We start from the raw sequence: 56,857 nt of genomic DNA, 5'->3' as shown, positions 1-56,857 counted from the left end.
GGTGATCTTCCTGCTGATGTTCGCCCTGCCGAAGCGCCCGGCACAGCATGTCGAGGGCGCCGAGGCGGAGTCCCCCGCCGGAGCCGAGACCCCGGAGGAGCGGGTACTCGTCTCCTGACCCAGAAGCACCCCAGCACCCCAGCACGCCCGGCAGACCGCGCCAACACGCGTCCGCCGGGCGTTGCCGTGCGCGTGAGTCACGTCCGCTCGATCACACTTCGCCCCATTACGAGGGCTGCTGCTCCTGTTTGCCGCCTCTTCTGCGTGCTGGCCGTTCCTGCGAGATGTGTCACGGTTCGGGGTGAAAGGGTGGATCGTGGTGTCTACTGGGGTCCATGCCTGTGCATATGTCGACCCTCCAGCTTCTGGGCGCGCCCGCCGTTGTTCTGGTGGTTGTCGTCTGGGCCGGGTGTGCGGGGCTCGCGCTGCGTCGTCGTCGCCGGTACGAGGCGGCGACCCGGCGCTGGGTGCGTTCCGAGGACGCGCTCCGGCGGCGGCGTGAGCTGCTCGGGGGCCTGCCGCGTCAGCAGCGGAGGGGGCCGGAGCAGGAGAGTGTCGAACTCACCCCCGCGGAACAGGACGCCTTCGCCTTTCTGATGCGGCAGTTCAGGGACGGGCGTTCCTAGCCTTCGTGGCAGGTGTCGGCCCGGGGCCGCCCCGGCGCTGCCGCGCGGCGCTCCATCGCCTCGCGGGCCGCTTCCTCCGTCGTGTACACCTCGCACATGTGCCGTCCGTCGGGTGTCGCCGTGTGCTCGACCTCCCACAGGGACAGCTCACGTCCGTCGCGCAGCAGAAACGCGTGCTCGTAGAGCGAGAAGCTCAGCCCCGGCCGGGTGAGGCGGCCCGGGCGTCCGAAGGACTGCGTGATCTCGTGCGCGAACGCCGAAGCCAGCAGTAACGACTCGATGTCCGCGTCCGGACGGTCCGCGTTCTCGGCCCGGCGCAGCAGTCGGCGGGCATGGTCCGCGGAGGCGTCGGGGCGGTACGCGTGCCGGGGCTCCGGGACGGAGGACAGCAGCACCGGCACGGGCAGCTCGAATTCGGGGGCGTCCGGCGTCAGCGGAAGCCGGGCCGTGGCGGTGCGCAGCTCTTCCTCGTCCACATACACCTCATGTTCCAGATGGCCGCCGGGTCCGGTGTTGTGGACCAGCTCCCACAGGGTGACGGCCGAGCCGTCCGCCAGCAGCCAGGTGTGCCGGTACGTCTCCCGGTGCAGGCCCGCGCTGTGGTGCGCCGAGTGGAGCGAACTGTCATGGGCCAGCGCGCAGTCGAGCATCCCTATCGTCTCGTCGGGCAGTTCGAATGAGTTCAGGGCGCGGCCCAGAAGTCGCGCGAGGTGCTCCTCCGGAGACTCGGGCGACTCGGCTGGCTCGTGCGCAGCCGTCTCGTACGGAACGCTCAAGGCTTCTCCCGGCGCTGCTGCATGTCACCTTGTGGGTGCATACCGTAGCCCCTCGGTCGGACATCATGTCCGGGAACCGAGAAAACGTACGGTGGGAAAACGCCGGGGCCGCGCGGATGGTTCCCGCGCGGCCCGAGTTTCTGTCAGGGCGTCCTGGTCAGACGGCACTTCCGGCGGTCCAGGCGCCCCACGCCATGTTCCATCCGTTGAGGCCGTTGTCCGGGCCGACCTTGGTGTCCGGGGAGTTCTTGACGATCACGAGGTCCCCGACGAGCGAGTTGTCGAAGAACCACTTGGCGGACGTGTCGCCCTGCGCGCTCTGCACATCCGCCAGCCCGATGCAGCCATGGCTGGTGCCCGCGCGGCCGAAGGGCGGATTGCCCTTGTTGTACCAGTAGTTTCCGTGGATGAAGGTGCCCGAGCCGGTCAGCCGCATCGCGTGCGGGACGTCCGGGATGTCGTACTCACCGCCCATGCCGACCGTCTGGCTGTTCATCCGGGTCTGGACGAACTTCTCGGAGATCACCATCTGCCCGTTGTACGTGGTGTGCTGCGGGCTGCCGGTGGAGACCGGGATCGACTTCACTGTCTGTCCGTCCCGCACCACCGTCATGGTCTGCGTCCGGACGTCCACCGTGGAGACCTGGGAGCGGCCGACGGTGAAGTTCACGGTCTTCTTCTGCACGCCGTATATACCGGGCGCACCCTCGACCTTGTCCAGGTCTATCTTCATCGTGACCTTGGAGCCGGCCTTCCAGTAGTCCTCCGGCCGGAAGTCCAGCCGCTGGGAGTCGAACCAGTGCCCCACGACCTGCTGCCCGCTGCTGGAGGTCACCGAGATGTGCGACTGGACGGCCTTCTTGTCGGTGATGGCCCGGTCGAAGGTGAAGGACACCGGCATGCCCACGCCGACCGTGGCGCCGTTGTCAGGCGTGTACGTGCCGATGAAGCTCTTCGCCGACGAGACCGTGGTGAAGATGGAGTTGGCGGCCGCGACCCGGTTGTTCGCGTCCTTGGCGGTCGCCGAGATCTCGTACTTCGTGCCGCGGTCCAGCTGCTCCTTGGGCTTCCAGGACGTCCCGTCCGCGGAGATCGCCCCCGGCACGGCGGTGCCCGACCCCGCCACCGTCATCTTGACCTGGGTCAGTTTGCCCTCGCTGACCTTCACCCCGGTCGCGTTGATCGACGCGTCGGTGGAACCGTCCTTGGCGCTGATGGCGATCGACGCCGTGGACGTCTTGGCGTCCTTCGCGTCCTTGCCCTTGTCGCCCTCGGCGCTGGCGCTGCCACCGCAGGCGGTGAGGGTCAGGGCGCCGACCATCAGGGCGGCACTGGCCCCCAGTACGCGCCGCGCTCGCATGTCCGGCCTTGTCACGGGCTTCTCCAGGTCTTCGTGGTGGTGGCGTGATCCGCTTCCGTACGTGGAGAAAGAGCTGAGGTCCCGGCACAGGGTTCCCGCAGCAACCGGGTGAACACCACTGCGTGACAGAACCGGGACAATCACCGGCCCCGCCGTTGTCACCCGCCGTACAACTCCTCGTAGGAAACCCAGGATCCGCCGGGCCCGTCGACGGGTACGGCGGCACGCACGGCCCGCACGATGGCGCGCGTCACCAGGTCCGCGCCTGCCGCGAGGACCTCGTTGAGCGCGAGGGGGCCCGTCGGGGGGAGCGGGCGGGCACCGGTTGCCAGCGCGAACACCGTGTCCCCGTCGTGAAGCAGATGCACGGGCCGGATGGCGCGCGCGAAGCCGTCGTGCGCCGTGCCCGCGAGCTTCTGTGCCTGGGCCTTGCTGAGGTCGGCGTCGGTCGCCACGACCGCGAGGGTCGTGTTCAGCGGAGGGGGACCGGACCTCGCCGCGGCCTCGGCGAGGCGCCGTTGCGCCGCCTCGTGGACCTCCCGCGCGGGCAGCTCGACCCGGCCCTCGGCCAACTCCCCGTACAGCACACCCGTGGTCGGCTCCACCACCGAGCCCGCCGCGTTGCACACGACCAGGGCGGCCACGGTGATGCCCGAGTCCAGCACGGTGCTCGCCGTGCCCACCCCGCCCTTGAGGGGGCCGACCGCCGCGCCGGTGCCCGCGCCGACACAGCCCTGGGCCACCGGTGCGCCCGGTTCGCCCGCGGCGGCCGCCTCGACCGCGGCCCGGCCGAGCGCCGCGTCCGGACGGGCCCGGAAGTCGCCGCCGCGCCCCAGGTCGAAGATGCAGGCGGCGGGCACGACCGGCACCACATGGGCCGGGTCCGGACCGACGCGCACCCCGCGCCCGCGCTCCTCCAGCCAGGCCATCACGCCCGACGCGGCGTCCAGCCCGTAGGCGCTGCCTCCGGTGAGGACGACGGCCTCGACCTTCTGCACCAGATTGCGCGGGTCGAGCGCATCGGTCTCCTTGGTGCCGGGCCCGCCGCCGCGCACCTCCACCGCCGCGACGGCCCCGCCCTCGGGGGCCAGGACCACCGTGGTGCCGGTCAGCCAGCCGTCCCCGGTCCGTGCGGCATGCCCCACCCGCAGACCCGCGACATCTGTCAGAGCGTCAACTGTCATGCGTCCATGATCCGCCGCCGGGAGCCATTGCTGGGAGTCACGGCTGCTGCGGTTGCCCGCTGCCGCTGCCGCTGCCGCTGCCGCTGCCGGTGCTCTGGCGGTGGTGCCGCTGCCGGTGTCGGGTCTGTCCGGGGTGGTGCGGTTCGGACGTAGGCTGGAGGCATGAGCGCCACCCCCGACCGCGCGCCGCGCGATGCCAAGCCCGACCCCAAGGACGCCCTGGTCTTCGACGACCCGCTGAGCCGGCCGTCCTCGGACGACACGGACCAGGGGTGGGGCGAGCGGCCGGGTTCGACCGGCGGCAGCGCGGCCGACCTGGCGCGTTTCCTCGACGAGAAGCCGCCCCACCACCTGTGAGGGCCCCGGGCCGGGCCCGGCAGAGCCCGTCGGCCCGCCCGGCATGGTCCGCCCGGCCGCGCGGCCGCTACGACTCGCGGCGCCCCGGGCCGCGCTGGGCGATGAGGGTGTCCCGGATCTCCTTGAGCACCTCCAGCTCGGTCACCTCCATCACCTCCTGCGTGCTTTCCTTCGCCTTGCGGCGCGCCTCCTGCCGGGCCAGGAACTTGGCCATGGGCAGAACCATCAGGAAGTAGACGACGGCCGCCGTGATCAGGAAGTTGAGCGTCGATCCGAGGACCGAGCCCCACATGATCTGAATCCCGGTCGCATTCGCGCCGGTGCCTGTGCAGGGCGCCTGGATGCATGAGCTGTAGCCGTCCAGGGACTGGGTGCCGAGGGCACCCACCACCGGGCTGATGACCCCCTTCACCACGGAGTTCACAATGCCGGTGAAGGCGGCGCCGATGACCACCGCGACTGCCAGATCGACGACGTTCCCCCGCATCAGGAACGCCTTGAATCCCTGTAGAACGCCCGGCTCCTTCTTCTCGCTCACCGCTGAGCCCCTCCTTGACTGCACATGGTGCGGAACGAACAGCTCCGCAACCTACGTCAGGGCCTCCCACATCTGTCCACCCCGGGGGCGCTCCAAGGGGATGCCGAAGCCCGGTCGACGCGTGGGGCCGGGCGCTCAGCACAGTGTCACCGCCAGGCGGGAGGCGGCGCCCGCACCGGCCAGCCGCGCGGCCACGGCACGCGGCACGGAGAGCACGAGCAGCGCCCCGGCCTCCGTGGGTCCGGCGTCGGGCACCCGGACCACCCGGGCCCCGGCGGCGACCACCGAGGCACGTCCGCCGCCGTCCGCCGCGATGACATCGACCCGGGCGCCCGGCCGCAGCAGTCGAACGGTCTCGGCATCCGCGATCCGGACCGGAGCGAGGACCGTCTCGGCGGGTGGCCGCGGCTCTCTCGCGGGCCCGGCCGTCGCCCCGGGGCGGCCGTCGGCGCCCGGATGTCCCCGTGCCCCCTCGGAACGCCCCGGTCCCGCCGCGACCAGCGCGGCAGCGGCGACCGCCAGACCGACGGCCAGGGCTCGCCGCCGGTGCCGCAGCAGACGGCACAGCCGGGGCCGCCCGCCCCGCACCCGCAACGGCCCGAAGTGCGGTACCGCACAGGTCGGAGGCGCCCCCGACCCGGGATACGCCAGGTCTGGGGCCGTACCGGGATGCGCCAGGTCTGGGGCCGTACCGGGATGCGTCAGGTCTGCGGCCGTATCGGGATGCGGCAAGCGGACCGCCGTATCGGAATACGGCAGATATGCGGAAACGTCGGAATAGGGTGTGCCGACGGAGGGCAGGCCGTGTCGAGCCATGGTGATCACCACCTGAGTCGTGGAAGCGGATGCCCTCCACGATGAGGCCCTGCGGCGCTGCTCGCCGAAGCCCGTGGACGACCGGCCGTTTGTGGACAACTCGCCCACCCGAACGAGCTGTTCCGCCTCCCGAACGACGTGATCCGCCCGCCCGCGCCCCGCCCGCACCCCACCGCGCCCCGCCCGCTCTCGCGGCATCCATCACCACATCACGGCGTCACCGCATCACGGCATCGCGAATCCCGGGTCCATCCCGCCCAGCGCCGTCGTGCACAGGCAGTCCCGCTCGTCGTTGGCCGGAAGGCCCGCGACCGCGTCGAACAGAACGCCGCGCAGCCGGTCCACATTGGCCGCGAACACCTTCAGCACCTCGTCGTGCGAGACGCCCTCACCGGTCTCGGCCCCCGCGTCCAGGTCCGTGACGAGGGTCAACGAGGTGTAGCAGAGCTCCAGTTCGCGGGCGAGGGCGGCTTCGGGGTGGCCGGTCATTCCGACCACGGACCAGCCCTGCGCCCGGTGCCACAGCGATTCGGCACGGGTGGAGAACCGCGGGCCCTCGACCACGACCAGCGTGCCGCCGTCCACCGGCTCCCAGTCCCGTCCGCGCGCCGCCGCCAGCGCGGTCTTCCGGCCGGCGGGGCAGTAGGGATCGGCGACCGAGACATGCACCACGTTGGGCACGGAGCCGTCGGGCAGCGGCAGTCCGTCGAAGTACGTCTGCGCCCGGGCCTTCGTGCGGTCCGCCAGCTGGTCGGGGACCAGCAGGGTCCCGGGCCCGTACTCGGGGCGCAGCCCGCCCACGGCGCACGGTCCGAGGACCTGCCGGACGCCGACGGAGCGCAGCGCCCAGAGGTTGGCGCGGTAGTTGATCCGGTGCGGCGGGAGATGGTGGCCGCGGCCGTGGCGGGGGAGGAAGGCGACCTTCCGGCCGGCGATCTCACCGAGGAAGAGGGAGTCGCTGGGTGCCCCGTACGGGGTGTCGACCTGTATCTCGGTCACGTCGTCGAGGAACGAGTAGAAGCCCGAGCCGCCGATGACACCGATTTCTGCGTTCGCCATGGCGAGCACAGTAGCCGCCCCCGGACGGCGCGATTCCCGCTGCCGTCGCAGTGGGGGAGCAGGGCCGCGGGTGGCCGGAACACGCCGACGGCCCCGCTGTCGTACGACAGCGGGGCCGGGGGTGCCGCCCTATGCGGCGGAGCTGCTGGAAGCGGCGCTCTTCGACGACCCGGAGCCGGACGACGAGGAGGACCCCGACGAACCCGACGAGGAGGAGTCCGAAGAAGAGGAGCCCGACGAGGACGAGCCCGACGGCTTCGACGACGACGCGGGGCTGCTGCTCGAAGAGGAGCCGCGGCTGTCGTTCCGGTAGAAGCCGGAGCCCTTGAAGACGATGCCGACCGCGGAGAACACCTTCTTCAGGCGGCCACCGCAGTTGGGGCACTCGGTGAGTGCGTCGTCGGTGAACTTCTGCACCGCCTCGAGGCCCTCGCCGCACTCGGTGCACTGGTACTGGTAGGTCGGCACGTGTCTTCCTCCTGGCACTCTCACTCAATGAGTGCTAACGACCATCCATAGTGACGTATTCCTCGGGATCAGTCCACCGTGACCGCGGAGCGGTGACCGACGCCACGTGCCACGGTGCGCCCGTGGGACGGGACGGCAAGCCGTGACCGCAGGGTCAGCAGGGTCGCCAGAGCCAGGACCGTTCCGGCCATCGGGACGAGGAATCCGGCGCCGCCCCACAGGCGGTCCTCCAGCTGTCCGGCGACGGTGACCGCGGCGGCCTGGCCGAAGGCGACCGCTCCCGTCATCCAGGTGAAGGCCTCGGTGCGGGCGCCCGCCGGGACCAGGCTCTCCACCAGGGTGTAGCCGGTGATCAGGGAGGGGGCGATGCACATGCCGACCAGGAGCCCGAGGGCCGCCAGCAGGAGCACGGAGTGCGCGGTCCACAGGGCGGAGGCGGCCAGCGCCAGGGCGGTGTAGCCGACGAGGATGCGGCGCTGCGGGGCGACCTTCCAGGCGATGGCGCCGCAGACGATGCCGGAGAGCATGTTGCCGGCGGCGAAGACGCCGTACAGGACACCGTTCAGCCCGGGGGAGCCGATCGACTCGCTGAACGCGGCCAGCGAGACCTGCATACCGCCGAAGACGGAGCCGATGCCCAGGAAGGTCACGATCAGGACCCGCACACCGGGGATGCTCAGCGCGGAGGTGTGCTCCACCTGCTCGTGCGCCCGGGTGACGGGCGGCTGGGTGCCCTTCTGCGCCGCGAACAGCACACCGCCGACCAGCGTCAAGCCCGCCTCGGTCAGCAGGCCCGCGGCCGGGGCCACGGTGGTGCACAGGGCGGTCGCCAGCAGCGGTCCGAGGACGAAGGTCAGCTCGTCGGTGACCGACTCGAAGGCCGCCGCCGTGGACATCAGGGGCGAGTCCTGGAGCTTCACGCCCCAGCGGGCCCGCACCATGGGGCCGACCTGAGGCACCGAGGCGCCGGTCGGGACGGCCGCCACGAACAGGGCCCACAGGGGCGCGTGCGCCAGGGCGAGCGCCGTGAGGGACGAGGTCGCCAGGACGTGTACGAGGATGCCCGGGAGCAGGACCGTCCGCTGGCCGTAGCGGTCGGCGAGACGGCCGCTGTAGGGCGCGAAGAGCGCCATGGAGATGCCGGTGGCGGCCGCGACGGCGCCCGCGGCCCCGTAGGAGCCGGTGGTGTGCTGGACCAGCAGCACGATGGACAGGGTGAGCATCGCGAAGGGCTGACGCGCCGCGAAGCCGGGGAGCAGGAATGTCCAGGCGCCGCGGGTGCGCAGCAGTTGTCCGTAGCCCGGACGGGACGACTTCGGGGTGACCGTGGATGCCACGGCCGTGCCTTTCTGCCGCCTGGTAGCGCGGTCCCTTCCGGGGGCCCGTTCGCTGTGCGAGGGCGCGCCGAGAGCTGTCCTCTTGCGCGGACTGCGGTAGATACCGGTGCCTACTGCTCGCGGGGTCCGGCCGCCATACGGTCGCGCCAGCTCTGCGTCAGGCAGAGTTGGTTCGATCAAGGTCGCCTTGATTGTACAGAGGTGGAGGGGGAGTGTGCCTGTGAAAAGGGGCACTGCCGGGGGCTCCGCCTGTGATCGGCGGGGTGTGAACCGGAAGAAACACCCCCGTAACGCCCGCCCCGCACGCGCCCCGCCTGCCCTACGCACCCCCGCCCGCACCCCCGGCCAAGCGCCCCCCTCAAGGCACCCCGGTCCGCCCCGCCCGCACCCCCGGCCAAGCGCGCCCTCAAGGCACCCCGGTCCGCCCCGCCCGCACCCCCCGGCCAAGCGCGCCCCTCAAGGCACCCCAGTCACCTCGCCCGCACCCCTCCGCCCATCACGCCCCCTCACGACACCCCGGTCGCCCCGGCTCCCCCGCCGCCGTTCCCCAGTCCCAGCCAGCCGGCCAGCTTGCCGCCCTGGCCGACGGCGCGCAGGCGTCGTTCCGCCGCGTCGCGGACCTGGTCGGTGGCGACGACGAGGAGTTCGTCCCCGCGCCGCAGGACCGTGGTGGGCAGCGGCACGAAGGAGGTGCCCTCCCGGACCACGAGGGTGACCGCGGCCCCGTGCGGCAGCCGCAGCTCGCTGATCTCCACGCCGTGCATCCGGGAGCCCTCCGGGATCGCGACGGAGAGCAGATGGCCGCGCAGCCGCTCCAGGGGCGCCGACTCGATGCCGAGGTCGGCGGCCTCGGCGCCCTTGCCCAGCCGTAGGACGCGGGCCAGCCAGGGCAGGGTCGGGCCCTGGACCAGGGTGTAGACGACGACCAGGACGAAGACGATGTTGAAGATGCGGCGGCTGCCGTCGACACCGTTCACCATGGGGATCGTCGCCAGGATGATGGGGACCGCGCCGCGCAGCCCGGCCCACGACATCAGCGTCTGCTCCTGCCAGGGCACCCGGAACGGCAGCAGGCTCAGCATCACGCTCAGCGGGCGCGCCACCATGGTCAGCACCAGGCCGATGACCAGGGCGGGCAGCACGTCGTCGCCCAGTTCGTGCGGGGTGACCAGCAGGCCCAGCAGGACGAACATGCCGATCTGGGCGATCCAGCCGAGCCCCTCCGCGAAGCCGCGGGTCGCGGGCCAGTGCGGCAGCTTGGCGTTGCCGAGCATCATCGAGGCGAGATAGACCGCGAGGAAGCCGCTGCCGTGGGCGAGCGCCCCGCCCGCGTAGGCCATGACCGCGATGGCCATGACGGCGATCGGATAGAGACCGGAGGCGGGCAGCGCCACATGGCGCAGGCCCCAGGAGCCGAGCCAGCCGACCGCGAGGCCGATGGCGGCGCCGATGGCCAGCTCGGCGCATATCTCGAGCAGCAGCCGGTACCAGGACTCCACCGGCCCGGCGGTGGAGAAGGCGACCACGAGGATGACCACCGGGGCGTCGTTGAAGCCGGACTCGGCCTCCAGGACGCCGGTCACCCGCGAGGGGAGCGGGATCTTGCGCAGGACCGAGAAGACCGCCGCCGCGTCGGTCGACGACACCACCGCTCCGATGATCAGCGCCTGCCGCCACTCCAGGCCGCTCAGATAGTGCGCGCCCGCGGCCGTGACCCCGACGCTGATGGCGACACCGAGCAGCGCCAGGGCGCTCGCGGCGGGCAGGGCGGGCCTGATCTCCTTCCACTTCGTGCCGAGGCCGCCCTCGGCCAGGATCACGACCAGGGCCGCGTAGCCGATGACCTGGGTCAGCTCGGCGCTGTTGAAGTGGATCCCGCCGACTCCGTCCTGCCCCATGGCGATGCCGATGCCCAGGTAGACGAGCAGGCTGGGGAGCCCGCTGCGGGACGAGATGCGGACCGCCGCCACGGCGACGAGCAGGACGAGGGAGCAGACGAGCAGAAGCTGGTTGAGGTGGTGGACAGTCAGCGGCCGTTCCCTTCTCACCGATCCGGGCGCCCCGGCGGGGATGCCTCGGACCCGGCGGAGGACAGAGATTCCGCCGGGAAAACTTCAGGACAGGTACTTCGTTACCTTACCTAACTCTTGACGCTTTCTTGACGCTTCGGGGCGCATGATCGACCTCCGGTCCGAGGCGCGTTCCCGACTCCGCGTCCGGGCTCCGCGGGCCCTGCGCCTATGGTTGCTCCAGCGCTCAGTAGAAAGCACAGCCCGCCCTGCCGCTCGTGTTAGGACAGCAAGGACAGCGATGCCCCCCAACACCACCGCCTCTTCCGGCCAGAAGCCCGGCAAGTCCGGCAGGAAGAAGGGGCGCAGAGCCCGTCTGCTTTTGATCGTGCTGGTTGTGGCCCTTGTGGGAGGCTTCGGCTACGGCGGGTTCTGGTCCGTCAGCACCGTCCGTGCCTCTTTCCCGCAGACCACGGGCTCACTCACGCTCCCGGGCCTGTCGGGCCCGGTCCAGGTCAAGCGCGACGGCTACGGGATCCCGCAGATCTACGCCTCCTCCGACGCGGACCTGTTCATGGCGCAGGGCTACGTCCAGGCGCAGGACCGGTTCTACGAGATGGACGTGCGCCGCCATATGACGTCCGGACGCCTGTCCGAGATGTTCGGCAAGGGGCAGGTCAAGAACGACCAGCTGCTGCGCACCCTCGGCTGGGACCGGGTGGCGCAGCAGGAGTACGACACCAAGCTGTCGCCCGCCACCAAGAAGTACCTCCAGGCGTACTCCAAGGGGGTCAACGCCTACCTCAAGGGCAAGGACGCCAAGCACCTCTCCCTGGAGTACGCGGCGCTGAACCTCACCAACGACTACCGGCCCCAGCCGTGGACGCCGGTCGACTCGGTCTCCTGGCTCAAGGCCATGGCCTGGGACCTGCGCGGCAACATGCAGGACGAGATCGACCGGGCGCTGATGACCAGCAGGCTCGGCCCGAAGCAGATCGCGGACCTGTACCCGCAGTACCCCTACGACCGCAACAAGCCGATCGTCCAGGAGGGCCAGTACAACGCCGTCGCCAAGGCGTTCGGGCAGAGCGGCGGCTCGACGGGCGGCTCCACGACGACCGGCACCGGGACCTCCACGACGGGCACGGGCACGGGCGCCACGGCTACGGGCACGGGCACCACGGCGACCGGGACCCCCGCCTCCGGCACTCCCGCGTCCCGGGGCGGCTCGAGCCTGGGGAGCCAGCTGGCGGGCATGTCCTCGTCCCTCGACGACCTCCCGGCGGCCGTGGGCGTGAACGGCGACGGCATCGGCTCCAACTCCTGGGTCGTCGCCGGCAGCCACACCATCACCGGCAAGCCGCTGCTGGCCAACGACCCGCATCTGTCGGCCTCGCTGCCCTCGGTCTGGTACCAGATGGGGCTGCACTGCACCACGCTCTCCCGCTCCTGCCAGTACGACGTGACCGGCTACACCTTCGCCGGGATGCCGGGCGTGGTCATCGGCCACAACCAGAACGTCGCCTGGGGCATGACCAACTCCGGGGTCGACGTCACCGACCTCTACCTGGAGAAGCTGTCCGGCGACGGATACCTCTACGACGGCAAGGTCAAGCCGTTCACCAGCCGCACCGAGACGATCAAGGTCGCCGGCGGGTCCGACAAGAAGATCGTCGTCCGGGAGACCAACAACGGTCCGCTGCTGTCCGACCGCGACGACGAGCTGCTGACGGTCGGCAAGAAGGCCACCGTGAACACCGCGGCGCCCGACCGCGGCGACGGCTACGCGGTGGCGCTGCGCTGGACCGCCCTGGACCCCGGCACCTCCATGGACGCCGTCTTCGAGCTGGACAAGGCGTCGAACTGGGACGAGTTCCGCGCGGCCGCCCGGGACTTCGACGTGCCCTCGCAGAACCTGATCTACGCCGACACCAAGGGCAACATCGGCTACCAGCTGCCCGGCAAGATCCCCACCCGCGCCGCCAACGACGACGGCTCGGTCCCGGCCCCCGGCTGGGACGCCGCGTACCGGTGGACGGGCTTCATCCCCAAGGACGCGCTGCCCTACGAGTACAACCCCAAGCGCGGCTACATCGTCACCGCCAACCAGGCCGTGGTCGACAAGAACTACCCCTACACGCTCACCACGGACTGGGGCTACGGCACCCGCAGCCAGCGCATCGCCGATCTGATCGAGTCGAAGACCAAGAACGGCGGCAAGATCTCGACCGACGACATGCGGCAGATGCAGCTCGACAACAGCAGCGAGATCGCCAGGCTGCTGGTGCCCAGGCTGCTCAAGATCGACGTCGCGGACAAGCACGTCCGCGAGGCGCAGAAGCTGCTGGAGGGCTGGGACTACACCCAGGACGCCGACTCCGCGGCGGCCGCCTACTTCAACTCCGTGTGGCGCAACATCCTCAAGCTGGCCTTCGGCAACAAGCTGCCCAAGGAGCTGCGGGTCAAGGGCCAGTGCCTGTGGGTCTCGCCCGCCGACAACACCGGTCCGGCGGACGCCGACCAGAAGGTGCGCGAGTGCGGCGAGCGGGACGCGGACCAGGCGCAGCCCGACGGCGGCGACCGCTGGTTCGAGGTGGTGCGCTCCATCGTGGACGACCCCAAGAACGACTGGTGGCAGTCGCCCGGGACGCGCACCGACCCCGCGACCACGACGCGTGACCAGCTGTTCGCCCGGGCCATGAAGGACGCCCGCTGGGAGCTGACCGCCAAGCTCGGCAACGACCTGGACACCTGGAGCTGGGGACGGCTGCACCGGCTGTTCCTGAAGAACCAGACCCTGGGCACCGACGGCCCCGGGATAATCCAGTACATGCTCAACCGCGGGCCCTGGAAGCTCGACGGCGGCGAGGCGACCGTGAACGCCACCGGCTGGAACGCGGCGGGCGGCTACGGCGCCGTCTGGGTGCCGTCGATGCGGATGGTGGTCAACCTGGACGATCTCGACAAGTCCAAGTGGATCAACCTGTCCGGCGCCTCGGGGCACGCCTTCAGCGCCCACTACACCGATCAGACGGACAAGTGGGCCAAGGGCGAGCTGCTGCCGTGGTCGTTCTCGAAGGGCGCGGTCGACAAGGACACCGCGGACACCCTGGAGCTGAAGCCCTGACCCCGGCTGCCCGCTGACAACGGCCCTCCACGCCCGCGTGGAGGGCCGTTTCCTTGTGCGGCGCCCCGCGCGACCGGCCAGCCGCGCCTGCGCGGGCGACTGCTGCGACCCGCGGGCGGCCCGGTGCCGCTGCGCGGACGACTGGTGCGGCTGCGTGGGCGCGCGCCCGCTTGCGCCCCGCGAGCGGCCAGCTGCGACCGTACGGTCGGCCAGGCGCGGCTGCGCGGGCCGACCAGGGCGCCTGCACGAGCGGCCAGCCGCGGCCGCGCCGGGCCGATCAGGCCGATCAGGGCGACCGCATGAGCGGCCAGCCGCGCCTGCGCGGGCGACTGCTGCGACCCGCGGGCGGCCCGGTGCCGCTGCGCGGACGAGTGCTGCGGCTGCGTGGGCGCGCGCCCGCTTGCGCCCCGCGAGCGGCCAGCTGCGACCGTACGGTCGGCCGGGCGCGGCCGACCAGGCCGACCAGGGCGCCCGCACGGGCGGCCAGCCGCGGCCGATCAGGCCGACCCGGCCGCCCGCACGGGCGACGCTGCGGCTACGCGGGCGACCACGGTGACTGCGCCGGTGGCTGTGCGGTGGACGGGCGGCGGAAGCGGCGTACGCCCGCGGGTGTCACCACCGCGTGCACCGGACGGTCGTGCTCCTCGTCCGGGACGTGCCCGAGGACCTCCGCGTCGTACAGGAGCACCACCAGCGCCGGATCCGTGCCCGCGCGTTCCAGGCGGGCCAGCACCCGGTCGTAGGAGCCCCCGCCGCGGCCGAGGCGCATCCCGCGGGCGTCCACGGCCAGACCGGGCAGCAGGACCGCGTCTGCCGCCCGGACGGCCTCCGGGCCCAGCCGGGCGCCCGCGGGCTCCAGGAGGGCCATCCGGGAGCCGTGCCGGACCCGGACCAGGCCCTCGGGCCCGGTGTAGACGCCCCAGTCCAGATCGTTGTCCGGCAGAAGCACCGGCAGCAGGACCCGGACGCCCCGCGCGCGCAGGGCGTCCAGCAGCGGCGGGGTGCCCGGCTCGGTCCCCACGGACACATACGCCGCGACCGTGTCCGCCCCCGCCAGCTCGGGCAGTTCCAGCGCCCGGCGGGCGAGCGCGGCCGCGGCCGCCGCCACGTCATGCGCCGTCAACCCGGCCCTTGCCGCGAGGAGCCCTCGCCGCAACATTTGTTTGCCAGGCTCCGCTTCGTGTTTCATGGGAACCACTGGTCACCGCCCTGTCCGTGCCCGGTTGCGTGAGGTCTGCCCATAGGAGAGCAAACCAACCGGAGCCTCGGATACCGCACAAACCCACCCGATATGGTGGCGGGCATGACTGAGTCGAACCCCCGGATCACCAAGGCTGTCATTCCCGCGGCGGGCCTCGGTACCCGGTTCCTGCCGGCCACCAAGGCCACCCCCAAGGAAATGCTGCCGGTCGTCGACAAACCGGCGATCCAGTACGTGGTCGAGGAAGCGGTCTTTGCGGGGCTCGACGACGTACTCATGATCACCGGTCGCAACAAGCGCCCCCTCGAGGACCACTTCGACCGCAACTACGAGCTGGAGTCGGCCCTCCAGAAGAAGGGCGACGCCCAGCGGCTCGCCAAGGTCCAGGAGTCCAGCGACCTCGCCACCATGCACTACGTCCGCCAGGGCGACCCCAGGGGCCTCGGCCACGCCGTGCTCTGCGCCGCCCCGCACGTGGGCCACGAGCCCTTCGCTGTCCTCCTCGGCGACGACCTCATCGACCCGCGCGACCCCCTGCTGGCCCGCATGGTCGAGATCCAGGAGCGGCTCGGCGGCAGCGTCATCGCACTGATGGAGGTCGCCCCGGAGCAGATCCACCTCTACGGCTGCGCCGCCGTCGAGGCCACCGGGGAGGACGACGTGGTCCGGGTCACCGGGCTGGTCGAGAAGCCGGACCCGGCGGAAGCCCCCTCGAACTACGCGGTCATCGGCCGCTATGTCCTCGACCCGCACATCTTCGACATACTGCGCAAGACCGAGCCGGGCCGGGGCGGCGAGATCCAGCTCACCGACGCCCTCCAGCAGCTCGCCGAGGACGAGAAGGTCGGCGGCCCCGTGCACGGTGTCGTCTTCAAGGGCCGCCGCTATGACACCGGCGACCGGGGCGACTACCTGCGTGCCATTGTCCGACTCGCATGCGAACGTGAAGACCTGGGGCCGGACTTCCGGGCCTGGCTTCGCAGTTACGTATCCGAGGAGATGTAGCGACTTGAGCGCCGCCACGACCCCCGCCACCGGTCAGGACCGTGTCTGGACGGTGGACGAGCACCTGGAGGACATCCTCGCCGCCGTCCGCCCGCTGGACCCGATCGAGCTCCAACTGCTCGACGCCCAGGGCTGTGTGCTGGTCGAGGACGTGACGGTGCCCGTCTCCCTGCCGCCGTTCGACAACAGCTCCATGGACGGCTACGCGGTGCGGGTCGCGGACGTGGCGGGCGCGGCCGAGGACTTCCCGGCCGTCCTGACGGTGGTCGGCGATGTCGCGGCCGGGGCGGCAAACCCGATCCGGGTCGGCCCCGGCCAGGCGGCGCGCATCATGACCGGCGCCCCGCTGCCGCCCGGCGCGGAGGCCGTGGTCCCCGTGGAGTGGACCGACGGCGGACTGGGCGGCGGACCGGTCTCCGGGATGCGCGCCCGGAGCCTCTCGCCCGAGGACGCCTCCGGCCAGGTCCGGGTCCACCGCCCGGCCAAGGACCGCGCCCATGTGCGCGCCCGGGGCAGCGACGTCCAGGCCGGGGACCTCGCCCTCGCCGCGGGCACGGTCCTCGGGCCCCCGCAGATCGCGCTGCTCGCCGCGATCGGCCGGGGCGCGGTCCGGGTGCGCCCGCGCCCGCGCGTGGTCGTGCTGTCCACCGGCAGCGAACTGGTCCAGCCCGACGAGCAGTTGGCGAACGGCCAGATCTACGACTCCAACAGCTTCGCCCTCACCGCCGCCGCCCGGGACGCCGGGGCGATCGGCTACCGGGTGGGCGCGGTCGCCGACGACCCGGACACGCTCCGCTCCACCATCGAGGACCAGCTCGTCCGGGCCGACCTCATGGTCACCACCGGAGGGGTGAGCGTGGGCGCGTACGACGTCGTCAAGGAGGCGCTCTCCGCCGTGGCCGAGGGCGAGGAGGGCGGCGGTGTCGACTTCCGCAGACTTGCCATGCAGCCCGGCAAGCCCCAGGGGTTCGGCTCCGTCGGCCCCCAGCACACCCCGCTGCTGGCCCTGCCGGGCAACCCGGTGTCGTCGTACGTCTCCTTCGAGCTGTTCGTACGGCCGGTGATCCGCACCCTGATGGGCCTCAAGGACGTCCGCCGCCCCAGGACCAGGGCCGTCCTCTCCGCCGAGAAGGCGCTGACCTCGCCCGCGGGGCGGCGGCAGTTCCTGCGCGGCCGGTACGCCGACGGCACCGTGACCCCGGTCGGCGGCGCGGGCTCGCACCTGGTGGCGGCCCTCGCGCAGGCCGACGCGCTCATCGTCGTCCCCGAGGACGACACCTCCGTAGAGCCGGGCACCGAGGTCGAGGTCGTCCTCCTCGGCTGACCCCGCCGCCCGGCCCCGGCGCGGGGCGGCGGCCATCCGCGCCGGGGCGCCGCGCCCGGCCGCCGGGGGAGGCGTGTCCACCGGGGCGTCCGTTCCGTGGACCGTGCCCCGCCGGGCCCGCGGACTTGGCGGTACCGTGTCGCGCACAACGGCCCGCGCGCCGCACCGCCGGGCCCGGACATGGAGCGCGCAGCAGATGAGTACGCCAGACCGACTGACCCACATCGACGACGCGGGAGCAGCCCGCATGGTCGACGTCTCCGGGAAGGACGTGACGGAACGCACCGCCCGCGCCAGCGGACGTGTGCTGGTCACGCCCCGCGTGGTGGAGCTGCTGCGCGGCGAGGGCGTCCCCAAGGGGGACGCGCTGGCCACCGCGCGCATCGCGGGCATCATGGGCGCCAAGCGCACCCCGGATCTGATCCCGCTGTGCCACCCGCTGTCGGTGTCGGGTGTGACGGTGGACCTGGCGGTCGCGGACGACGCCGTGGAGATCACGGCGACCGTACGGACCACCGGCCGCACGGGCGTCGAGATGGAGGCGCTCACCGCGGTCGGTGTCGCGGCGCTGACCGTGGTCGACATGGTGAAGGCCGTCGACAAGGGAGCGGTGATCACGGACGTGCGCGTGGAGGAGAAGTCGGGCGGCGCGTCGGGCCACTGGAGCCGGGCATGACGGCACCGGCCGGGCAGCCGTCCGGTGACGCCCTGACGGCGCCGTACTCGGCCCTGGTGGTGACCGCGTCCAACCGCGCCGCCGCCGGCGTCTACGAGGACCGCGGCGGCCCCCTGGCCGCGGAGGCGCTCACCCGCTTCGGGTTCGCCGTCGACGGGCCCTGGGTGGTCGCGGACGGCCATCCGGTGAAGCAGGCGCTGCGCACCGGCGTCCGGGCCGGCTACGACGTGATCGTGACGACCGGCGGCACCGGTGTCTCGCCCACCGACCGCACCCCCGAGGCCACCCGCGCGGTCCTCGACTTCGAGGTGCCGGGCATTCCCGAGGCCATCCGGGCGTTCGGACGGGAGAAGGTGCCGACCGCGGCGCTCTCCCGGGGGACGGCGGGGGTCGCCGAGGGGACCCTGATCGTCAACCTGCCGGGCTCCACCGGCGGTGTCCGGGACGGGCTGGCCGTCCTGGAGCCGCTGCTGCGGCACGCCGTGGACCAGCTCCGCGGCGGGGACCATCCGAGGGCGGACGCGGTCGGAGCGGCGCCGGGCGAGGAACGCCCCGGACCGAGTGGGGGTGCGAGCTGAACGGCCCGTCCTGGCCCGTCGAGCTGGCGGACGGCGATGTCGTCCTCCGGCCGATAAGGCTGCGCGACCAGCGTGCCTGGCGCGAGGTCAACCGGCGCAACCGGGAGTGGCTGCGACCGTGGGAGGCGACGATTCCGCCGCCCACCCCGAGCGGTCCGATAGCGCACCGGCCGACCTACCGCCAGATGGTCCGGCATCTGCGCCGGGAGGCGTCCGCGGGCCGGATGCTGCCCTTCGTCATCGAGTACCAGGGCCGTCTGGTGGGCCAGTTGACGGTGGCCGGGATCACCTGGGGCTCGATGTGCTCGGGGCATGTGGGCTACTGGGTGGACGAGGCCGTGGCGGGCCGCGGGGTGATGCCGACGGCCGTCGCGCTGGCGGTGGACCACTGCTTCCGGACCGTGGGGCTGCACCGGATCGAAGTCTGCATTCGCCCCGAGAACGGGCCGAGCCGCCGGGTGGTGGAGAAACTCGGATTCCGCGACGAGGGGCTCCGGCCGCGTTATCTGCACATCGACGGGGCCTGGCGGGACCATCTCGTCTTCGCGCTCACCGCGGAAGAGGTGCCCGAGGGGCTGCTCGCCCGCTGGCGCCGGTCGCGGGCCCGGGGGAGCCACCCCCAGAAATAAAATGTATGTTCGAAATTGATCGGCTCACGATCGGCTTGGGGTCACGCATTAGCGGTCCCGTCGGCCTGCTGATCGCATCGGTCGCAAAAAAAGTTCGAAATATCAGCCAGATCGTGCGACACACCGGCCCAATTGGCGGATGGCCCCACGCAAACCCCTCTACCGTGTGAGGCGTGAGCAGCAGCGGCCTCATTTACGCAGTCATTGTCGGGGCCTGGGCCGCCTACTTGGTGCCGATGTGGCTCCGTAGGCAGGACGAGCTCAACGAGTCTCGTCCGACGGAACGCTTCAGCACAGCCATCCGGCTGCTGTCCGGACGGGCGGGCATGGAGCGCCGATACGCCAAGGACCTGCGGACGCGCTCCACCGAGGAGGGGGAGCCCGGCGGGCACCCGGACGGCACCACCGGCTCGGTGGACGTCCGGTCCTTCGCCATGCCCCCCGAGGGGCGGCAGGAGCGGGTGCCCGTCGAGCCCAAGGCCCCTCCCGCGCCGGAACCGGTCGCCCGGCCGCGGTCCGGCAGGCCCGCGCCCCGGCCCGCGGCATCCTCGGCGGAGGCCAGGGCCCGCGCCCGGCGCTCGAAGGTGCTCGCCCGGCGCAGGCGCACCACCGTGATGCTCTTCCTCACCTTCACGCTCGGCGCGATCGTCGCCGCGGTCGGCGGGCTGGCGTTCCTGTGGGCGCCCGCCGTCCCCGCCGTGCTGCTGAGCGCCTACATCGCCTATCTGCGGTCCCAGGAGCGCAAGCGGTTCGTCTACACGATGGACCGGCGCCAGGCCGAGGTGGCGGCGCAGCGGCTGCGGGAGCGGGGCCCCCGCCGGAGGCCCCCGGTGACTGCCGAGGCGGACGAGCAGCCGGAGGACGGACCAGAACCGGAGAGCGACCCCGGCCTGTCCGCGCTCGCCGCCGACCGCCGGGCCCTGGTGGAGCAGACCGATCACGCCGAGTGGGTGGACCAGCAGCGCGAGCGGCAGCGCCGCCCCGGGCACGGGGACAGCTGGGACCCCGTGCCGGTGCCGCTGCCGACCTATGTGACCGCGCCGGTCGCGCCCCGGGCGACGCCCAGCGTGGACCTCGGTGCGCCGGACGCCTGGAGCTCGGCCCGCTCCAGCGCGGCGGAGTCGTCGGCGCCCGTGCCCGGCGTCTCCGCGCCGGACCACGGCGAGCCCGACCCGGAGGAGGAACCCGGCGGCACCCAGGACCACCCGGAGGCCGACGGCGACGGCCGCTGCGGCGCCCGCAGGGCGGCCTCGGCGCGACGGTCCCGGGAGCGCGGGCGCACCCCGCTGTTCGACCAGTACGAGGACGGGGAACGCCCGCGGGCGGCCAACGAGTAGGACCCGGCCGGACCCCCTCGGCTGACCTGGGCAGGAACGGATTTCCAGACCGGCCGATGAGGATGCTAGAGTTTCACTCGTTGCAAGGGCCTGTGGCGCAGTCCGGTAGCGCACCTCGTTCGCATCGAGGGGGCCAGGGGTTCAAATCCCCTCAGGTCCACCGCAACAACTGTTCTTGAGTTCGCTCAGGAATGGTTGACGAAATCCCGCTGATCTTCGTGATCAGACGGGATTTTCGTCTTTTCCGGGGTCTGTTCGATGTGTGGTCCGAATGGTGCTGGTCATGGAGGCGGTTGCCTGACGCTTGGGGCCCGTCAGAGCGTTGACGGGTCCTGGACGGTATAGCCCAGTGCGCGTGCTCGCCCTGCCACGGTCGTGTAGTCCGCTGTCGGCGACAAGGAACGCACCATCTGCCGGCTCAGCGGCGCTTGGGCCAGAACCGCCGCCACGGCATCACGGTCGACCTTCCGCTCGAAGTAGTCCTCGGCGAAGCCGACGTAGGCATCCGCGCTGCCGTCGGCGAGAAGCCCGAACAGCCAGTCGGCCCCGTCCGACTCGTCGGCGGCGAACTCGACCGGGCCGCACTCCCAGGCCTCCGCGTCCTTCTCCCGCCACGCGCACACCGTCGCGTCGAAGAATCCGTCGAAGTCGAACTCCGGCGCCGCCGCGTAGCGCGCGAGCGACGAGGGCAGGCCCTCAAGAAGGCCAGGCCAATGCGCTCGGGGCGATGCGCGCCAGGGAGTGGCGTCACACTCGTGATCGAACCCGAAGAGGAACACCCCGGCCGGATCGAACACGACGGCGTACTCGTCGCCGGAGCCATTGGTCATGGAGGCCAGGTCCACGCCGTCACGCCAGTTGGAGGTGAACGCGTGTGTGGGAGCTGCTGCGTCAAGGATGGAGTCGAGCAACGCGAAGGCCCGGCATCGGACATGCAGAACATCAGGAGGGGGAAGCAACGGCAGCAGCGCGTGAACGGTCATCCCCCGTATTCAACTGCCGACCACTGACATCGGCCGTCACAGGTCAACAGCACTCCTGCTGGTGATCAGCAGGGGCTTCGGCATGTCGTACGGCGGACCGTGCGGGTGACGGGTGGTATGCGGACGGATCGGGTGGTCTGTAGCGGGTGCACCTGGCTGAGGGGGATGCCTTCGCGGGCCAGAACGAAGGCCAACGCCAGCATGGCCGTACGTGCGTTGCCGTTATGGAGCGGCCGCCCCGTCGGCCGGAGACCGTCGCCGGTCAGCACTCCACCGCGACGACCTCCGGCCCGGCCGGAAGTCTCCCGGTGTCCCGCGGGGGCGGCCCGGTGTGGCCTACAGCGGCTTCGCGAAGCAGAGGCTGAGGTCGTGGTGGCGGTAGTAGCCGAACTTGGTGCACGGCTCGTAGCCGCTGGAGGTGTAGAGGGCCACGGCCTCCGGCTGCTTGGCGCCCGTCTCCAGGACCATCCGGGTGCGGCCGGCCGCGCGGGCGTCCTCCTCCAGGGCGGCCAGGATGCGGCGGGCCAGGCCGCGGCCGCGCAGCTGCGCGATCACGAACATCCGCTTGATCTCGGCGTCCCCGTCGAGGTAGCCCTCGTCGTTGGTGTCCTGGCGGCGCCAGCCGCCCGTGGCGACCGGGCGCTCCTCCTCGTCGTAGGCGATCAGATAGAGGCCGGACGGGGGCAGGAACATCGCCGGGTCCAGCTGGGTGGCGTCGCCGCCGTCGCCGTAGCGCAGGTGGTACTCCGCCTGGACCTCATCGCTGAGCTTGACGGCGTCGGGGTGGTCGAAGGGGACGCGGCGAATATTCATGCTGCCAACCGTATATTTGTGTATCGCGGACGGGGTCCTCTCCAGTGTGCCGGTAGGGTTCCCGGGTGCTGACTGTGACCTCCGTGAATGTGAACGGGATCCGGGCCGCCGCGAAGAAGGGCTTTGTGGAGTGGCTGGCCGGGACCTCCGCCGATGTGCTGTGCCTCCAGGAGGTCCGCGCCGAGCCCGGGCAGATCCCGGCGGAGGTGCGGGCCCCGGAGGGCTGGCACACCGTGCACGCGCCCTCCGTCGCCAAGGGGCGGGCCGGGGTGTCGCTCTACACCCGGCGCGAGCCCGACCGGGTGCGTATCGGCTTCGGGTCGGCGGAGTTCGACGGCAGCGGGCGCTATGTCGAGGCGGATCTGCCCGGGGTCACCGTCGCCAGCCTCTATCTGCCCTCCGGTGAGGTGGGGACCGAGCGGCAGGACGAGAAGGTCCGCTTCATGGCCGAGTTCCTCGGGTATCTGAAGGAGCTGCGGGAGCGGGCGGCCGCCGACGGGCGCGAGGTCCTCGTCTGCGGCGACTGGAACATCGCCCACCGCGAGGCCGACCTCAAGAACTGGCGCGGCAACCGCAAGAACTCCGGCTTCCTGCCCGAGGAGCGGGAGTGGCTCGGCCAGGTCTTCGCGCCCGAGGAAGGCGGCTACGTGGATGTGGTGCGGGCGCTGCACCCGGACGCCGAGGGGCCGTACACCTGGTGGTCCTACCGGGGCCGCGCCTTCGACAACGACTCGGGATGGCGGATCGACCTGGCCGCGGCGACCCCCGCGCTCGCGCGGCGGGCCGTGAAGGCCGTGGTGGAGCGGGCCGCCAGCCATGACGAGCGCTGGTCCGACCACGCCCCCGTGACGGTCGTCTTCGAGTGACCCCGGCCCGCCGCGGGAGGTCCCGCGGCGGGGCTACGGCTCGCGCATCCGGCGGTCGAGGGCCAGGGAGAGTTCCGCCTTCACCACCTGCTGGGCCAGCGGGCGCAGCCGCCGGGTGTCCGCCGGGGAGCGCTGGTGATCGGTCATCAGCTCCGCGAAGACGTCCGCCAGGGCCTCCGTGTGCTCCCGGACCCGGCGGGCGGCGGCCAGGACGTCCGTGAGCGGGATGCCCTCGCGGACCAGAGCCACCGAGACATCGAGGAGCCGTCGGCTGATGTGGACGATCTGGGCGCCGTCCGTGCCCAGATAGCCCAGGTCGAGGGCGGCGGCCAGATTCTCCGGGGTGGCCTGTGTGCCGAACTCGTCCGCCAGCGCCTCCAGGGGGAGGCGGACCGGGGTCTCCTCGGTGGGCGCCCCGACGCCCAGCAGATCGCCGACGTCCCGCCCGTGGTCGAAGGCCTCGGCCAGCTCCGCGATGCCGCTGAGGGTGTGGCCCCGTTCCAGCAGCGCCGAGATGGTGCGCAGCCGGGCCAGATGGGTGTCGTCGTACCAGGCGATCCGGCCCTCGCGGCGCGGCGGCCCGATCAGTTTGCGCTCGCGGTAGAAGCGCAGGGTGCGCACCGTGATGCCGGCCTCCTCGGCCAGCTCCTCCATGCGGTACTCGCGCCGCAGCCCGTCCTCTGCCACGCCCGCACCCTACGTCGTACCGCGGGTGGCTTTCCTTGTCCCGCCCCCTACCCATCGGTACGCGGCTGCCCTACGCTCCCATTGCGCCAGTGTTCACTGGCATAGTCCTACCGGCTCCCTGACCAGCCGTCAGCCGGGCCGGCCGCAGGGAGCGGGAGGCTTCGGGATGGCCGAGCAGGAACATGTGCCCCATGTGCGGGTGGCGGTGATCGGGTCCGGGTTCGGCGGCCTCGGCGCCGCCGTGCGGCTGCGCCGGGAGGGCGTCACCGACTTCGTCGTCCTGGAACGGGCGAGCGGCGTCGGCGGAACCTGGCGGGACAACAGCTATCCCGGCTGCGCCTGCGACGTGCCCTCACACCTGTACTCGTTCTCCTTCGCGCCCAACCCCGACTGGCCGCGCGCCTTCTCCGGGCAGGAGCACATCCGCGCCTATCTGGAGCGGGTGGCGGACGTCTTCGGACTGCGCCCTCATCTGCGCTTCGACTCCGAAGTGAAGCTGATGACCTGGGACCCCGACCGGCTGCACTGGGCCGTCGAGACCAGCAGCGGGCCGCTCACCGCCGATGTGGTCGTCTCCGCCACCGGGCCGCTGTCCGACCCCAGGATCCCCGACATCCCGGGCCTCGACAGCTTCCCCGGGAAGGTCTTCCACTCCGCCCGCTGGGACCACGACTACGATCTGCGCGGCAAGCGCGTCGCCGTCATCGGCACCGGCGCCTCCACGGCCCAGATCGTCCCCGCCATCCAGCCGCTGGTCGGACGGCTCACCCTCTTCCAGCGCACCCCGCCCTGGGTGCTGCCCCGGGTCGACCGGGAGATCGGCGCTTTGGAGCGACGGCTGCACCGGACGCTGCCCTTCACCACCCGGCTGCGCCGCAGCTTCCTCTGGGGCATCCGGGAACTCCAGGTGCAGGCCTTCACCCGGCACCCCGGCGAACTGGGCCTGGTCGAGCGGATGGCCCGGCGCAACCTGGCGCGGTCGGTCCCGGATCCCGCGCTGCGGGCCAGGCTGACTCCGGACTACCGCATCGGCTGCAAGCGGATCCTGCTGTCCAACACCTACTATCCGGCGCTCACCCGGCCCAACGCGCAGGTCGTCGCCGGTCTGAGCGAGGTCCGCGGCTCCACCCTGATCGCGGCGGACGGCACCGGGACCGAGGCCGACGCGATCGTCTTCGGCACCGGCTTCCATGTCACCGACATGCCGATCGCCGACCGGGTGGTCGGCGCCGACGGGCGGACGCTCGCCCGGGCGTGGAGCGGCGGCATGCAGGCGCTGCGCGGCGCCACCGCCGCCGGATTCCCCAACTGGATGTCCATCATCGGGCCCAACACCGGCCTCGGGAACTCCTCGATGATCCTGATGATCGAGTCCCAGCTGAACTATCTGGCCGACTATCTGCGGCAGTTGGAGACGCTCGGCGGCCGGGTCGCGCTCGACGCCCGGCCGGAGGCCGTCGACGCCTGGAACCACAAGGTGCAGGAACGCATGAAACGCACGGTCTGGAACAGCGGCTGCACCAGCTGGTACGTCGACGCAGGCGGCCGCAACACCACCCTCTGGCCGGGGACCACCACCGAGTTCCGCGCCGCCACCCGCCGCGTCGACCTGGGCGAGTACCGGGTCGTCCGGGCCCCCGTGGCGGCGGCCCCGGCCGGGAGCCCCGCCGGGACGCGGACGGAGGCACGCGCATGAGCCGCCCGGCACATGTCACCGGCGGGCCCTACGCCCCGCCGGTCCCCGTACAGGAGCTGACCGTCCGCTCCGCCGACGGCGCCCGTCTGCACACCGAGATCCACGGTCCGAAGGACGCGCCCGCGGTGGTCCTCGCCCACGGCTGGACCTGCTCGACCGCCTTCTGGGCGGCGCAGATACGCGACCTGGCCGCCGACCACCGGGTGATCGCCTACGACCAGCGCGGCCACGGGCGCAGTCCCGTGAGCGACGCCTGCACCGCCGAGGCGCTCGCCGACGACCTGGAAGCGGTGCTCGCCGCCACCCTCGCACCCGGGGAGCGGGCCGTGGTCGCGGGCCACTCCATGGGCGGGATGACGGTGCTGGCCGCCGCCGGGCGCCCCCGTTTCCGGGCGCACACGGCCGCCGTGCTGCTGTGCAGCACCGGGAGTACCCGCCTGATCGACGAGGCCCTGGTGCTGCCGCTGCCCGCCGGACGGCTGCGCACCTGGCTCACGGCGCGGGTGCTGGGTTCCCGCGCTCCGCTCGGGCCCGTCTCCCCGGCCTCCCTGCGCGTCCTCAAGTACGCCACCATGGGCGCCGGTTCGACCCCCGCCATGGTGGAGGCGTGCGCCCGGGTGGTGCACGGCTGCCCGCGCCGGGCGCGCCACGCCTGGTCGCGCATGCTGGCCGGACTGGATCTGGCGGACGGCACAAGGGAGTTGACCGTGCCGACCGAGGTGCTGGTCGGCACCGCCGACCGGCTCACCCCGCCGGTCCACACCCGCACGCTGGTCGCGGCCCTGCCGCACTGCGTGGGCAGCACGGAACTGCCGGGTCTCGGCCATATGACCCCGGTGGAGGCGCCGGACCTGGTCACCGCCAGGATCCGCGCACTGGTCACCGCGTACACGGACAACACACAGGTCAGGGAGGGTGCATGAGCAAGGTGAGCCTGGAGGGCCGGGTGGCCGTCGTCACCGGCGCCGCACGGGGCGTCGGCGAGCTGCTGGCCCGCAAACTGTCGGCCCGCGGGGTGCGGGTCGCACTCGTCGGCCTTGAGGCGGACGCCCTCAAGGAGGTGTCCGGGCGGCTGTACGGGGAGAGCGGCCACTGGTACGCCGATGTCACCGACCAGGAGACCATGACCCGGGTCGCGGCCGAGGTGAAGGAGCGCTTCGGGAGGACCGACATCGTGGTCGCCAACGCCGGTGTGGCGAACGGCGGTCCGTTCGCCGCCTCCGATCCCGAGTCCTGGCGGCGGGTCATCGAGGTCAATCTCATCGGCTCGGCGGTGACCGCCCGGGCCTTCCTCCCGGCGCTGATCGAGAGCCGCGGCTATCTGCTCCAGATCGCCTCGCTCGCGGCGATCACCCCCGCCCCCCTGATGACGGCGTACTGCGCCTCCAAGTCCGGTGTGGAGGCGTACGCGCACAGTCTGCGCGCCGAGGTCGCCCACCACGGCGTGGGCGTCGGGGTCGGGTATCTCTCCTGGACCGACACGGACATGGTGCGCGGCGCCGACCAGGACGAGGTGATGCGGGAGCTGCGCCGACGGCTGCCGTGGCCGGCCGGCAAGACCTATCCGCTGGGCCCCGCGGTGGAGCGGCTGGTGGCCGGGATCGAGCGGCGGTCCGCCCATGTCTACGGGCAGGCGTGGCTGCGCGGGATGCAGTCGGTGCGCGGGTATCTGCCGGGGTTCATCGCCGCGACCGGGGCCCGGGAGCTGCGACGGCTGGCGCCGCGGCTGGCGGGGGCGCGGACCGGCCTCGTGGGGGCGGGCGGCGAGGCCGATGAGCAGCAGCGCCATACGCTCCGTAACTGATCGAAATGCGCAGCGTGTCGGTGCGTGTAAGGCTGGTCGAGCCCGATCCCCCTCACCCAGTACGGGAGTGAACCCTCATGGGCATGAAGGACCAGTTCCAGGACAAGGCCGAGCAGATGAAGCAGCAGGCCAAGCAGAAGGCGCAGCAGACCAAGCAGCAGGGCCAGGAGCGTGGGCAGCAGGCCCAGGAGCGCGGCCAGCAGCAGGCCCACGAGCGCGGGCAGCAGGCGCAGGAGCGCGGCCGCCAGGGTCAGGAGCGCGGGCGCCAGCGCGACGACGACACGCGGCGCGCGCAGGACGACCAGGAGGACCGCTTCAACCAGGACTACGACATGTAGTTGAGGGTCCGGCCTTGACCGTGTGTGGGGCGTCCCCCGAAGGGCGCCCCACACACGCGTACGCCCACATGTGCGTACGGCCGGTCGGTGCCGTCCGGTCGGCGGCCCAGTCCGTCGGGTGCTGGTCCGTCGGGCGGGTCAGTCCGTCGGGTGCTGGTCCGTCGGGCGCGGCGGCAGTTTCGGGCGGGTCCGGTCCGGGACGTCGCTGTAGTCCGGCGGGGTGGCGGCCGGTTGGGTCACCAGCATCTCCAGGGCCAGTTCGACCGCGTCGCTCAGCTGCCGGTGGCGGCCCTCCGCCCAGTCCAGCGGGGTGCGCAGGATCTCCACGTCCGGACTGACGCCGTGGTTCTCGACCGACCAGCCGTAGGCGTCGAACCAGGCCGCGTTCATCGGGACCGTGATCACCGTGCCGTCGCCCAGGCGGTGGCGGCCGGTCATGCCCACCACACCGCCCCAGGTGCGCTGGCCCACCACCGGGCCCAGCTTCAGCAGTTTGAACGCCGCCGTGATCATGTCGCCGTCGGAGGCCGTGGCCTCGTCGGCCAGTGCCACGAGCGGCCCGCGGGGGGCGTTCGAGGTGTACGACACCGGCTGGGCGTTGCGCGTCAGGTCCCAGCCGAGGATCGTGCGCGTCAGCTTCTCCACGACCAGTTCGCTGATGTGGCCGCCCGCGTTGCCCCGTACGTCCACGATCAGCGCGGGCCGTGAGACCTCCATCCGCAGATCCCGGTTGAACTGCGCCCAGCCGGAGCCGCCCATGTCCGGGATGTGCAGATAGCCGCAGCGTCCGTCGCTCAACTCCCGTACCACCGAACGGCGTTTGGCCACCCAGTCCTGGTAGCGCAGCGGCCGCTCGTCGATCAGCGGGATCACGGCGACCCGGCGCGAGCGCCCGTCCCCCTCGGCGGCCCGGAAGGTCAGCTCGACCGTCGTCCCGCCCGCGCCCGCCAGCAGCGGATAGGGGCCCGTCACCGGGTCCACCGGCCGCCCGTCCACCTGGGCCAGGACGGCACCCTCCCGGATCCCCATGCCTGCCAGCGGCGAGCGCGCCTTGGAGTCCGAGGACTCGCCCGGCAGGATCCGCTTCACCGTCCACCGGCCGTCCCGCCGTACGAAGTTGGCGCCGAGCAGGCCCTGATAGCGCTGGTAGTGGGCCGGGCCCTCGTTGCGCCGGGCCGGGGACACATAGGCGTGGGAGGTGCCCAGCTCGCCGAGCACCTCGCGCAGCAGGTCCGCGAACTCGTCGGGCGAGGCGACCCGTTCGACCAGCGGCCGGTACTGCGCCAGCACCGCGTCCCAGTCGATCCCGCACATCTGCGGCTCCCAGAAGTACGCCCGGATGATCCGGCCCGCCTCCTCGTACGCCCCCCGCCACTCCGCCCCGGGGTCCACCTCGTGCATGATCCGGCGCGCGTCGATCCACACCGTCGAGTCGCTGTCGCCGGGCTCGGTCGAGGGGACCGCGCGCAGCTCGCCCTCGTCGACCACCACCAGCCGGGCCCCGTCCCCGCTCACCGCGTACCAGTCCAGGTCGGCGACCAGTTCGGACTTCTTCGCCTTGCTGATGGAGAAGTGCTCCAGGGTGGGCCGGCCCGAGGCGTCGTCCGGGTTGAGGAAGGTCTCGCCGAGCGCGCCCGAGATGGGCCAGCGCAACCAGACCACGCCCCCGCCCGCGACCGGGTACAGCGAGGAGTACTTCGAGGCGGGGACCGGGAAGGGGGTCACCCGGCTCTCCAGGCCCTCGGCCTCGACGAGCACCACCCCGCTGCCCTCCTCCCCCTCCAGCGGGTCCAGGCCCCCGGCCGCGGGGCGCCCCTCCGGGTTCAGCGCGAAGGGGGACGGGGTCGCCGAGGACAGCGGCGCCAGATAGGGGCGGCAGCCGAGCGGGAAGGACAGGTCCCCGGTGTGCACGTCGTACACCGGGTCGAAACCGCGCCAGGACAGAAAGGCCAGATAGCGGCCGTCGCGGGTGAACACCGGATTCTCGTCCTCGAAGCGGCCGTTGGTGACGTCGACGACGAGTCCGTCCCTGATCCGCCCCAGCCTGATCTGCCGCAGCGACCGGCCGATCCCCGGCTGCGACCAGGCCAGCCAGGCGCCGTCCGGGGAGAACGCCAGGTCCCGCACGGGCCCGTTGAGCGAACGGACCAGCTCGGTGACCCCGGTGTCCTCTCCCGCGGCCGGGGGCTCCCCTTCGGTGCCCTCTGCTGCCGCTGTGGTGTCCGTGGTGCCTCTGGTCTCCTCGCCGTCCGTGGCTGCCGTGGTCCCGCCGGTCTCCTCGCCGTCCGCGGCCGCCGTGGTCCCGCTGGTCTCCTCACCCTCCGTGGCAGTCCCGCCGGGCGCCCCGCTCCCGGTGGTGTCCACGGCCCCGCCGGGCGGCTCCTCCAGCTCCGCCCCGTTCGTGATGTCGACCAGCAGCAGCCGTCCGTCGTGGGAGGCGATCGCGAGGCGTTCGCCCGCCGGGTCCGCGGCCATTTCCAGGACCCGGCCCAGCCGCCCCCCGGCCAGCAGGCGCGGCGCACGGTCGCCCGAGGCCCGCGGCAGTGAGGCGATCTCGATCGCGTCCTCGCCCTCCGCGTCGGTGACGTAGGCGATCTGCCCGGTCTCGCCCAGCATCTCCGGCAGCCGCACCCTGACTCCCGGGGGGTCCGTGATCGTACGGGCGGGGCCGTCGCGGTGGGTGAGCCAGTACAGGCTGCCGCGGACCACCACCGCGCTGGCCCGCCCGGTGTCGTCGACCGCGATGCCGTCCACGTGCTGCGCAGCGGGCACCTGGTAGGGGCGGCGCCCGGCGCGCGGGCCGCCCAGCCGGATGCCGAGGCGGCGCGGGACCGAGTCGGGGGACAGGTCGTCGACGAGCCACACCTCGCCCGCGCACTGGTACACCACCCGGGTGCCGTCGCTGGACGCGTGCCGGGCGTAGAAGGCGTCGTGGTCGGTGTGGCGGCGCAGGTCCGAGCCGTCGTGGGCGCAGGAGTACAGATTCCCGATGCCCTCGTGGTCGGAGAGGAACGCGATCCGGTCGCCCACGAACATGGGGGAGTCGAGATGGCCGTCGATCCCGGCGAGCAGCTGCTTCCCGTGCAGCCAGAGGCGGCCCGTCGCGCCGCCCCGGTAGCGCTTCCAGGAGGCCGGTTCGTGCGGGGGCGTGCCGGTGAGCAGCAGGGTCAGATGCTCGCCGCCGACGTCCGCGACGGCGATGTCGGCGGCCGGGCCCCAGGGGAGCTTGCCGCCGGGGTCGCCGTCGGTGGGGACCTTGTAGGCCCAGGTGTAGTGGGCGAAGGGCTCGCCCTGCGAACCGACGGCGAGGATCTCGGAGTGCCCGTCCGGCTCGGGGGGTGTCCAGCCGCAGACGCGGGTGTCGGCGTTGCCCCAGTAGGTCACCCGACGGCTGGGGCCGCCGTCCACCGCCACCAGGTGGATCTCCGGGAGCGGAGTGCGCCAACTGGTGTACGCGATATGGCGGCCGTCGGGCGAGAAGCGGGGATGAGCGATCTTGGTGCGGTCGACGGTCAGCCGCCAGGCGCGGCCGGGCCCCTCCAGCGGGGCCACCCACAGGTCGTCCTCGGCGGCGAAGCAGAGTCGGTCGCCGTGCAGATGCGGGAAGCGGAGATAGCCGGGGGCGTTCTCGTGTCCGTCGCTCTTGTGGCTCACCTACCCATGTTTTTCCCGCCGGGAGGCCGCGGCAACTCGTGGGCCGTTCGGGTGGCCACGCCGTGCGCCCCCGGCGGCCGCCCGAGCGGCTCTCCGGGAAGGAGCACCGCTCCGGGCGCCGCGCGCCCCGGTGACAGCGCGCAGGCGCGCGCCGGTTGAGCGGCGGGCCCGTGATGCACGACACGTACGAAACGGTTTCGTTTCGTTCGCCGGGCCGGGTATCTTCGTGGTGGTACGAAACCGTGTCGTCCGGAGCGTTGCCGCTTCGGGCGCGGAGCAGGAGGTGGGCCGGATGACTGAGATCGCGGCGACGCGGCGCAGCCGGATCACCCCCGAGCGCGAGGCCGAGCTCTACGAGTCGGTGCTCGGACTGCTCCGGGAGGTCGGCTATGACGCCCTGACCATGGACGCCGTCGCCACCCGCACCCGGTCCAGCAAGGCCACCCTCTACCGCCAGTGGGGCGGCAAGGCCGAGCTGGTCGTCAAGGCACTCCGGCACGGCAAGCCGAGCCGGGTCGAGCAGATCGACACCGGTTCCCTCCGGGGCGACCTGCACGCCCTGGTGACCCACGAGGACGACTGCACGATGGAGCAGAACTCGGCGTTGATGCGGGGTGTCGCCATGGCGATGCACCACAACGACGATCTGCGCCAGGCGTTCCGTGAGCAGCTGATCGAACCGGAGATGACCAACTTCCAGCAGGTGCTGGGACGCGCGGTCGCCCGCGGCGAGATCCGTCCCGACTGCCCCGCGCTGGACTTCCTGGTGCACATGATGGTCGGCGGCTTCGCCACCCGCACGCTGCTGGAGGACCAGCCGCCGACGCAGGCCTTCCTCACCTCGTACATCGACGCCGTGGTCCTCCCCGCCCTCGGCGTGCCCACCACCTGACCCGATCGCGCCGGTCCCCAGCCGGCCGCACCTGACGTCACCGCTCATGTCGTCGGGCTGATGACCCCTGCCCCGAAACACCCCACGACCTGACCGGGAGTACGCCCTCGTGGCCACCTATCTCTATCGACTCGGCCGACTCGCCTTCCGGCGACGGCATTTCGTCGCCCTGATCTGGGTGGCGCTGCTGACGCTCGCGGGCGTCGGCGCCGCCAGCGCCCCCACCGCGGGCGCCTCCTCCTTCTCCATCCCCGGCACCGAGGCCCAGCACGCCTTCGACCTGCTGGAGCAGCGCTTCCCCGGGATGAGCGCCGACGGGGCGACCGCCCGGGTCGTCTTCAAGGCGCCCGGCGGCGAGAAGGTGACGGCGCAGGACCGCAAGGCGGTCATCGAGAAGACCGTCCGGGACCTGCGCGGCGGCTCCGAAGTCGCCTCCGTCGCCGATCCGTTCACCGCCCACGCGGTCAGCAAGGACGGGACCATCGCCTATGCCCAGGTGAAGTACAAGGTCTCCGGCATGGAACTCCAGGACGCCTCCAAGGACGCCCTGAAGGCGGCCGCGCAGCAGGCGCGGAACGGCGGGCTGACCGTCGAGGTCGGCGGTGACGCGCTCCAGGCCATCCCGGAGACCGGTGCCTCCGAGGTCATCGGCATCGCGATCGCCGCGGTCGTCCTGGTCATCACCTTCGGTTCGCTGGTGGCGGCCGGACTGCCCCTGCTCACCGCCCTGATCGGGGTGGGCATCGGCGTCTCGACGATCACCGCGCTGGCGAACGCCCTGGACCTGGGCTCCACCACCTCCACCCTGGCGATGATGATCGGCCTCGCGGTCGGCATCGACTACGCGCTGTTCATCGTCTCCCGCTACCGGGCCGAGCTGGCCGAGGGCCACGAGCGCGAGGAGGCGGCGGGCCGGGCGGTCGGCACGGCGGGCTCCGCGGTGGTCTTCGCGGGTCTGACGGTCGTGATCGCGCTGGTGGGTCTCGCCGTGGTCAACATCCCCATGCTGACCAAGATGGGCGTCGCGGCGGCGGGCACGGTCGCCATCGCCGTACTGATCGCGCTGACGATGATCCCGGCGCTGCTCGGCTACGCGGGCCGCAAGGTCATGCCGGCAGGCGAGAAGAGCAGGCTGCTGGGCGGCGGCCGGCCCGCCGCGGCCAAGGACCGGCCCAACATGGGCACGCGCTGGGCGAGCTTCGTCGTCCGCCGCCCGCTGACCGTGCTGCTGCTGGGTGTGGTGGCGCTCGGCGCCGCGGCCGTACCGGCCTCCAAGCTGGAGCTGGGCCTGCCGGACGACGGCTCGCAGCCGGTGTCCACCACGCAGCGCCGGGCGTACGACCTGCTCTCCGAGGGCTTCGGCCCCGGCTTCAACGGGCCGCTGATGGTCGTGGTCGACGCCAAGTCGAGCGACGACCCCAAGGCCGCGGTCACCACGGTGAGCAACGAGATCAAGGACATGAAGGACGTCGTCACGGTGACCCCGGCGACCTTCAACAAGTCCGGTGACACCGCGATGATCACCGTGATCCCGGGCTCCAAGCCGTCCTCCACCACCACCGAGGACCTGGTGCACGACATCCGGGACGCGGGTCCCGGCATCACCGCGCACACCGACGCCAAGCTGCTGGTCACCGGCACGACGGCGATGAACATCGATGTCTCGCAGAAGCTGAACGACGCCCTGGTCCCGTATCTCGCGCTGGTGGTGGGCCTCGCCTTCCTCCTGCTGATCGTGGTCTTCCGTTCGATCCTGGTCCCGCTGAAGGCGGCCCTCGGCTTCCTGCTCTCGGTGACGGCGGCGCTCGGCGCGGTGGTCGCGGTCTTCCAGTGGGGCTGGCTGTCCGGCCTGATGGGCGTCGAGGAGACCGGACCGGTCATGTCGATGATGCCGATCTTCATGGTGGGCGTGGTCTTCGGCCTGGCGATGGACTACGAGGTCTTCCTCGTGACCCGGATGCGGGAGGCGTACGTCCACGGGGAGGCCCCCGGCCAGGCGATCGTGACCGGCTTCCGGCACGGCGCCCGGGTGGTCACCGCGGCCGCGGTCATCATGATCGCCGTCTTCTCCGGCTTCATCGGCTCCAGCGAGTCGATGATCAAGATGATCGGCTTCGGCCTGGCGATCGCGGTGTTCTTCGACGCCTTCGTGGTCCGTATGGCGCTGGTGCCCGCGGTCCTGGCGCTCCTCGGCCGCAGGGCCTGGTGGCTGCCGAAGTGGCTGGACCGCGTCCTGCCCAATGTGGACGTCGAGGGCGAGGGGCTGCGCACCGGGGCCGGGACGGACTCCAGGGACCCGGACGCCGACCCGGACCGCAAGCTGCTGCGGGCCTGACCGCCGCGGGCGGTCCCGGTGCCCGGCCGGGCACCGGCGGTCCGGGAACATGACCAGGCAGGGCGCCCCGCAGTGAAGCGGGGCGCCCTGCCCGTGTCCGTCCCCGTGCGGTCCCGTCCGCGGCGCGTCTGCCACTCCGTCCGCTGCACTCCGTCCGCTGCTCAGCGGACGGGGGCGGCGGTCGCCAGATAGGTCCGGTGCAGGAAGTGCAGCAGCTCCTTGGACTCGAACTGGACGACCTCGGTCCCGCGCGGCGAATGCAGCTCCATCACGGCCTGGACCCGGCCGCAGGGCCAGATGCGGACATCGCCGCTGCCCGCCGGGGCGCGCAGCCCCTGCTCCAGGAGGTCCCGGGAGAAGACCCACTCATGGGGGCCGGGGAGGCCGATATGGACGGAGCGGTCCCGGTCCGGGTCGTAGCGCAGGATCACGGGGACCGCGTCCGGCGCTTCTGGGGAGTCGGTGACGACATGGGCGCGTGCGTACTGTTCCACCACGGACATCGGGCCGCTCCTCACACCGGGCCACCTCATCGGAATCTCATACTCCGATTCACTCTCCAATGTCGCATATGCGGACAAAAAGGGCATCGGTCGTGATGCCGGGGTGAGGAATCGAAGGCGGTACGCCTGTGTTTCACTCGCTGTCGAAGGCGAGTGAAGGGAATGCGGGTGTGGACGTGAACGGCAGGGTGGCCGAGGGCTTCGAGCCGGTCAGGGACGCGTTCGTACGGAACTTCGAGACGCTGGGGGAGCGCGGCGCGGCGGTGGCCGTGTACCGGGACGGGCGCAAGGTCGTGGACCTCTGGGGCGGCACCCGTGACATCGACGGCACCCGGCCGTGGGAGCGGGGCACCGCGCAGATCGTGCGCTCGGCCACCAAGGGGGTCGCCGCCGCCGTCCTGCTGATGCTGGCCGAACGCGGTGAACTGGACCTGGACGCGCCGGTCGGCCACTACTGGCCGGAGTTCAAGGCGCACGGCAAGGAGCGCACGCTGGTACGGCACATACTGGCGCACCGCGCCGGGACACCGGTGCTCGACCGGCCGCTCACGCCCGCCGAGGCGGCCGACCCGGACACCGCCTCCGCCGCGCTGGCCGCCCAGGCCCCCGCCTGGGAGCCCGGCACGGACCATGGCTACCACGCACAGACGTACGGCTGGCTGACGAACGAACTGGTGCGGCGGGTCACCGGCCGCTCGGTCGGCGAGTGGACCGCCGCCGAGATCGCCGGACCGCTCGGTCTGGATCTCTGGGTGGGCCTGCCCCGGGAGCAGGCACACCGGGCGGGGCGGGTCGGCCCCCTGGAGGTGCGGGCGCAGGACGGCGCGCTGCGCGCCCGCCCCAAACGCGCGGTGGCGGAGGCGTACGCGGACCCGGGGAGCCTGACCCGCCGCGCCTTCGCCGCCATCACCCCGGCACCCGAAGAGAACGACTCCGCCTACCGCGCGGCGGTCCTGCCCGCCTCCAACGGCATCGCCACGGCGGACGGCCTGGCCCGCTTCTACGCGGCGCTGTCCGGCGAGCTCGACGGGACGCGGCTGTTCGCCCCCGAGACGCTGGAGCGGGCCCGCGCGGAGGCTTCGGCGGGCCCCGACCGGGTGCTGCTGGTCACCACCCGCTTCGGCCTCGGCTACATGCTGCACGGGAGCGCGTCCCCGCTGCTCGGACCCGGCTCCTTCGGCCACCCGGGCCGCGGCGGGGCGCTCGGCTTCGCGGACCCGGAGTCGGGCATCGCCTTCGGCTATGTCACCAACGGCTTCCGGGCGAGCGTCACCGCGGACCCGAGGGCACAGGCCCTGGTCCGTGCGGTGCGCGCGGTGCTGTCGGCGTAGGGCCGACGCGGGACCGGCGTGTCCGCGACCCGGGTTCAGTGGGTCAGCGGGCGGGACGTCCGGCCCGACGCCTCGTCGATCTCCTCGTGCGCCTTGGTGAGGAGCCGCATGGCCAGCTCGTTCAGCGCACGCGCGCCCGCGATCTCCTCCCCGACCCGGGGCTGATTGGAGTCGGTGTGGTGGCGGCTGGCGTATCCGCGGGACCGTACCTCGTTCCCGTCGGGAAGCCGTACCAGTGCCGCCGCCCGCGTCCGCTCGTCGTCCTCCTCGAATTCCAGCTCGACATGCCATCCCACTACGGTGTGCATCATGACGATCACCTCCGGAACCACTGATTCCAGGGTGCCTCTCCTCGCCCCCGGACGCATGGTCTGAGCGGCCCGCCACCGAGGCGGCGGGGGAGCGGAGACCCCGTCAGGAACGGGGCCGTCGTCGAGTCGGTGCGGGCGGGGCCGCCGTCCCCGGTGGCCGGGGTGCGGCTATCCGGTGTGCAGCATCAGGCCGATCCCGACCACCAGCAGCCCGGCCGCCGCGATGCGCGGGGCGCCGAAGCGCTCCTTGAAGAACACCGCGCCGATCGCGGCGCCGACGATGATCGAGGACTCGCGCAGGGCGGCGATCGGGGCCAGCGCGGCCCGCGTCTGGGCCCACAGGACGAGGGCGTACGCGGCCACCGACAGGGCCGAGCCAAGCAGGCCGAGCAGGGCGAACGGCCTGAGTTTCGCCACCGTCGCGCCGCGCCAGCGCAGCGCGGCGTACGCGGGGACCGCCAGGCCCTGGAGGGCCATGAGCCAGGCGATGTACCCGAAGGAGGAGCCGGAGGCGCGGACGCCGAGCCCGTCCAGCACGGTGTATCCCGCGATCGTCAGGCCCGTAGCGACCGCCGCGGCGATGGCCGCCCAGTCGGGTCGGCTGCCGCGCAGCCCCCACAGGGCCACCCCGGTGAGACCGGCGCAGGAGACGGCGACACCGGCCGCCGTCCAGCTGTCCGGCACCTCGTGCGCGAACACCGCCGCCAGCACGGTGACCACCAGCGGGGCGGTCCCGCGCGCGATGGGGTAGGCCTGCCCGAAGTCGCCGAGCCGGAAGGACCGCATCAGCAGGACGTAGTAGGCGATGTGGACGGCGGCCGAGGCGAGGAGGTACGGCCAGGCACCCGCCGCCGGGACGGAGGTGAAGAGGATCATCGCGAACCCGATGAGGGCGCCGCCGCCCCCGATCAGGGTGAAGCCGACCAGCTTGTCGGTGATCCGGTGGGCGATCGCGTTCCAGGAGGCGTGGGTGACGGCGGCCAGCAGGACCGCCGCGATGACGGCGGGCGTCATACGGTCCGCTCGCGCGCGTCCACCGGGATGCCGCCCGCGGGGGAGACCGGGACCCGCGGCGCCTTCGGGAAACCGGTACGGGAGGTGCCCGCGGCGGCCGTGCGGGCCGCGCCCGTCAACAGGCTTACAGGGGCGGGAAGTTGGGCGAGCCCCTGCTCGGCGGGTGTGTCGGCGGACGGGGGATGCGCTCCTGGGGATTCCGAAACGGTCATGCACCGCACGCTAGCGGTGGCCGTGCGGCGCGGGCGAACGGGATACGGGCCCGGCCGCCGCTCAGCTCCCGGCGCGCAGCAGCGCCGCCACGATCGGGCCCGCCGAGTCGCCGCCGTGGCCGCCCGCCTGGACCACGCCCGCGGCCGCCAGGTCGCCCTTCCATGCGGTGAACCAGCCGTTGGGCTGCTTCTGGCCGTCGACCTCCGCCGACCCCGTCTTGGCGCCGAAGTCCGGGCCCAGACCCGCCATCGCCTTGTCGGCGGTCCCCGCCGCCGCGGTGTACTGGAGGACCTCCTTCAACCGGTCCCGGGTGGCCGCCGACATGGCGCGGGCCGCCTTCGCCGTGGTGCGGTGGTCCACCGACGGGGAGACCAGATACGGCTGGTGGAAGACGCCCGTCTTCGCCGTCGAGACCACCGAGGCCATGTTCAGCGGGTTCATCCGCACACCGCCCTGGCCGATCAGCGAGGCCGCCATCTGGGCCGCGCTCTGCACCGGGACGGCGCCGTCGAAGGTGGGGACGCCTATCGCCCAGTTGTTCACGCCCAGGCCGTAGATCTGCTGGGCGACCCGGGTGAGGTCGTCGTCCTTGAGCTTGGTCGCCTGGCTGATGAAGGCGGTGTTGCAGGAGGCCGCGAAGCTCGCCTTGAACGTGCCGTTCTTGATCTCGAACTTGTCGTCGTTCTGGAACTTCCAGCCGCCGTACGTCACATACTTGGGGCACGGGTGCGGGCTGTCCGGCTTCGCCAGGCCCTTCTCGAACAGCAGCGTGGACGTCACGATCTTCATCGTGGAGCCCGGGGCGAGGGAGCCCTGGAAGGCCACATTGAAGCCGTGGCCCGAGTTCGCCACCGCGAGGATCTCGCCCGTGGAGGGCCGCACGGCCACCACGGACGCCCGGCTCCGCCCGTCCACCTGCTGCTCCGCCTTCGCCTGGAGCGCCGGGTCCAGCGTGGTCCGCACGGTGCCCGGGGTGCCCTCGCTCAGGGTCACCAGCGTCTTGTCGGGCGTCTTCTGGGCACCCTTGGCCGCCGCCCCGCGCACGATCCGCAGCTCGATACCGGCCTTGCCGCCGGCCTGCTTGCCGTACTTCTCGCGCAGGCCGTCCAGCACCGTCCCCAGCGAGGGGTATTTGGCCGCCGTCAGCTCGGCGCCGTCCCGGTCCAGCGCCCGGACGGGCGGCGTGCCCGCCTCGCCCGTCACCAGGCGGTCGCCCGCGGTCAGGTCGGGGTGCACCACCGACGGCTGCCAGCGCACCCGCGGCTCGCCGTCCCCGGCCCGGCGCACCACCGTCAGCTTCGTCGCGTAGGCCAGTGGTTTGCTCAACCCCCGGTACGACACCGTCGCCTTCACCGAGAAGGGGACCGAGGCCCCGGACGCCGTGCCGGGGGTCAGCGTGACACCGGTGAGATGCGCGTCCTTCCGGTACCCCGTCAGGAGCTGTGCCGCGGCGGACGAGTCGTCCGTGGCGGCCGCCGCCCGGGCGGCATCACCGTGCTGCCAGGACGTCAGGAACGCCGTGGCGGCCGTCCGGACCTCGGACGCCGAGAGCGGACCGGTCTTCACGGGCCGGTGATGGGCCGCGGCCGCCGTACCGTCGTCGGCCGCCGCGCCCCCCATCATGCTGTAGGCGCCGACCGCCCCGGCCAGACCGGCGGCGGCGATCAGTCCGCCGATCACCAGCGGTCTGCCGCTTCTCTGCTCGGCGACGCGTCTTCTCTTGCCCACAGCTCCCGATCCTCCGCAGTCCCCGGGTCTTCCGGGGCCCCCGTGCCCTCACGTTCCCCAACGAGTTACCACCACACTAAAGTCCCGCACCGACAGCGCCGATGTCAGCCGCCGGTTCGTAGCACAGCTGCGACGATCGGGCCCGCCGCGTCGCCGCCGTGGCCGCCCTGCTGGGTCATCGCCGCGGCCGCCAGGTCGCCCCGGAAGCCGGTGAACCAGCTGTTGGACTTCGCCTGCCCGTCGACCTCCGCGGACCCGGTCTTCGCGCCGATGTCCCCGCCGAGTCCCGACATCGCCCGGGCCGCCGTGCCCTCGGTCGCCGTCAGCCGCATCATCGCCCGGAGTTGGGACGCCGTGTTCGACGGCAGGCCCTTGGCGGTGGCGAGTTGACGTCCGTCCAGCCGGGGGGAGACCAGATACGGCTGCCGGAAGGTGCCGGTGATCGCGGTGGCCGTCACCGAGGCCATGTCGAGCGGGCTCATCTGCACCTGGCCCTGGCCGATGGCGTTCGCGGCGCGGTCCGGGCCGGTGACGGCGGGCACGCTGCCGTCGAAGGAGACGATGCCCGTCTTCCAGTTGTTCCGCCCGAGCCCGAAGCGCTCCCCGGCCTCGTTCGTCAGGGACTCGTCCGTGAGCGGCTTCTCGTCGATCAGCTTCACGAACGCCGTGTTGCACGAGCGCAGAAAGCTGTTGGCGAGGGTCGCGTGCTCGTTCGGCGTCAGGCCCTGGAGGTTGGTGAAGGTCTGGCTCTGCCAGGTGGCCGCGGGCGGACAGGGCGCCGGACCGTTCATCGAGGTGACACCGTTGTCGATGAGCATCGCCGAGGTGATGATCTTCATCGTGGAGCCGGGGGCGAGCCGCCCCTCGAAGGCCGCGTTGAACTGGTCCGCCCGGTGGTTGGCGACCGCCAGCACCTGGCCGGTGCTCGGCTGCACCGCCACCACCGAGGACTCCGGGAAGTCCAGCACGGCCCGCTCGGCCGCCGCCTGCGCGCGGGCGCTGAGGGTGGTGCGGAGCTTGCCGGGGCTGCCCTTGGCGAGCGTCAGCAGGGTCCTGCCGGGGGTGTCCGCGGCGTCGTGCTCGACGGACAGCTCGATGCCCGGCTTCCCGCCCGCCCGGTCGCCGTACTTGGCGCGCAGGGCGTCCAGCACCGGGCCGAGGGACGGATACGTCCGCGGGGTCAGCTCCACCCCGTCGCGGTCCACCGCCTCGATCGGCGGGACCTTGGCCTCGCCGGTGACGAGCGTGTCGCCCTTCTTCAGTGCCGGGTGCACCACGGACGGCTGCCAGTCGACCAGCGCCCGCCCGGTGGTCTGCCCGCGCACGACCGTCAGCCTGCTGTCGTAGGAGAGCGGCTTGGACGCCCCCGCGTAGGACACCGTGGCCCGCACGGAGAACGGCACCGACGTCCCGCCGCGCTTCCCCGCCGTGATGCGCACCCCGGTGATGTGCGCGTTGCCGCGGTACGCCGACAGCAACGGCTCGGCGTCCGCGGCGTCATTGGTGTACGAGGCCGCCTCGTCCGCGTCCCCCTTCGCCCAGGCGGCGAGGAACGTGGCACTCGCCTCCTCGACCTCCGACGCCGACGGCGGCCCGGTCCGCACCGCGGCAGCCGAACCCCCACCCCCGCCATGGAGCCCCGACAGCACGTTGTACGCCCCGTACCCGGCACCCCCCGCGACCACCACGAACACCCCGCCGATCACGGCGGCCCCGACCCCCTTGCGCATGGCGCGCTCCCCTCCCCGTCGACCTCGCAGAGTAGGCGACGGAGGGTGAAGGTGTGATCACATCATTCGATTGTTGTCCGAACGGTGATCAGAGCCATGTCCCGTCCGGGAGAGGCGGTCACGTCCGCTGTGATCGGAGGGGTGGTCGCGGCAACTGCTGTGTCCCTGACGGGGCAACCCCGAAGGTGGGTCGGACGTCTGAGTCGGCATGCGTATGTACCGGACCGGCGCCATTCTCGGCGCACTGCTCGTCGCTCTGCTCACCGCCAACGCGTGCTCGCTCTGGGCGGAGAGCGAGGGGAAGGCCCCGGACCGGCCCACGCCGTGGACCATGCCGACCGGGCCGGGCGGTTGGGGCGGGCGGCTCCTGGGCGCACGCTGGCGGGTCGACTGGATCACGGTCGACGGGCGCAGCATCGGCGCACCGCCGGACGCCGGTGCATGGATCGAGTTCGGCTACGACAGCACGGTCGTGGGCGACTACGGATGCACGCCGTTCAAGTCGTCGGCCACGCTCACCGCCACGACGCTCACCGTCGGTACGGACATGTCGGGGGCGACGCCGGACGACGCATGTCCGGCGAAGGAGCGCGCCTTCGAGCAGCGGATGCGGAAGATCGTCACCGGCGGCCCCCTGGCGGTGGCCAAGCGGGTCGACACACTCTCGATCACCCTGAAGAACCAGCGGGGCGACTATGTCGCGCTGCAAATGATGCGGCCTCAGGGGCTCTTCGGAGCGCCGTGGAAAATCGAATATCTGGACGTCGACGACACCCCCATCGACATGGAGGCCCGCAAAGAGGTCTACTTCGTCTTCCACCGGGACGGCACGGTCACCGGGAAGGGAGGCTGCAACGGCTTCAAGGGCCGGGCCGTCTTCGCAGGCCAGCACGTCACGCTGTACCCGCTCACCCGGACCACGCACCGGACCTGCTCACGGAAGATCATGTCCCAGGAGGACCGCCTGTTCGACCAGGGCCCGCGCACGTTCTGGGTCGCTGCCACGCCCGACATCTCCTTCGTGGACCGCACCAGCCCCGACGGCCTCACCTACAACTTCAGCCGGTGGACCGGCACACCCTAGATTCAAAGTCGGCCCGGCTCGTCGGCCAACAGCGAACAAGGGGGCGCGGCAGATTGCCGCGCCCCCTTGCTGCGTCCGCCCGGCTACACCCAGGTGTCCAGCCACATCCGCGCCCGCCACTGGTCGATGGGGATCGCCGTGCCGGTGTAGATGGGCCAGAAGTAGATGAAGTTCCAGGCGATCAGCAGGACCAGGACGCCCGCGCCCGCGGCTCCTGCCACGCGGCGGCGTTCGTCCGAGCCGGGGGGGCCGATGATGGCGCCGGCCAGCATGGCCACCGCCAGGCACAGGAACGGGACGAAGACGACCGCGTAGAAGTAGAAGATCGTGCGCTCCTGGTAGAGGAACCAGGGCAGATAGCCGGCCGCGATGCCGCAGGCGATCGCGCCCGCCCGCCAGTCCCGGCGGAAGGCCCAGCGCCACAGGACGTACACGACCGCGAAGCAGGCCGCCCACCACAGCAGCGGGGTGCCGAGGGCCAGGACCTCGCGGGCGCACTTCTCGCCCGCGTCCGTGGGACAGCCGGACTGGCTCGGGGCCGGGGACTCGTAGAAGTACGAGACCGGGCGGCCCACGACGAGCCAGCTCCACGGATTCGACTGGTAGGTGTGCGGGGACGACAGGTGGAGGTGGAAGAGGTAGACCTCGTGCTCGTAGTGCCACAGGCTGCGCAGCCAGTCGGGCAGGAAGGTCCAGCTGCCGCCCTTGCCGTCGGTGGCCGCCCAGTTGCGGAAGTAGCCGCCCGAGCCGTCGGCCGGGGAGACGATCCAGCCGATCCAGGAGACGAGGTACACGGCCAGGGCCACCGGGACCGTCGCGAGGAAGGTGAGGCCCGTGTCACGCCTGAGGACGGTCAGCCAGGGGCGCCGGGCACCCGCCACCCGGCGTGCGCCCACGTCCCACAGGACCGCCATCACGCAGAACGCGGCCAGGATGTAGAGGCCGTTCCACTTGGTGCCGATGGCCAGGCCCAGCATCAGGCCCGCCGCCCAGCGCCAGGGACGCCGGCCGAGACGGATGGTCTCGGCGGTGTGCGCGTCGGGGCGCACCCGGCCGTCGGCGTCGGCCGGCAACGCGGCGGCCAGTCTCGCGCGTGACCGGTCGCGGTCGACCAGCAGACAGCCGAAGCCCGCGAGCACGAAGAACTCCAGGACGCCGTCCAGCAGCGAGGTGCGGCTCATCACGAACTGGAGCCCGTCCACCGCCATCAGCCCGCCCGCCAGGCAGCCGAGGAAGGTCGAGCGGAACAGGCGCCGCCCGATGCGGCACAGCAGCAGCACCGCCAGCGTGCCGAGCAGCGCCGTCATGAAGCGCCAGCCGAAGGGGTTGAACCCGAAGATCAGTTCGCCGAGGCCGATGACGTACTTGCCGACCGGCGGATGCACCACGTACGCGGCATCCGTGGGGACCGCCACATGGCCGCTGTGCTGGAGGATCAGGTCGTTGGCGTTCTTGGCCCAGTTCGCCTCGTAGCCGTTGTGGACCAGGGCCCAGGCGTCCTTGGCGTAGTACGTCTCGTCGAATATCACCGCCCGGGGGCTGCCCAGGTTCCAGAACCGCATCAGCCCGGCGAGCAGGGTCACCAGCAGCGGGCCGCCCCACCCCGACCAGCGTGTGATCCGGTCGGCGGCCCCCCGGCCCAGGCCGAGCGCCGCCCAGATGCGGGGGCTGGGCTCGCTGTACGGCGGCACCAACCGGTCGCGGACATCGCTTCTCGGCGGCGCCGTGTATCCGAACCGGCGCAGCCGCTGCTGCCACGTCGGCCGCTGGTCTGCGCTGGCCTGGCTCTGCCGGGTGTCCGTGGAGGACGCGGTACTGGTCACCGCGCCATCGTAGGGAACACGTCTGTGTGAGTCCCGTGCATGGCGCCTGCGAGGATGGAAACGTGACAGTAACGCCCGGAACCCTGGTCCTCGCCGGCACCCCGATCGGGGAGATCGCGGACGCGCCGCCCCGGCTCGCCGAGGAGCTGGCCACCGCCGATGTGATCGCCGCCGAGGACACCCGCCGCCTGCGCCGCCTCACCCAGGCACTGGGGGTGCAGCCGGCCGGACGCGTCGTGTCCTACTTCGAGGGCAACGAGTCCGCCCGTACCCCGGAGCTGGTCGAGGCGCTGACGGGCGGGGCGCGGGTGCTGCTCGTCACCGACGCCGGGATGCCCTCGGTGTCCGACCCCGGCTACCGCCTTGTCGCCGCCGCCGTGGAGAAGGACGTCCGGGTGACCGCCGTGCCGGGCCCGTCCGCCGTGCTCACCGCGCTCGCGCTGTCGGGGCTGCCCGTGGACCGGTTCTGCTTCGAGGGGTTCCTGCCCCGCAAGGCGGGCGAGCGGCTGTCACGGCTGCGCGAGGTGGCCGACGAGCGGCGCACCCTCGTCTACTTCGAGGCCCCGCACCGGCTCGACGCCACCCTGGCCGCCATGGCCGAGGTGTTCGGTTCCGGCCGCCGGGCCGCCGTCTGCCGTGAGCTGACCAAGACCTACGAGGAGGTCAAGCGCGGCCCCCTGGGCGAGCTGGCCGAATGGGCCGCCGAGGGCGTCCGGGGCGAGATCACCGTGGTGGTGGAGGGCGCCGGGGAGCCGGACGCCGGGGAACTGGACGCCGCCGAGCTGGTGCGCAGGGTCCGGGTCCGGGAGGAGGCGGGGGAGCGCCGCAAGGAGGCGATCGCCGCGGTCGCCGCGGCGGCGGGCCTGCCGAAGCGGGAGGTCTTCGACGCGGTGGTCGCCGCGAAGAACGCGGACGGGGGCGGATCCGGCGCGTAGTCACGCGTGGGAACGCGTAGGAACGCGTGGGATCGGGCGCTCGGGATCGCGTAGGAACGCGTGGGAACGGGTCCGCAGGAACGCGTGGGAGCGCGTGGTCAACGGTTGGCGCGTGGCTGATTCTGATGGGTGGGGGCCGGGGAGGGTCAGGTGTCCGGGGCGGCCTCCCGCGGGGCGGCCGCATCCCCCGCACCCCCTCTGAGCAGGGAGCATCTCCCATGAGCGCGCGCCCCATGGCCGGGCAAAAGGCTGGCGTGGAAGGCAAAGGGGTCGCGCCGCCATCCGGGGCACTTTGGCAAGCAAGCCCCAAATCGGCTCCAACACTCGACAGGCCCCTGTGCCTTCGCGCTCGTGAAGGCGTCCACTGGGGTGCAGGGACGCACCCGTCCCTCGCCCCCAGTGGGAACGTGCGGGATTCCGGGGGAACCCCGCCCACGGAGGGCGCTTGTCCAGCGGACAAGAGGAGCTGGCATGAGTGAGATCGCAGGGCGGACCGGCCAGGTCGCAGCGGCCGGTGACGCCACCGGGCAGTACGACCGGGGGGCGGCGACCGCAGTCGTCCACGAGTCCTATTCCTTCGCCTGCATGCGCTGCGGGCACGGCTGGGAGCAGTCGTACGAGATAGAGCACCACCTCGACGGTGACGGCCAGGAGTTCGTCATATATGTGGCGGGCGGCCATGTGGTGCCGTCGCCGCTCAGCCGTCCCACCTGCCTGAACTGCGACAGCCATGTGGTGCGCATCATGCGTCCCGGCCAGGTGTCCTCCGCGCAGAACTCCCTGCACCGGCACGGCCGCCGGGCCGCGGGAGCCGTGGGCGACGGCCTCGACGAGCCCCGGACGGAGCCCGGGGAGCGCAAGGACGAGCACCACTGGCATCTGTCGGACCTGTTCCACCCGCTGTTCCACCACCGCAAGGCGGGCTGAGCCCGCGCGGGCGGTCCGCCGGGCGGTCCACCGGGATCGGCCTTTCCGGGGAGGCATGCCCCTTCCGTAGGATCGGGGCATGCCTGCCCCCGCGTCTGACAAGCATGTGCCGCCGCCGCTGCCCGAGCCCCTCGGTGTCGCGGTCGCCGACTCGCACACCCATCTCGACATGCAGTCCGGCACGGTCGAGGAGGGCCTCGCCAAGGCGGCGGCGGTCGGCGTGACGACGGTGGTGCAGGTCGGCTGCGACATCCAGGGCTCGCGCTGGGCCGCGGAGACCGCCGCCGCGTACGACGCGGTGCACGCGGCGGTGGCCCTGCACCCGAACGAGGCCCCCCGCATCGTGCACGGGGACCCGGACGGCTGGTCCCGGCAGGTCTCCCGGGAGCCGGGCGGTGACGCGGCCCTGGACGAGGCCCTCGCCGAGATCGACCGGCTTGCCGCGCTGCCGCAGGTCAAGGGCGTCGGCGAGACCGGGCTCGACTACTTCCGCACCGGGCCCGAGGGCAAGGCCGCCCAGGAGCGCTCCTTCCGCGCCCATGTCGAGATCGCCAAGCGGCACGGCAAGGCGCTGGTCATCCACGACCGCGACGCCCACGCCGATGTGCTGCGCATCCTCAAGGAGGAGGGCGCTCCGGAGCGGACCGTCTTCCACTGCTACTCGGGCGACGCGGCGATGGCCGAGATCTGCGCCCGCGCCGGGTACTTCATGTCCTTCGCCGGGAACGTCACCTTCAAGAACGCCCAGCCGCTGCGCGACGCGCTCGCGGTGGCCCCCCTGGAGCTGGTCCTGGTGGAGACCGACGCGCCCTTCCTGACGCCCGCGCCCTACCGGGGGCGGCCCAACGCGCCGTACCTCGTCCCGGTCACCGTCCGGGCGATGGCCGAGGTGCGCGGCATCGGGGAGGACGTCCTCGCGGCGGCCCTCGCGGACAACACCGCACGCGCCTTCGACTACTGACCGCCTTCGGCTGCTGAGCGCGCCACGCCGCACCGCCCACCGCGCATGTGCTGACCGCGCACCGTCGCGGCGACGCCGCTGACCGCACCGCCGACCGCGCCGCGCATGCCCGCGACGGCGGGCGCCCACCAGGGTTGTCATGGTCGCCGCCCCCGGGCGTGTCGCGACACCGCGTGACGACGTTGCTTTGGAGAGTGACGACCAGCCGCTAGGTTGGATCGCCCGTTTCGGACTTCTCTGGAGCGTGTCGTCGTGAGCAACCGGCAATACCCGCCGTACCGGGCGTACGGCCCGAGACCGGCGTACGAGGACCACGACCCGTACGGCCGGATGTGCCAGGACACCTACCGGGCCTCCTACGAGGCCTGGGCCGCTGCCGCGGCACGCGCCGCCCGGGTCCCGGGACCGCTGCTGCGGCCGCCGGGCGAGGCCATAGAGCCGGCGGAAGCGGACCCACGGGCCGGGGGGCGCCCCCCGGCCCGGCACGCGGCACGGCGCGGCGCACGCGCCCAGACCGTGCGCCGTCTGCTTCCGCAGGCGCTGGTGGTCGCCTTCCTCGCCGGAGGCACCACGGCGTTCATCGCCAAGGACAAGGCCGTCGAACTGACGGTGGAGAGCAGGCACCGCACCCTGCACACCTTCGCCGACGACGTGGGCGGCATACTCGCCCGGCAGGGCGTGCGGATCGGCCCGCACGACGTGGTCGCACCCGCCCCCGGCACCCCCCTCGCCAGCGGCGAAGAGGTCACGGTGCACTACGGACGCCCGGTCTACCTCACCCTCGACGGGCACCGGCGGCAGGTGTGGACGACGGCCCGCACGGTGGACGGAGCACTCCAGCAGCTCGGGGTACGGGCCGAGGGCGCCTACGTCTCGACCTCGCGCTCCCTGCCGATCCGCCGGGAAGGGCTCGCGCTGGACGTCCGCACCGAGCGCACCCTCACGGTCCTGGCGGACGGACGGCCCCGCACGATCCGCACCAACGCCGCCACCGTCCGGGAGGCCGTCGCCGAGGCCGGGATCACCCTGCGCGGACAGGACACGACCTCCGCGCCGCCGGACAGCTTCCCGGCCGACGGGCAGACCGTCACCGTGCTGCGGGTACGGGGATCCCGGGAGGTCCGCGAGGAACCGATCCCCTTCGCCGTACGGCGCACCAAGGACCCCGGCCTCTTCCGGGGCACCGTGCTCGTCGCCCGCGCCGGACAGCCGGGCACCCGGCGGGTGACCTATGTGCTGCGCTCCGTCAACGGCGTACGGCAGCGGCCGCGCCGGATCGGGGTCGAAGTCGTCGAGAGGCCCACCGTGCAGCTCGTCCGGGTGGGCACCCGGCGGCGCCCGCAGTCGGTGTCCGGCGCGGAGAACCTCGACTGGCACGGGCTGGCCTTCTGCGAGTCCCGGGGCCGGCCGGGCGCCGTCGATCCGTCCGGCGCCTATGGAGGCCTCTACCAGTTCGACCGGCGCACCTGGCACAGCCTCGGCGGCTCCGGGCGCCCGCAGGACGCCCCGGCCGAGGAGCAGACCTACCGCGCCAAACGGCTCTACGTCAGCCGGGGGACCAGTCCCTGGCCGCACTGCGGGCCGCGGCTGTACCGGTGAGCGGGGGCGGGCGGCGCGGAGGCGGACACGGGCGCCCCGCGCCGCCCCGTACCCTTGGTCCGTGAGCAGCTCCACCCCCGACGCCCTGCTGGGCCCCGCCGACATCCGTGAACTGGCGGCGGCCCTCAACGTGCGCCCCACCAAACAGCGCGGTCAGAACTTCGTCATCGACGCCAACACCGTGCGCCGCATCGTCCGCACCGCCGGGGTGCGCTCCGACGACGTGGTGGTGGAGGTGGGGCCGGGACTCGGCTCGCTGACGCTGGCCCTGCTGGAGGCCGCCGACCGGGTCACCGCCGTCGAGATCGACGACGTGCTGGCCGGGGCGCTTCCCTCGACCATCGCCGCCCGGATGCCCGAGCGCGCCGACCGGTTCGCGCTGGTGCACTCCGACGCCCTGCACATACGGGAGCTGCCGGGCCCCCCGCCCACCGCTCTCGTCGCGAACCTGCCCTACAACGTCGCCGTCCCCGTGCTCCTGCACATGCTCGACACCTTCCCGAGCATCGAGCGGACGCTGGTGATGGTGCAGTCCGAGGTCGCCGACCGGCTGGCCGCCGCACCCGGCTCCAAGGTCTACGGCGTGCCCTCGGTCAAGGCCTGCTGGTACGCCGACGTCAAGCGCGCCGGAGCCATCGGGCGCAATGTCTTCTGGCCCGCCCCGAACGTCGACAGCGGGCTCGTCTCGCTGGTCCGGCGGACCGAGCCGGTGCAGACCACCGCCTCCAAGGCGGAGGTGTTCGCGGTGGTGGACGCGGCGTTCGCACAGCGGCGCAAGACACTGCGGGCCGCGCTCGCCGGCTGGGCGGGCTCCGCGGCCGCCGCCGAGGCCGCGCTTGTCGCCGCCGGTGTCTCACCCCAGGCACGCGGGGAGTCCCTCACGGTCGAGGACTTCGCCCGCATCGCCGAGGCCGCGGCACCGCGGGCGGCACGGCAGCAGCCGACCGCCGCGCCCCGCACCGGTTCCCGCACCGAGGAGTCCGAGTAAGTGAGCGTGACGGTCCGCGTACCGGCCAAGGTCAATGTGCAGCTCGCGGTGGGCGCCGCCCGCCCCGACGGCTTCCACGGCCTGGCCAATGTCTTCCTCGCCGTCGGCCTGTACGACGAGATCACGGCGACCCCCTCCGCGGGCGGCCCCCGGATCACCTGCTCCGGGCCGGACGCCGCCGAGGTCCCGCTGGACCGCACCAACCTGGCCGCCCGCGCCGCCCTCGCGCTCGCCGGGCGGTACGGGCTGGCACCCGATGTGCACCTCCACATCACCAAGGACATCCCGGTCGCGGGCGGCATGGCGGGCGGCAGCGCCGACGGTGCCGGGGCGCTGCTGGCCTGCGACGCGCTGTGGGGGACGGGCGCCTCCCGCGCGGAACTCCTCGACATCTGCGCCGAGCTGGGCAGCGATGTGCCCTTCAGCCTGGTGGGCGGGGCGGCCCTGGGCACCGGGCGGGGCGAGCGGCTCACCCCGCTGGAGGTCGGCGGCACCTTCCACTGGGTGTTCGCGCGGGCGGCCCGTGGACTGTCGACCCCGGCCGTCTTCCGGGAGTTCGACCGACTCACCGAGGGCCTGCGGATCCCCGAGCCCGTCGCCTCGCAGGACCTGCTCGACGCCCTGGCGAAGGGCGACCCTGAGGCACTCGCGGCGACGGTCTCCAACGACCTCCAGCCCGCCGCGCTGTCCCTCTTCCCCGAGCTGGCCGACACCCTCGCCGCGGGCCGCGCGGCGGGCGCGCTGACCGCACTGGTGTCGGGCTCGGGCCCCACCACGGCGTTCCTCGCGACGGACGCCACCGCCGCGGAGGACATCGCGCGGGCCCTGACGGCCTCGGGCACCTGCCGCTCGGCACGGGTGGCCACGGCACCGGCCCCCGGCGCGACCCTCGTCTGAGCCGCCCCGCAACCGGCCGTACTCAGAAGCCGGTTGAGTACGAGCGCGCTGCCGCGGCACCGGGCCGCCGCGCGACCGTACCGCCATGCGACCCAGTGAACTCGCCGCCGCCACACCGGAGTCCCGCGACCGGTACGCCGATCTGCTGAGGGCCGGCTCCCTCGGCACCGTCGTCCTCGGACACTGGCTGATGGCGGCCGTGTCCCAGGACGCCGCCGGACACGTCCGGGTGGGCAACCTGCTCGCCCTCCAGCCCCGTTTGCAGGTGCTGACCTGGTTCCTTCAGGTCATGCCGGTGTTCTTCTACGTGGGCGGCTTCGTCCACGCCCGCTCCTGCCGTTCGGCACGGCGCCGGGGCCCCGGGTCCTACCCGGTCTTTCTGCGCGCCCGGCTGCGGCGGCTGCTGCGCCCCACGGCCGTGTTCACCGCGGTGTGGGGCGCGGTGGCGCTTGCCGTCCAACTGGCCGGTGCGGACGGCGGGTTGATCGACATCGCGCTGCGACTGGTGGCGCAGCCGCTGTGGTTCGTCGGGATCTATCTGGCGATGGCCGCCCTCACTCCGCCGCTGCTCCGGCTCCATGAGCGCTGGGGCTGGGGCGCGTTCGCCGCGCTCGTCGCCGCCGCCGCGGCCGTCGACGTACTCCGCTTCGGACTGCGCGTCCCCGGCGTCGAGTTCCTCAACTTCGCCCTGGTCTGGCTCGCGGTCCACCAGCTCGGATTCCTCCGCGCGGACGGCATGATCCGCCGCCCGGCCCTGCTCGCCGGAGCCGGTCTGACGGGAGCGGTACTGCTGGTGGCGTACGGGCCCTATCCGCTGTCCATGGTGGGGATGCCCGGGGAGAAGATCTCCAACATGGCGCCGCCCACCCTGGCGCTGCTGTGCCACGGACTGTGGCTGGTCGGCGCGGTGGAACTGCTGCGCGGGCCCCTCACCCGCCTGCTGCGCCGCCCCCGGGTCTGGCGCGCGGTGGTCACGGCGGGCGGGGTCTCCATGACCGCCTTCCTGTGGCACCTCACGGCGATGCTCGGCGTCTACGGGGCGCTGCTGGCGGCGGGTGTCCGCATCCCGGATCCCGGATCGGCCGGATGGTGGCTCCAGGTACCGTTGCGGATCGCGGCCGCCGCGGCGCTCACCGCGCTCCTGGTGGCCCTCTTCCGTACCTTCGAAAAACCCTCGGGCGTACGGGAGTCCGGTGCGCCGCGCGCCTGGGCGGGACCCGCCGCCGCGCTCGGCGCCACCCTCAGTCTCCTCGGGGTGCTCGCCCTGTCGATGGTCGGCTTCGGCGGACTCCTCGAAGGCCGCACCGCACTGCTGATGGCTGTCCACGTGACCGCCCCCGCGGCCCTGGCGATGACCTTCACGGGCTGGCTCCTGGTCGACCGCGCGGGACGCGACCGAAACCGAACCGGGTGACCCGGCCCGGGTCACGTCAGAGGACGTCGATGGCGGTCAGGTCGATGTCGATGGGGTAGGGCTGCTCGACCTTGATCCGTTCTCGGTGCATGCCCATGTGCACGTATGCCTTGGTGAGGGGGTCGAGTTCGTAGACGTGAACGACCGGGTTCTCGTCCGTCCCGCTCTGCTCGACCCGCCAGAAGTTCGGGATCCCGGCAGCGGCGTACTTCTGCGGTTTGGTCGTGCGGTCGCGGGACGCCGAGCTCGGGGAGACCACCTCGACGGCCAGGAGCAGATCCTCGGCCTTGTAGCTCGTCCGGTCCCGTCCCGTGACGGCGTCCGCCCGGATGACGCAGACGTCCGGTTCGGGTCCGTTGCGCGCATCGAGGATGACGGTCATCTCCCGGCGGATCCTCAACTCCGGCGGAACCGTGCTGCGCAGCCCGTGAACCAGCAGGTCGATGACGATGCTGTGGAAATCCCGCTGCGGACTCACGAAAACCAGGCTCCCGTCGATCAACTCGGTGTGCGGCGGGAGATCCGGCAGTGTGAACAGGTCATCCACGGTGTAGCCGTCCTGTGGCGGCACCGGCCACTGGACTCGGTGCTCGACGGGCTCGGCGGTCATGGTTCCTCCCATGGACGGGATCCTGCTGCCTGTCCTCCAAGGTAGCGGTCGCTTGTGGATCACGTCATCACAAAGAGTGACGAATGCCTCGCGCACCGCCCCCCGTCCCCGAGGCCCTAGGCTTGAAGGCTGACCGACCCCCCTGCGCAGGAGTGAAATGGCCGTCAACCTGGTCAATGTCGAGAACGTCAGCAAGGTGTACGGCACCCGTGCCCTGCTCGACGGGGTGTCCCTCGGCGTGTCCGAGGGTGACCGGATCGGGGTCGTCGGACGCAACGGCGACGGCAAGACCACCATGATCCGGATGCTCGCCAGGCTGGAGGAGGCCGACACCGGCCGGGTCACCCACTCCGGCGGGCTGCGCCTCGGCGTGCTCACCCAGCACGACTCCCTGGACCCCGCGGCCACCGTCCGGCACGAGGTCATCCGGGACATGGCCGACCACGAGTGGGCGGGCAACGCCAAGATCCGGGACGTGCTCACCGGCCTGTTCGGCGGGCTGGACCTGCCCGGCTTCCCGCAGGGCCTGGACACCGTCATCGCCCCCCTGTCCGGCGGTGAGCGCCGCCGTATCGCGCTCGCCAAGCTGCTGATCGCCGAGCAGGACCTGATCGTCCTCGACGAGCCCACCAACCACCTCGACGTCGAGGGCATCTCCTGGCTCGCCAGCCATCTGCGCGAGCGCCGCTCCGCGCTGGTGTGCGTCACCCACGACCGGTGGTTCCTGGACCAGGTGTGCACCCGGATGTGGGACGTGCAGCGGGGCCGGGTCCATGAGTACGAGGGCGGCTACTCGGACTATGTCTTCGCCCGGGCCGAGCGCGAGCGCATCGCCGCCACGGAGGAGGCCAAGCGGCAGAACCTGGTCCGCAAGGAGCTGGCCTGGCTGCGGCGCGGCGCGCCCGCCCGCACCTCCAAGCCCCGCTTCCGCGTCGAGGCCGCCAATGAGCTGATCAAGGACGTGCCGCCGCCGCGGGACAGCAGCGAGCTGATGAAGTTCGCCTCCTCCCGGCTCGGGAAGACCGTCTTCGAGCTTGAGGACGTCACGGTGCAGGCCGGTCCCAAGGTGCTGCTCAAGCACATCACCTGGCAGCTCGGCCCCGGCGACCGCATCGGCCTGGTCGGGGTGAACGGCGCGGGCAAGACCTCCCTGCTGCGGGCGCTGGCCGACGCCGCCCGCAGCGACGGGGAGAAGCAGCCCGTCGGCGGCCGGGTCGCCGTGGGCAAGACCGTCAAGCTCGCCTACCTCTCCCAGGAGGTCGCCGAACTCGACCCGTCCTTGCGGGTGCTGGAGGCCGTGCAGCAGGTCCGCGAGCGGGTCGACCTCGGCAAGGGGCGCGAGATGACCGCGGGCCAGCTCTGCGAGACCTTCGGCTTCACCAAGGAGAAGCAGTGGACCCCGGTCGGGGACCTGTCCGGCGGTGAGCGGCGGCGGCTCCAGCTGCTGCGCCTGCTCATGGACGAGCCGAACGTGCTGTTCCTCGACGAGCCCACCAACGACCTGGACATCGAGACCCTCACCCAGCTGGAGGACCTGCTCGACGGCTGGCCCGGCTCGATGATCGTAATCTCCCACGACCGGTTCTTCGTGGAGCGCACCACCGACCGGGTGTTCGCCCTCCTCGGCGACGCCACGCTGCGGATGCTGCCCCGGGGCATCGACGAGTACCTGGAGCGGCGCCACCGGATGGAGGAGGCCGTCGCGGCGGCCTCCCCGGTGGCCGCGGCCGCCAAGCCCGCGGTCTCGGCCGCCGACACCCGGGCCGCCAAGAAGGAACTCCAGCGGATCGAACGGCAGTTGGACAAGATCTCCCAGCGGGAGAGCAAGCTGCACGAGCAGATCGCCGAGTCCGCCACGGACTTCGAGAAGGTGGCCGGTCTGGACGCCGAGCTGCGCGAACTCGTGGGCGAGCGCGAGGAACTGGAGCTGCGCTGGCTGGAACTCGCGGAAGACGCCTGACCTGGCCCCGGGCCGTACTGCCGTGCTGCCGGACCCGGCAGCACGGCAGTACGCCCCGGGTGATCGGCGCGAAGGCGTGCGCGGGCGCGCGCGATGCGGGCCTCGCTCCTGTTCGGGGGCGGGGCCCTGCCCGTACCCCTCATCAGGCGCGTATGGGCGGGATTTCGGTAATCCGGGATGCTTCTCACCGGTAAGGGAAGCGCGACGTCGAACAAGCGTGTAGCTTCCGGGGACATGAAGGGCGGGGAGATGTGCCGGGGGGCCTCTGTCCGTACGGGCCGGTGGGCATCCATCGTGGGCATCCACGGGGGGACTGGGGGGTTGCTCGATGGGAGTGCGGCTCATGGTGGTCGACGACCACCGACTGCTCGCCGAGGCGCTGGCCTCGGCGCTGAAGCTGCGGGGGCACCGGGTGCTCGCCGCGGCCGCGCCCGCCGCGGGGGCGGCGGAACTGGTGATCAGCAGGGCGCCGGAGGTGTGTCTGCTGGGCACGGCGGCCCCCGCCGAGCCGGGGGTCTTCGACCCGGTGGTGCGCATCAAGCGGGAGCGTCCGCAGGTGGCGGTGCTGGTGCTCGGGCCGGTGCCGAACCCGCGGGGCATCGCGGCGGCGTTCGCCGCGGGGGCCGCGGGCTATGTGCGGCACGACGAGCGCATCGAGGGTGTCGAGCGGGCGATCATGAAGGCGCGGGCGGGGGAGGCGGCGGTGGCGCCGCAGCTGTTGCAGGGCGCGTTCAGTGAGCTGCTCAACCCGGCGGCGCAGCCGGACGACGAGGGTCAGCGGCTGCTGGGAATGCTCACCCCGCGCGAGGTGGAGGTCCTGGTGCGGGTCGCCGACGGCGAGGACACCCGGCTGATCGCGGCCGGTATGGGAATAGCACCGTCGACGGCCCGCACCCATGTGCAGCGGGTCCTGATGAAACTGGGCGTCGGCTCCCGGCTGGAGGCGGCGGCACTGGCAGCCCGGACCGGGCTCCTGGACCGGGCGGCCCCGCCGCCCACCGCACCCGGAGCCCTTCGGTAGCCGGGTCCACCCCGCCCGCGGCCTCGGCCAAGGCCCGCCCGGCCGCCGCCGAGCGCACGGCCGGGGTCACGGCGAGTGGATCCCCGGCCGGTCGTCCCGGTCACTCGGACGTCTTCTCCTCCGCTTCCGGCGGGCTCGGCGGGGCCATCGGGCGCAGCTTGAGCCAGGCCAGGAAGAAGAGGCCGAGGAGCAGCATGCCCAGGCCCGTCCACAGGTTGATGTTGACGCCCTGCGCCTTGGCGATGTCGGCGTCGGAGGCCGTGAAGCCCGCGATCATGACGATCACGCCGTAGAGCAGGAACAGGCCGCCGATGATGCGGCGCAGGTCGAAGATGCGGGCGGCGGTGGCGGACTTGCCCTCCAGCTCGGTGACTTGGCGCTGGACGTCGTGCTCGGAGTACTCGGACATGGTCTTTCCATCCTCCCGCGGTCAGATCGAGAACGGGATGTAGCAGGCGGCGGCGAGGACGACCGCGCCCCAGCCGAGCAGGGCGGGCTTGCGGTACCAGGCGTCGTCGCCCGCGGCGGGCGGCTCGGTCAGCCCCGGGGACCGGGTGCCGTACACCAGCCCCTGAAGGCTCTCCTCCGGCTTCGGCTTGGTGAACAGCGACACGGCCACCATGACGACCGCCCCGGCGACGAATCCGGCGATCGCGGAGACGAAGTTGGCGCCCTGGTCGGAGGGGATGCCGATGATGCCGTGCTTGTAGATGACGAAGTAGTTGACCATCGCGGTCACGGTGCCGGCCAGCAGACCCCAGAAGCCGGACGCGGCGGACGCGCGCTTCCAGAACATGCCGACGATGAAGACCACGAACATCGGCACGTTGAAGAAGGAGAACAGCGTCTGGAGGTAGCTCATGATGTTGGAGAAGGAGGACGCCAGGAACGCGGTGCCGACCGACGCCAGTACGCCGATGGCGGTGATGAGGCGGCCGAAGCGCACGTAGTAGGCGTCCTCGCGGTCCTTGACCACGTACTTCGCCCAGATGTCGTTGGTGAACACCGTGTTGAAGGACGAGACGTTGGCGGCCATGCCGGCCATGAAGGCGGCGAGCAGCCCGGTCACCGCGATGCCGAGCACGCCGTTGGGCAGCAGCTCCTGCATCAGATAGGGGATGGCGTCGTTGTACTGGAGGCCGGAGCCGGAGGTGCCGATGTTCGGGACCAGGGCGGCGGCGACCAGGCCCGGGATCATCACCAGGAACACGATGAAGATCTTCGGGAAGGCGGCGATCAGCGGGGTGCGCCGGGCGGCGGAGAGGTTCTTCGCGGACAGGGCGCGCTGCACCTCGGCGAAGTTGGTGGTCCAGTAGCCGAAGGAGAGCACAAA

Annotated in this window: 52 protein-coding genes and 1 tRNA gene (2 of these 53 only partly in view); 29 read left to right on the top strand and 24 right to left on the bottom strand. The window is 72.3% G+C overall.

The genetic code is table 11. From position 1 onward, the window contains the following. Together ACIHAA_RS22310 and ACIHAA_RS22305 are read left to right on the top strand one after the other, a co-directional pair. A protein-coding gene (locus tag ACIHAA_RS22310) for an MFS transporter (RefSeq protein WP_399819770.1) crosses the window boundary here: on the top strand, positions 1–118 show its 3' portion. It extends 1,487 nt beyond the left edge of the window; 118 of the gene's 1,605 nt are visible here — the last part of the coding sequence; its start codon lies beyond the left edge, outside the window; it ends in the stop codon at positions 116–118. Positions 119–335: 217 nt separating this feature from the next. Then, positions 336–626 carry a hypothetical protein gene (locus ACIHAA_RS22305; RefSeq protein WP_399819768.1) on the top strand — a complete coding sequence of 97 codons (291 nt, stop codon included), beginning with the start codon at positions 336–338 and terminating at the stop codon, positions 624–626. Here ACIHAA_RS22305 and ACIHAA_RS22300 read toward each other — a convergent pair. The 3 genes from ACIHAA_RS22300 to ACIHAA_RS22290 form a co-directional block, all read right to left on the bottom strand. Next, positions 623–1,402, bottom strand: a complete 780-nt coding sequence (locus ACIHAA_RS22300) for a DUF6227 family protein (protein ID WP_399819766.1) — start codon at positions 1,400–1,402, stop codon at positions 623–625. The genes ACIHAA_RS22305 and ACIHAA_RS22300 overlap by 4 nt on opposite strands. A 157-nt stretch (positions 1,403–1,559) precedes the next feature. Then, positions 1,560–2,762, bottom strand: a complete 1,203-nt coding sequence (locus ACIHAA_RS22295) for an Ig-like domain-containing protein (RefSeq protein ID WP_399819764.1) — start codon at positions 2,760–2,762, stop codon at positions 1,560–1,562. A gap of 158 nt (positions 2,763–2,920) precedes the next feature. Continuing rightward, positions 2,921–3,946: a P1 family peptidase gene (locus ACIHAA_RS22290; RefSeq protein ID WP_399819762.1), complete on the bottom strand. Its 1,026-nt coding sequence runs from the start codon at positions 3,944–3,946 to the stop codon at positions 2,921–2,923. A gap of 162 nt (positions 3,947–4,108) precedes the next feature. On the opposite strand from ACIHAA_RS22290, the gene ACIHAA_RS22285 reads away from it, so the two are divergent. Continuing rightward, positions 4,109–4,303: a hypothetical protein gene (locus tag ACIHAA_RS22285; protein WP_399819760.1), complete on the top strand. Its 195-nt coding sequence runs from the start codon at positions 4,109–4,111 to the stop codon at positions 4,301–4,303. Between the two features lie 67 nt (positions 4,304–4,370). Here ACIHAA_RS22285 and mscL read toward each other — a convergent pair whose 3' ends face one another. From mscL to ACIHAA_RS22255, 6 genes are all read right to left on the bottom strand, one after another. After that, on the bottom strand, positions 4,371–4,841 hold the full coding sequence (mscL, locus tag ACIHAA_RS22280) for a large conductance mechanosensitive channel protein MscL (protein WP_399819758.1): 471 nt from the start codon (positions 4,839–4,841) through the stop codon (positions 4,371–4,373). Between the two features lie 135 nt (positions 4,842–4,976). Further along, positions 4,977–5,519 (bottom strand): hypothetical protein, encoded by a 543-nt coding sequence (locus ACIHAA_RS22275; RefSeq protein ID WP_399819869.1) that lies wholly within the window; start codon positions 5,517–5,519, stop codon positions 4,977–4,979. 363 nt (positions 5,520–5,882) lie between these two features. Then, positions 5,883–6,716, bottom strand: coding sequence for an S-methyl-5'-thioadenosine phosphorylase (locus ACIHAA_RS22270; RefSeq protein ID WP_399819756.1), 834 nt, complete (start codon positions 6,714–6,716; stop codon positions 5,883–5,885). Between the two features lie 129 nt (positions 6,717–6,845). Next, positions 6,846–7,184, bottom strand: a complete 339-nt coding sequence (locus ACIHAA_RS22265; RefSeq protein WP_399819754.1) for an FmdB family zinc ribbon protein — start codon at positions 7,182–7,184, stop codon at positions 6,846–6,848. Between the two features lie 68 nt (positions 7,185–7,252). Continuing rightward, the gene (locus ACIHAA_RS22260) at positions 7,253–8,521 is read right to left on the bottom strand and encodes an MFS transporter (RefSeq protein WP_399819752.1); all 1,269 of its coding nucleotides are present in this window, start codon (positions 8,519–8,521) and stop codon (positions 7,253–7,255) included. Between the two features lie 506 nt (positions 8,522–9,027). Then, positions 9,028–10,569: a potassium/proton antiporter gene (locus tag ACIHAA_RS22255; protein WP_399819750.1), complete on the bottom strand. Its 1,542-nt coding sequence runs from the start codon at positions 10,567–10,569 to the stop codon at positions 9,028–9,030. A 262-nt stretch (positions 10,570–10,831) separates the two neighbouring features. On the opposite strand from ACIHAA_RS22255, the gene ACIHAA_RS22250 reads away from it, so the two are divergent. After that, the gene (locus ACIHAA_RS22250; protein WP_399819748.1) at positions 10,832–13,657 is read left to right on the top strand and encodes a penicillin acylase family protein; all 2,826 of its coding nucleotides are present in this window, start codon (positions 10,832–10,834) and stop codon (positions 13,655–13,657) included. A gap of 535 nt (positions 13,658–14,192) precedes the next feature. On the opposite strand, the gene ACIHAA_RS22245 is transcribed toward ACIHAA_RS22250, so the two are convergent. Then, positions 14,193–14,816 (bottom strand): 5-formyltetrahydrofolate cyclo-ligase, encoded by a 624-nt coding sequence (locus tag ACIHAA_RS22245; RefSeq protein WP_399819746.1) that lies wholly within the window; start codon positions 14,814–14,816, stop codon positions 14,193–14,195. A 144-nt stretch (positions 14,817–14,960) separates the two neighbouring features. On the opposite strand from ACIHAA_RS22245, the gene galU reads away from it, so the two are divergent. The 7 genes from galU (at position 14,961) to ACIHAA_RS22210 (ending at position 20,567) form a co-directional block, all read left to right on the top strand. Beyond that, positions 14,961–15,863 carry a UTP--glucose-1-phosphate uridylyltransferase GalU gene (gene galU, locus ACIHAA_RS22240; protein ID WP_399819744.1) on the top strand — a complete coding sequence of 301 codons (903 nt, stop codon included), beginning with the start codon at positions 14,961–14,963 and terminating at the stop codon, positions 15,861–15,863. A 4-nt stretch (positions 15,864–15,867) separates the two neighbouring features. Continuing rightward, positions 15,868–17,187, top strand: a complete 1,320-nt coding sequence (glp, locus tag ACIHAA_RS22235; RefSeq protein WP_399819742.1) for a gephyrin-like molybdotransferase Glp — start codon at positions 15,868–15,870, stop codon at positions 17,185–17,187. A 196-nt stretch (positions 17,188–17,383) separates the two neighbouring features. After that, the gene (gene moaC / locus ACIHAA_RS22230; RefSeq protein WP_399819740.1) at positions 17,384–17,863 is read left to right on the top strand and encodes a cyclic pyranopterin monophosphate synthase MoaC; all 480 of its coding nucleotides are present in this window, start codon (positions 17,384–17,386) and stop codon (positions 17,861–17,863) included. Next, entirely contained in the window at positions 17,860–18,441 is a 582-nt protein-coding gene (locus ACIHAA_RS22225; RefSeq protein WP_399819738.1) for a molybdenum cofactor biosynthesis protein B, read from the top strand. Before moaC ends, ACIHAA_RS22225 begins: the two co-directional genes overlap by 4 nt. Further along, positions 18,438–19,070: a GNAT family N-acetyltransferase gene (locus ACIHAA_RS22220; RefSeq protein ID WP_399819867.1), complete on the top strand. Its 633-nt coding sequence runs from the start codon at positions 18,438–18,440 to the stop codon at positions 19,068–19,070. The genes ACIHAA_RS22225 and ACIHAA_RS22220 overlap by 4 nt, the downstream gene beginning before the upstream one ends. Positions 19,071–19,243: 173 nt before the next feature. Continuing rightward, the gene (gene glpR, locus ACIHAA_RS22215) at positions 19,244–20,407 is read left to right on the top strand and encodes a gephyrin-like molybdotransferase receptor GlpR (protein WP_399819736.1); all 1,164 of its coding nucleotides are present in this window, start codon (positions 19,244–19,246) and stop codon (positions 20,405–20,407) included. Between the two features lie 86 nt (positions 20,408–20,493). Further along, positions 20,494–20,567: transfer RNA gene (locus tag ACIHAA_RS22210), tRNA-Ala, on the top strand. 154 nt (positions 20,568–20,721) lie between these two features. Here the strand turns inward: ACIHAA_RS22210 and ACIHAA_RS22205 are convergent. Beyond that, entirely contained in the window at positions 20,722–21,390 is a 669-nt protein-coding gene (locus ACIHAA_RS22205; protein ID WP_399819734.1) for a hypothetical protein, read from the bottom strand. Positions 21,391–21,726: 336 nt separating this feature from the next. Beyond that, positions 21,727–22,203: a GNAT family N-acetyltransferase gene (locus ACIHAA_RS22200; protein ID WP_399819732.1), complete on the bottom strand. Its 477-nt coding sequence runs from the start codon at positions 22,201–22,203 to the stop codon at positions 21,727–21,729. Positions 22,204–22,268: 65 nt separating this feature from the next. On the opposite strand from ACIHAA_RS22200, the gene ACIHAA_RS22195 reads away from it, so the two are divergent. After that, on the top strand, positions 22,269–23,069 hold the full coding sequence (locus ACIHAA_RS22195; RefSeq protein ID WP_399819730.1) for an exodeoxyribonuclease III: 801 nt from the start codon (positions 22,269–22,271) through the stop codon (positions 23,067–23,069). 33 nt (positions 23,070–23,102) lie between these two features. On the opposite strand, the gene ACIHAA_RS22190 is transcribed toward ACIHAA_RS22195, so the two are convergent. Next, positions 23,103–23,723, bottom strand: coding sequence for a MerR family transcriptional regulator (locus ACIHAA_RS22190; protein ID WP_399819865.1), 621 nt, complete (start codon positions 23,721–23,723; stop codon positions 23,103–23,105). Between the two features lie 199 nt (positions 23,724–23,922). Between ACIHAA_RS22190 and ACIHAA_RS22185 the strand changes: the two genes are divergently transcribed. From ACIHAA_RS22185 to ACIHAA_RS22170, 4 genes are all read left to right on the top strand, one after another. Continuing rightward, a complete protein-coding gene (locus ACIHAA_RS22185; RefSeq protein WP_399819728.1) occupies positions 23,923–25,452 on the top strand; it encodes a flavin-containing monooxygenase in 1,530 nt (509 codons plus the stop codon). Continuing rightward, entirely contained in the window at positions 25,449–26,375 is a 927-nt protein-coding gene (locus tag ACIHAA_RS22180; RefSeq protein ID WP_399819726.1) for an alpha/beta fold hydrolase, read from the top strand. Before ACIHAA_RS22185 ends, ACIHAA_RS22180 begins: the two co-directional genes overlap by 4 nt. Next, positions 26,372–27,256, top strand: a complete 885-nt coding sequence (locus tag ACIHAA_RS22175) for an SDR family oxidoreductase (protein ID WP_399819724.1) — start codon at positions 26,372–26,374, stop codon at positions 27,254–27,256. The genes ACIHAA_RS22180 and ACIHAA_RS22175 overlap by 4 nt, the downstream gene beginning before the upstream one ends. A gap of 83 nt (positions 27,257–27,339) precedes the next feature. Then, a complete protein-coding gene (locus ACIHAA_RS22170; protein WP_399819722.1) occupies positions 27,340–27,594 on the top strand; it encodes a hypothetical protein in 255 nt (84 codons plus the stop codon). A 138-nt stretch (positions 27,595–27,732) separates the two neighbouring features. Here ACIHAA_RS22170 and ACIHAA_RS22165 read toward each other — a convergent pair whose 3' ends face one another. After that, positions 27,733–31,248 (bottom strand): S41 family peptidase, encoded by a 3,516-nt coding sequence (locus ACIHAA_RS22165; protein WP_399819720.1) that lies wholly within the window; start codon positions 31,246–31,248, stop codon positions 27,733–27,735. A 292-nt stretch (positions 31,249–31,540) separates the two neighbouring features. On the opposite strand from ACIHAA_RS22165, the gene ACIHAA_RS22160 reads away from it, so the two are divergent. Then, entirely contained in the window at positions 31,541–32,140 is a 600-nt protein-coding gene (locus ACIHAA_RS22160; RefSeq protein ID WP_399819718.1) for a TetR/AcrR family transcriptional regulator, read from the top strand. A gap of 109 nt (positions 32,141–32,249) precedes the next feature. After that, complete coding sequence (locus tag ACIHAA_RS22155; RefSeq protein WP_399819716.1) at positions 32,250–34,475, top strand: MMPL family transporter; 2,226 nt, start codon at positions 32,250–32,252, stop codon at positions 34,473–34,475. A 161-nt stretch (positions 34,476–34,636) separates the two neighbouring features. On the opposite strand, the gene ACIHAA_RS22150 is transcribed toward ACIHAA_RS22155, so the two are convergent. After that, complete coding sequence (locus ACIHAA_RS22150; RefSeq protein WP_399819714.1) at positions 34,637–34,978, bottom strand: SsgA family sporulation/cell division regulator; 342 nt, start codon at positions 34,976–34,978, stop codon at positions 34,637–34,639. Positions 34,979–35,148: 170 nt separating this feature from the next. Here ACIHAA_RS22150 and ACIHAA_RS22145 point away from each other — a divergent pair, with 170 nt between their 5' ends. Next, complete coding sequence (locus ACIHAA_RS22145) at positions 35,149–36,309, top strand: serine hydrolase domain-containing protein (protein ID WP_399819712.1); 1,161 nt, start codon at positions 35,149–35,151, stop codon at positions 36,307–36,309. Between the two features lie 35 nt (positions 36,310–36,344). On the opposite strand, the gene ACIHAA_RS22140 is transcribed toward ACIHAA_RS22145, so the two are convergent. The 5 genes from ACIHAA_RS22140 to ACIHAA_RS22120 form a co-directional block, all read right to left on the bottom strand. Then, complete coding sequence (locus ACIHAA_RS22140; RefSeq protein WP_399819710.1) at positions 36,345–36,620, bottom strand: DUF1876 domain-containing protein; 276 nt, start codon at positions 36,618–36,620, stop codon at positions 36,345–36,347. A 168-nt stretch (positions 36,621–36,788) separates the two neighbouring features. Continuing rightward, positions 36,789–37,634 (bottom strand): EamA family transporter, encoded by an 846-nt coding sequence (locus tag ACIHAA_RS22135; protein WP_399819708.1) that lies wholly within the window; start codon positions 37,632–37,634, stop codon positions 36,789–36,791. After that, positions 37,631–37,846: a hypothetical protein gene (locus ACIHAA_RS22130; protein WP_399819707.1), complete on the bottom strand. Its 216-nt coding sequence runs from the start codon at positions 37,844–37,846 to the stop codon at positions 37,631–37,633. Before ACIHAA_RS22130 ends, ACIHAA_RS22135 begins: the two co-directional genes overlap by 4 nt. 61 nt (positions 37,847–37,907) lie before the next feature. Then, complete coding sequence (locus ACIHAA_RS22125) at positions 37,908–39,575, bottom strand: penicillin-binding transpeptidase domain-containing protein (RefSeq protein WP_399819705.1); 1,668 nt, start codon at positions 39,573–39,575, stop codon at positions 37,908–37,910. A gap of 104 nt (positions 39,576–39,679) precedes the next feature. Continuing rightward, positions 39,680–41,305 (bottom strand): penicillin-binding transpeptidase domain-containing protein, encoded by a 1,626-nt coding sequence (locus ACIHAA_RS22120; protein WP_399819702.1) that lies wholly within the window; start codon positions 41,303–41,305, stop codon positions 39,680–39,682. 208 nt (positions 41,306–41,513) lie between these two features. Between ACIHAA_RS22120 and ACIHAA_RS22115 the strand changes: the two genes are divergently transcribed. Further along, the gene (locus tag ACIHAA_RS22115; RefSeq protein ID WP_399819700.1) at positions 41,514–42,389 is read left to right on the top strand and encodes an META domain-containing protein; all 876 of its coding nucleotides are present in this window, start codon (positions 41,514–41,516) and stop codon (positions 42,387–42,389) included. A gap of 83 nt (positions 42,390–42,472) precedes the next feature. Here ACIHAA_RS22115 and ACIHAA_RS22110 read toward each other — a convergent pair whose 3' ends face one another. Beyond that, the gene (locus ACIHAA_RS22110) at positions 42,473–44,212 is read right to left on the bottom strand and encodes a dolichyl-phosphate-mannose--protein mannosyltransferase (protein ID WP_399819698.1); all 1,740 of its coding nucleotides are present in this window, start codon (positions 44,210–44,212) and stop codon (positions 42,473–42,475) included. 62 nt (positions 44,213–44,274) lie between these two features. Here ACIHAA_RS22110 and rsmI point away from each other — a divergent pair, with 62 nt between their 5' ends. From rsmI to ACIHAA_RS22075, 7 genes are all read left to right on the top strand, one after another. Continuing rightward, complete coding sequence (gene rsmI, locus ACIHAA_RS22105) at positions 44,275–45,147, top strand: 16S rRNA (cytidine(1402)-2'-O)-methyltransferase (RefSeq protein ID WP_399819697.1); 873 nt, start codon at positions 44,275–44,277, stop codon at positions 45,145–45,147. Between the two features lie 471 nt (positions 45,148–45,618). Beyond that, positions 45,619–46,074, top strand: a complete 456-nt coding sequence (locus tag ACIHAA_RS22100; protein ID WP_399819695.1) for a hypothetical protein — start codon at positions 45,619–45,621, stop codon at positions 46,072–46,074. 79 nt (positions 46,075–46,153) lie between these two features. Next, positions 46,154–47,035, top strand: coding sequence for a TatD family hydrolase (locus tag ACIHAA_RS22095; RefSeq protein WP_399819693.1), 882 nt, complete (start codon positions 46,154–46,156; stop codon positions 47,033–47,035). A 252-nt stretch (positions 47,036–47,287) separates the two neighbouring features. Continuing rightward, a complete protein-coding gene (locus ACIHAA_RS22090) occupies positions 47,288–48,634 on the top strand; it encodes a ubiquitin-like domain-containing protein (RefSeq protein ID WP_399819691.1) in 1,347 nt (448 codons plus the stop codon). 61 nt (positions 48,635–48,695) lie between these two features. Further along, positions 48,696–49,622: a 16S rRNA (adenine(1518)-N(6)/adenine(1519)-N(6))-dimethyltransferase RsmA gene (rsmA, locus tag ACIHAA_RS22085; protein ID WP_399819689.1), complete on the top strand. Its 927-nt coding sequence runs from the start codon at positions 48,696–48,698 to the stop codon at positions 49,620–49,622. Next, on the top strand, positions 49,623–50,519 hold the full coding sequence (locus ACIHAA_RS22080) for a 4-(cytidine 5'-diphospho)-2-C-methyl-D-erythritol kinase (RefSeq protein ID WP_399819687.1): 897 nt from the start codon (positions 49,623–49,625) through the stop codon (positions 50,517–50,519). Positions 50,520–50,604: 85 nt separating this feature from the next. Continuing rightward, the gene (locus ACIHAA_RS22075) at positions 50,605–51,933 is read left to right on the top strand and encodes an acyltransferase (RefSeq protein WP_399819685.1); all 1,329 of its coding nucleotides are present in this window, start codon (positions 50,605–50,607) and stop codon (positions 51,931–51,933) included. A gap of 16 nt (positions 51,934–51,949) precedes the next feature. Here ACIHAA_RS22075 and ACIHAA_RS22070 read toward each other — a convergent pair whose 3' ends face one another. Further along, on the bottom strand, positions 51,950–52,543 hold the full coding sequence (locus ACIHAA_RS22070; RefSeq protein ID WP_399819683.1) for a Uma2 family endonuclease: 594 nt from the start codon (positions 52,541–52,543) through the stop codon (positions 51,950–51,952). 157 nt (positions 52,544–52,700) lie between these two features. Between ACIHAA_RS22070 and ACIHAA_RS22065 the strand changes: the two genes are divergently transcribed. Beyond that, entirely contained in the window at positions 52,701–54,503 is a 1,803-nt protein-coding gene (locus ACIHAA_RS22065; protein ID WP_399819681.1) for an ABC-F family ATP-binding cassette domain-containing protein, read from the top strand. 328 nt (positions 54,504–54,831) lie between these two features. Beyond that, the gene (locus tag ACIHAA_RS22060) at positions 54,832–55,524 is read left to right on the top strand and encodes a LuxR C-terminal-related transcriptional regulator (protein ID WP_399819679.1); all 693 of its coding nucleotides are present in this window, start codon (positions 54,832–54,834) and stop codon (positions 55,522–55,524) included. A 100-nt stretch (positions 55,525–55,624) separates the two neighbouring features. Here the strand turns inward: ACIHAA_RS22060 and ACIHAA_RS22055 are convergent, their stop codons facing one another. Together ACIHAA_RS22055 and ACIHAA_RS22050 are read right to left on the bottom strand one after the other, a co-directional pair. Continuing rightward, positions 55,625–55,933 carry a hypothetical protein gene (locus tag ACIHAA_RS22055; protein ID WP_399819677.1) on the bottom strand — a complete coding sequence of 103 codons (309 nt, stop codon included), beginning with the start codon at positions 55,931–55,933 and terminating at the stop codon, positions 55,625–55,627. Between the two features lie 21 nt (positions 55,934–55,954). After that, positions 55,955–56,857, bottom strand: the 3' portion of a protein-coding gene (locus tag ACIHAA_RS22050; protein ID WP_399819675.1) for a sodium:solute symporter family protein. The gene runs 798 nt beyond the window's last position; 903 of the gene's 1,701 nt are visible here — the last part of the coding sequence; its start codon lies off the right edge, out of view — the gene reads right to left on this strand; its stop codon occupies positions 55,955–55,957.

This window comes from Streptomyces sp. NPDC052040 (assembly GCF_044548405.1).
GTDB lineage: Bacteria > Actinomycetota > Actinomycetes > Streptomycetales > Streptomycetaceae > Streptomyces.
The sequence above is the reverse complement of the archived record's forward strand: the minus strand, read 5'-3'. Positions and strand labels throughout refer to the sequence as shown.

Coding starts and splice junctions, on each gene's coding strand:
- ACIHAA_RS22055 (WP_399819677.1), bottom strand. CDS start 55,933: ATGTCCGAGTACTCCGAGCACGACGTCCAGCGCCAAGTCACCGAGCTG.
- ACIHAA_RS22115 (WP_399819700.1), top strand. CDS start 41,514: ATGCGTATGTACCGGACCGGCGCCATTCTCGGCGCACTGCTCGTCGCT.
- ACIHAA_RS22160 (WP_399819718.1), top strand. CDS start 31,541: ATGACTGAGATCGCGGCGACGCGGCGCAGCCGGATCACCCCCGAGCGC.
- ACIHAA_RS22100 (WP_399819695.1), top strand. CDS start 45,619: ATGAGTGAGATCGCAGGGCGGACCGGCCAGGTCGCAGCGGCCGGTGAC.
- ACIHAA_RS22305 (WP_399819768.1), top strand. CDS start 336: ATGCCTGTGCATATGTCGACCCTCCAGCTTCTGGGCGCGCCCGCCGTT.
- ACIHAA_RS22140 (WP_399819710.1), bottom strand. CDS start 36,620: ATGATGCACACCGTAGTGGGATGGCATGTCGAGCTGGAATTCGAGGAG.
- ACIHAA_RS22290 (WP_399819762.1), bottom strand. CDS start 3,946: ATGACAGTTGACGCTCTGACAGATGTCGCGGGTCTGCGGGTGGGGCAT.
- galU (WP_399819744.1), top strand. CDS start 14,961: ATGACTGAGTCGAACCCCCGGATCACCAAGGCTGTCATTCCCGCGGCG.
- ACIHAA_RS22295 (WP_399819764.1), bottom strand. CDS start 2,762: ATGCGAGCGCGGCGCGTACTGGGGGCCAGTGCCGCCCTGATGGTCGGC.
- ACIHAA_RS22060 (WP_399819679.1), top strand. CDS start 54,832: ATGGGAGTGCGGCTCATGGTGGTCGACGACCACCGACTGCTCGCCGAG.
- ACIHAA_RS22065 (WP_399819681.1), top strand. CDS start 52,701: ATGGCCGTCAACCTGGTCAATGTCGAGAACGTCAGCAAGGTGTACGGC.
- ACIHAA_RS22150 (WP_399819714.1), bottom strand. CDS start 34,978: ATGTCCGTGGTGGAACAGTACGCACGCGCCCATGTCGTCACCGACTCC.
- ACIHAA_RS22175 (WP_399819724.1), top strand. CDS start 26,372: ATGAGCAAGGTGAGCCTGGAGGGCCGGGTGGCCGTCGTCACCGGCGCC.
- ACIHAA_RS22170 (WP_399819722.1), top strand. CDS start 27,340: ATGAAGGACCAGTTCCAGGACAAGGCCGAGCAGATGAAGCAGCAGGCC.
- ACIHAA_RS22180 (WP_399819726.1), top strand. CDS start 25,449: ATGAGCCGCCCGGCACATGTCACCGGCGGGCCCTACGCCCCGCCGGTC.
- ACIHAA_RS22270 (WP_399819756.1), bottom strand. CDS start 6,716: ATGGCGAACGCAGAAATCGGTGTCATCGGCGGCTCGGGCTTCTACTCG.
- ACIHAA_RS22135 (WP_399819708.1), bottom strand. CDS start 37,634: ATGACGCCCGCCGTCATCGCGGCGGTCCTGCTGGCCGCCGTCACCCAC.
- ACIHAA_RS22205 (WP_399819734.1), bottom strand. CDS start 21,390: ATGACCGTTCACGCGCTGCTGCCGTTGCTTCCCCCTCCTGATGTTCTG.
- ACIHAA_RS22200 (WP_399819732.1), bottom strand. CDS start 22,203: ATGAATATTCGCCGCGTCCCCTTCGACCACCCCGACGCCGTCAAGCTC.
- ACIHAA_RS22250 (WP_399819748.1), top strand. CDS start 10,832: ATGCCCCCCAACACCACCGCCTCTTCCGGCCAGAAGCCCGGCAAGTCC.
- ACIHAA_RS22130 (WP_399819707.1), bottom strand. CDS start 37,846: ATGACCGTTTCGGAATCCCCAGGAGCGCATCCCCCGTCCGCCGACACA.
- ACIHAA_RS22070 (WP_399819683.1), bottom strand. CDS start 52,543: ATGACCGCCGAGCCCGTCGAGCACCGAGTCCAGTGGCCGGTGCCGCCA.
- ACIHAA_RS22185 (WP_399819728.1), top strand. CDS start 23,923: ATGGCCGAGCAGGAACATGTGCCCCATGTGCGGGTGGCGGTGATCGGG.
- moaC (WP_399819740.1), top strand. CDS start 17,384: ATGAGTACGCCAGACCGACTGACCCACATCGACGACGCGGGAGCAGCC.
- ACIHAA_RS22245 (WP_399819746.1), bottom strand. CDS start 14,816: ATGTTGCGGCGAGGGCTCCTCGCGGCAAGGGCCGGGTTGACGGCGCAT.
- ACIHAA_RS22225 (WP_399819738.1), top strand. CDS start 17,860: ATGACGGCACCGGCCGGGCAGCCGTCCGGTGACGCCCTGACGGCGCCG.
- ACIHAA_RS22095 (WP_399819693.1), top strand. CDS start 46,154: ATGCCTGCCCCCGCGTCTGACAAGCATGTGCCGCCGCCGCTGCCCGAG.
- ACIHAA_RS22075 (WP_399819685.1), top strand. CDS start 50,605: ATGCGACCCAGTGAACTCGCCGCCGCCACACCGGAGTCCCGCGACCGG.
- ACIHAA_RS22190 (WP_399819865.1), bottom strand. CDS start 23,723: ATGGAGGAGCTGGCCGAGGAGGCCGGCATCACGGTGCGCACCCTGCGC.
- ACIHAA_RS22285 (WP_399819760.1), top strand. CDS start 4,109: ATGAGCGCCACCCCCGACCGCGCGCCGCGCGATGCCAAGCCCGACCCC.
- ACIHAA_RS22120 (WP_399819702.1), bottom strand. CDS start 41,305: ATGCGCAAGGGGGTCGGGGCCGCCGTGATCGGCGGGGTGTTCGTGGTG.